The sequence below is a fragment of the Paenibacillus sp. SC116 genome, assembly GCF_024733555.1.
Classification (GTDB): domain Bacteria; phylum Bacillota; class Bacilli; order Paenibacillales; family Paenibacillaceae; genus Paenibacillus_B.
Genome location: NZ_JANIOF010000003.1, coordinates 230,687 through 288,357 on the forward strand (window position 1 = coordinate 230,687; position 57,671 = coordinate 288,357).

A 57,671-nucleotide genomic window follows, 5' to 3' on the forward strand; every position below is an offset into this window, starting at 1 on the left:
ATTATGCCCTACTATGCCAAGAGTTTATTTCAAAAATATATTATTGAAAGAAATGATTTTACTAAATTGAATGAAACGTATCAATCGGGTAAATACATATTAAATTATGCTGGGTTTCTAGATGAAGAAGATCGCTTGGGGTTATATTATAGATTAGCAGTTCATGCTTATAGTTTATCTGAGTATCTTGAGTCGATAGATCTAAGTCATTATGTTGTTGTTCATACAGAACCTGAAAATATACTTCGATCATACGCTGTATTTACTATATGTAATGCTCACTATTATTTGAATGAATTTGATAAGAGTAGAGAATACTTTCGTGAATGTACTAAGTTTGAGGATTCATATTCCCAAGATAACGTTAAATTTATGATTGGTTGTATAAATGCGCGTAGTGGGAATATTGAACTTGGAATGAAGCAATTAGAGTCATATTTAGAGAATCCGTCTGAGTGGAATATTGTTCATGCAGTTGTAGCTCTTATGGATATTTATATGTCTAGAGTAGCTGTTGAGTCAGCAAAAAAGTTATTTGAATACGAAACTATTATGGAAAAATCCATACAAGATCCTCGTACAGCCCCACTTAAACGTGCTCATTTAGCTCATTATTACAAGCTCAAAGGAGATATATTACTGTACGACAATGATTCGGAAGCTGCATTAGAATACTATGCTAAGTCCACGATAGAATACTCGAAAATCTCGGCTCATAATAAAGCTTATAATTGGCTATGCCTATCATAAAGAGGCCCGAGTACTTGTTATTCGGGCTTTGTTTCGATCGGAAAAAATAAAAATCAATTATTCAAAACTCTGAGTAAGGTTAGGTTATCTTTATGGAGGGAGTAAAAAGTAATAATGAATTTTTTGAACGATTAAACATGCGCCGAAAACCATGCTTAAATATTGGAACAGGCTGCAAAATTACCAGATAAATCCCCGGTTTTTAATGAAACAATACAACATTGACGTTACTGTAATATTGACAGCAATTACAATTATTTGGTAGGATTCGAATATCCACTTCTTCTTCTCTTATTCAATATGATTTCAATTCTAACCCCACCCTAGAAACTTTTAATTAACTTCCGTTTAATAATCTCTCACATTTAAATTCGATGATATATCCGTAATATACGTTAAGGAGAAGATGAGTATGTTGAGTAGTGTCACATCTTTATCGCTTGGGGACTTGATTCATCAATACAGAACGAAGTCTAACGTGACCCTATCTGAACTAGCTAGAATAACAGAAGTAAGCAAAGGGACATTATCAAAGTTGGAAAATGGGGAAGTGCAAAAGCCCGAGTACTATAAGCTGCAAGCTGTTACAGAGGCTTTAGGCATTCCGTTTGAAGAATATATCGAACTGTACATTAAAGTTGAAAAGAGCCCTAGCTCTGTTTTGCGGATTTTTTCAGAGGCAATTGCAAGGAATTGCCCTACGAAAACGGTGGTTCGCATTGCTGAACGATACTTGACGATTGCTAAAGGCGAGAGCTATGACGTGATAGCGAAATTCTTTGATATCGCGATTCAAAAAAGTGAAACGGAACTTAAACTTGAGCTATTGCAGATGCTTATTGATTACTCTCGAAGTCATGGTATTATGCCGTACATAGCAAAAGGACTATTTCAGAAGTATCTCATTGATCGAAATGATTTCACTAAACTAAGTGAAACGTATCAATCAGGCAGATATTTATTAAATTATGCTGGCTTTTTAAATGAGAGGGAGCGCTTATTATTATATTACTGTTTAGCAGTTCATGCTTTTAGCCTGCAGAACCATAAAGAGTCTATAGAACTGAGTGAGTATGTTATAGAAAACGACTTAACTGACAGTGAATTTCGTGCGAATGCTATATTTAATGCCTGTAATTCTTATTTTTATCTAAACGATATGGATAAGGGTATATACTATTTTCAAGAATATAAAAAGTTCTCATTTCCGTTTGTTCAAGACAACATAAGATATATGAATGGTCGTATTAGTGCTCGGTATGGAGATGTTAACTTAGGGATAGCCCAACTAGAGGAATATCTTAGGGGGGCGTCTGAATATAATCTCGTATATACAATAGTTTTACTTATGGAATTGTATTTAGATAAAGGAAAATTGGATGAAGTAAAAAAACTATTTATTTATGAGAATATGATGATAAAATCCCTTAGTGATGCTCAAACAACCCCGGAGAAGAGAGGGAAATTAGCCTGTTTTTATAAGCTTAAAGGGGACTGGTTAAGAGAAAAAGATGAAATTAGTGAGGCATTTGAATACTATCGAAAAAGTGCGTTGGAATATGCTCAAATATCGTATTATGAAGAGGCATTCAACAGCTTATCATTAATAACGAATTCAACACTCATATCATTTAATGGGTTAAATAGAAAAGCAATTGAGGAGTTGAATCTCGTTTTTAATACACTTAGCTCATAGTATGGAAGGGGACTGTCATATGAAAAAGCTAGTTGCTAAGATTCCACTTCTTATCATGGTAGTATGTTTGTTTATAGGAGTATTACCTGTAGAAGATGGAGTTATTTCATATTTCGGAGGAGCACCATGGATAATTAACTAGTACTTCCATCTAACTTTAATGAACTAGAAAAGAAGGTTGATCTTAGGAAGAATGAGTATTCTCCTTAAGATCAGCCTTCTTTTGTTTCGGGAAAAATCGGAAGGTGTTTCGTCCGAAATAAAATGGAAATCATTTATAAAAACTCATAGTAACCTATTCTCAGAGAAGAAGAGGATATGGTGTGGCGCCAACACCAACATTGTGTGGGGTTCTACTTCAATACGAACTAAGGTGCTAAATATGACCAAAATTGAAATAATAGAGAAGAAAAGAGTTGAAATGATAAAGCTCATAAGTGTATGTGCAAGTTTAACGGATAATCGAGTGGTCACAGTGAGCCAGCAGCTAGACAGACTCCTAAATGAATACACTATGAGTAAGACTGAATGAGTGTTTTCAATCCGAATTATGGAGGTGTTGCAGTTGAATGAGATCAAACGTATTTTAAATAATTTCAAGAAAAAACAAACCAAAGAGAATCCCAATAACTTAAATAGAAATTATCCATTCACATTATATTCAAACCCGCCAGTAAATGCAGAACATCTCCTCAAGTTTCAAGAACGCATACAAACAAGGCTACCATCTGATTTCATAGAGTTCCTCAAGATTAATGATGGTGCTGTGTTATATCCTGATAAAAAAGATACTCAGTTAGATATATTCTCCGTGTACTTGCTTAGCTATGAACTGGACATGCTTCCGAATTCATCAGCGCTTTCTTTACTTCCATTTGCCCGCTATCAGACTACTACGTTTTATATGGATTTATCCCAGCTGCAATCTCGAAAATATATTGTCTTTAGCTCTTCTTCAGGTCGGCACTACAACGCGCATATGTGCTTTAAAGAATGGCTGCAAACCATCTTGTCTAATCCAAAGTATTTTAATTCTTATGCCAGTAAGGTATTTCACTCTCATACCGTCCCGTATTACGCCAGTATTAGTGAACTTATTGAGGGGATTGAGTCGTTAAAAATATAAACATGATACTGTTTTACAGATTTTATGGCTCTACTATGCCTTTGAATGTAAAATTGTTCTATAAATAAAAATATATATAAATTTATAAAGTGTTATTCAAAATTGATTGTTTGTAAATTAACAATTTGCGAGAAAGGGGTGATAGCGGCAAATATAAAGTTTTAGCTTACACGCACAAGTGGAAAAAACAACATAGAGTTCAAGAAGATTATAATTTAGGAGGAAAAAACAAATGAAATCAGTTAAAAAAGTATTTGCAGTTATTTGTCTTCTTAGTTTAACTCTACCTAACTTTTCAGCGGTGGCTAAGACAGAGGGGGCAATACAACTTACTGGGACAAATGGACAAGCAGTAAACATCATTCAGCAAGCATCGGTTACAGTTGACCAGAGCCAAGCTGCGTTATTCATTCAGCAAGCTAAAGAAGCGATTGAACAAGATAAACTTCAAGTTAAGGGCTTGAATGCAAATACAGATGCAACTAATTACAATTACATTGCGTTTAGTGATAAAGTGACTTACTTCTACGAAGAAAGCCCAGGATTGGCTCCTGAGCTCGTGATTTATGATTCAAGCAAGGGAACTAATCCAGTTGAAGAGATTGAGTCTTCTTTGGAAGAGCCAAGACAGCAAGTTGTTTCGAACTTTATTCATGATGGTGTAGGAGGGAGGCAAAAGATTCAGGGGCGCGGCGATTTTTTAAGTACGGCTTTACAATTACCACAAGATTATGAAGTTGTACGTGTAGGAGGAGCTTTTAACTATGGTGGCTTTCAATATACTTCGAATAGAGCAGATGGTATAGGAACCTGGGTAGCAGACATGGGATTGCTTTTTGACGTGAACTCAGGAGCGAGTGGTAATAAAAAAGGATGGCAACCCTTTGTAGCATTGAAGAAGAAAGTCCGTCCTACTACAAGTAATGATAGTGGATTTGACTCTTACGCTTCCAGTTTTGATCCGCATTATAACGAGGGACAATATAAAAATGCTTATCAGTCAGGTTCTCAATTAACTTTTCACAATTGGTACAATTATAATGGTAAGGTACGTCTAAAGGTCGAAGGTACAACTATTTGTAATAATCGTAGTTGCACAAGTGAAACTCCTACACATACTGTCACAATAATGGAGTCTAATGGTAATTGGTACATTCCGAGTATAAGCTATTGGAAAGTTGTATCTACCGTAATTACGACATCTAATAGTGGAAAGAATAAAGGGATTTTTTCAAACATCCAATTGAATGACTATGCCATATCAACAAGTGACCTTTTTACTCCAGAAGAGGATCAAACGAAGATTACTAGAAGTGGAACTAGCGTAACTATTGATGTAGATGCAAGCAGGTATAGAAATTAATAGAGCATATCTAATTACAATTAAAGAATAAATGCTGGTTAATTCACACCATTTCCAGGAGGTTTATTGCAATGAGATCTCGTTATAAAAGGTTTGGCTTATTAACACTAATGGTTCTGTTATTTTCTGTACAGATCAACATTGTGCAAGCTCATGTCGGAAAACCAACTGTATATGTAAATGGCCAAAAATTAGATGTAGATGCAATAGCTACTGGTGAAAATAACAGTGTTACTTTTATACCATTTCGTCCTATTTTTGAGGCCTTAGAAATGGAGGTAGAATGGGATGAAAAGACCAAAACAGTCACAGCTAGTAAAGATTCGACATTAATTAAGTTAAGAGCAAATAATCTTACAGGTTTTTTAAATGAGAAAAAAGTTCAGTTATCTAGTGCCCCATTCATAAATAATGACACACTCTATGTCAATCTAAGGTTCATAGCGGAAGGCGCTGGAGGGAAAGTACGGTGGGAGAAAGTATCAGATAATGAAATGTATGTGTACATTGAACTTACTGACTCAATAACGAATAGCAATAATTAATAATTCTGAGGTAGGACAGATAATAAAATGTCCTGCCTCTTTTCTTAATCTAAATTAATAACCATTAATGAGAGTGCTTAACTAATTCTATAGAGAGGAGATCTTATGAATAAGCGAATTTTATTGTGCGTGGCCAGTATAACTTTATTAAGTACGGCGCTCATTTTTAGCATTTATCAGTATAAGCACAGTTACTCAGCTCCTCTTAACGCTCATGGATTTAAAAAAGAAGACATTATTGTTAATCAAGGCTATGCACTTGATCCAAACGCCGAACATATAACGAAAGTTGTGTTACTTCGTAACATCGAAAGTCTGGCGATTGCAGGTTTTGAAAAAAGTGAATTAGGGCTGTGGCGAGATTATAGTATAAAAAGCTCTATGGAGAGCCCCTCAAACGGTCAATATGCTATTTATCCACTGAATATTATGAGAAAGTCATCGGAAGGATATGAGTCCGAAAAACACTTATTCGTTGCGACGTATATAGATAGTTCGAATGTTCCCTTGATTATTGGAAACTCTAATTTTTACTTAAGTGTGGACTATTTCACAATCGATAATAAAACCATTTTGTTCGCTCATGCTATTGCGGCTAGAAATAAAGATCAATTTACTTCTGACGAAGTAATTACCTATATAAACTCTCACCTCAAAAAGTAATTTGAAAAGAGATTCATATGAAAAGAGTAATAATCTTAATGATGTTTCTGTTAACAGCAGGGTGAATAAGAATAGGTGTGATGTATGTACGTCTACAAGCTCGTCGCTTATAGAAGATTAGCACTTAAAAAATTGTCTAGTTTGGTGTTGGCAGTCCAATATATGCAGCAAGCGGACGACGTAAATAGTGTTAATAATTTATAGCTGAAGGGGATTGGTTGAAATGAAATTAGTAAGCAGTAAAAAAGGTAAGATTACCGTACTAATACTATTTTGTTTATTAGTAGCTGCTACATTGAAAATAATGAATGTTCCGTTACTGACAATAAACTCAACGGGTGAATTATCAGTTTTCTACGATAACATGCAACAATTAGCAAAGGCTGCTGATTTAATTGTAGAAGTCGAAAAAAAGGATGGAGAATCTTTTAAATATAACGATGTAGCGTTCACTCTATCCACAGTAGACATTAGTAAAGTATATAAGGGGGCCGATCCTAGTATCCAGCATCTAAGAATCTTGGAGACTGGTGGTGTTGTAAACAATATACAATATACGTTTGAAGAAAATGAAGTGCTGCAAAATAGCCAATAAGCCGTATTGTTTTTGGAGAAATATATTGGGTCGGTTGTAGAGGGTGAAGTTTACATTATCTTAGGTGAATATCAAGGTAAGTTTGTAATAAGTGAACAAAGGGAAATCATTCATTTCAATAGTCATTTATCACAACAACTAAAGGAAATAAAGAATATAAGCCAACTACAGAAACTAGTTGAATAATGTTTTGGAAATGATATAAGGAAATCTACAGTAGTAGAACCATGGTTTGGAAGTGAGATGATAAGACAGTGACGTACTTTATTTTTTTCATAATGAATTTTGTGCTGGCTTGTTTTATCTAAAATGAATCAAGTTTTGTTAAGCCCTTATGGCATCTGTAATTTTGTTGATATTGATTGTTGGTATGGACTTTATTAAACGTGATAAAAAGAACTAAGCGAGTTAGGCAGAGCAGAATACCTACAAATATAAAAGAAAAACCCTAGGTTTTGACGATAAATACTTTTTTTAATTCTGGTCAATGTTTATTATATGACCCTGCCCCAAATAGATAAACATATAAAAGAGTATAGTGTTTGTTTTTGCAAATAGCGCAATTTTCTACTGTAGAGTGAATATTTCATACTGGCTAGACAAACATATACTCAGAAGAAGGATAAATGAGGAATTTTTTATCGACTGGCAATAATATAAGTGAATTCTTGAACAGGTAAAACATAAAATAATATGGTTTTATCTGATCGGAAAGGGATGCATGTTTATGAGAAGAAAAATTGGAACCGTATTAATAATAACTGGTTTCGGAGTAATGGCATGGCAACTTATATTTACTAACCAAGATCTGAGTATTAATTATCCAGCCAATGAAATCCACCCTAAAACCGGTGTTTATACTCCTGTAAAAGAACAAGTACTGATTAATAACAGAGAAGTTCCACATCAAAAAGTAATAATTGAACTTTCAGAAGAAGAAGCAAAAAAGCAACGTGAGGAAGCAGGGTATTCTTCAGAAGATGTTCTTGGGGCTGTAATTGTTGGATACAAAGAAATAAAGTAGGAACTGTAATCCAACTACTTTACAAAGGTATTACGTTTTAAATATAGATGACTTTTATTTGAATAGTTTATCAGTTTTTTACTTTGAGCTCTTATCACTGGATTACCTGCTTTAATTCAGTAATAGGAACTCTTTTGTGTCTTTACTTGTTTTCATTAGGATACTAAAATATTTCGTTACAGTATATAAATTTCGATTCGATTGTCCGTACAGATCACTATTTAGGATGGGTTCATCGATCATTATTGATTTGGACTTTTCCTTTTTCAGTTGCAGTGATAGGTGTCGTAGTTGAATTCATATCATTATCATTGGATGCTACTAATAAAAACATCCTAAAGACTAGCTATGATAAAAGTAACGTTCTTTTCATGTACGTTGTCCTTGCATCCTTTTTAAAAGACAGGTGCTTGTATTCTCTTAAAGTGCTTAAAGTCATCAACTAATGAAACTCATCTAGATTTCTCAGAACTACCTCATTAGGTACTTTCATTTTATTTCTTTGTTCAACATATCTAGTATCATTCAAAGGACCATATTTCTTTTTATTCTTTAGGTCAAGTATGTAAAAGTTAGTTCTGCTGTCATCGAGAATCATCCTATGTGCATTGGTAGCATGGGGATCTGGCTTCAATCCAACTTGTTTCGCTACAATATAATCTTCATTCCATCCCACCTGTACTACCTTTGTTCCAATGACAGGGGAGCCAAAGATATCATCTCCTTCCTTGGGAGAAATAATGATTCTATTCGGCTCCATATGATTTGGTTTTCTATACTTTACGAGTTCCTGTAATCGTTGATGCAACTATTTTTTAATATTTTTCGTTAAAAATGAGGTAATCTCCTTCTTAGAAGCAAGACCACATCCCACCTTTACATTTCCCAATACACCCGAGTGTCAACATTTATTAGAGGTAAGAAAATTAAAGAAGGATTTACAGAGGAGAATATTTTGGCTATATATAAATGGGTTTATTTTATCATCATATTCTGTGCCCTGTTATTAAGTATCTCAAGCCTGATTAAAGCTATTGCTGCTGATGACAATGTAATTCTTGAAGTAATAGTTTTTTTACTATGGATAGTAGGAAATGTGTCGCATTTGCATTGGATTTACAAGCATAGACGGGATTCATAGTACGTGATTATCTATTCTCTTATTTTATTAGAAGGTGTGAATATGAAGCAGAACAAGTACCTATTGTTAGCGCTAGTACCCATTCTTATTTCTGTCGGAGTAAATATTTATCAGTGGGAACGATTACGGATATCGGATAAAAAATCGGATTATATCGATCGTGACTTTACCGCGGCAATTGGCAGAATTAGTGCAGGTATTGAAGAAGGTAAGCCACCAGGGGATATCGCATTAGAACATGCTTTCAAAATGAGTGCTTTATTGGAGTACACTTCCTACGACAAAAGAATAACTGCTCAATATGCGAGTGTCGTGCCATTAAAGCTTAGAGACATGGCTCTAAATGGTCAACCTATACAAGGCGCTCTCCACATTAAAAATTTACTACATACGCTTGCAAATGACCCTGAGAATGTACAGATTAACAATGAAATTATAAAGTTCTTTCTACAGGATTGAAGTGATCTAGAATAATAAAACAGCAGCTATAGTGTAGTAGTCTGCTGTTTATTCGTTTGTAGTATGTAATCCACCCATTGCATGTCTTGAAAATGCAGCAATCGTATTTTGAGCATAGTTTATGATGTTCGGGCAAGTATACGGGAGGTAATTAGTAATGAAAAGACTTTACGGGGTCTGTTTTATGCTCGTGGTATTTCTTGCAGCATGTACGAATCAAAAAAATCCAGACCTTCACAGTTGGGCTCATGATGTGGTGACGTGGAATAATGGCGTATAAAAGTTCACGAGCGAAAAGGTCACTGAAATTGAAGAGGAAATTGGAACGATTGATATATATTCCTCAGTTGAAAGTGAAGAAATACCCAATCTGTTCTCTAACAAATATGAAAAAGGCACTAAACTATACAAAATCGTAAATTTAGATACAAATGAACACATTGCGGTGTTGAATAATGGAATCTACTATAAAGCAGATAGATTGGCTGGTATGAAGACAACTCCATGATTGCACTGAAGATACGCAATGCAATTTGTAAGAATAAAGGTGAGATAATGATTCCTTTGAAAATGCTGAGATTGGGATTGGTGTTATTACTCGTGATGGTTATAACAGGCTGCTCTGAGAGACCATTGCCTAAACTTAAAGTAACGTCTGAGAGTAATGTTCAACTCCCTGTACGTTTAGTTTCTTATATGTGGAACCACGAGCCAACTTACGGTAACCCAAGTGATGTTGTGAAAAATATTAAGGCTTCTGTAGTTTCGAAGGGAGAATTGCTAAAGATAGATTTCGACTATTTGCCGAAGGAAGATTCAATTGGTTCACATTTATGGATCGAATCGGAGCCTAGAGGAATAAAACAAGAATTGATTGATAATTCAAATTTAAAAGTACCTAATGAAGCTGGAGAATATATCTACTCGATCGATGCAACATGGGACGAAGGCTCGGTTTCATACGCAATAAAAGTGAAGGTAGAGTAAAACCGTCATCTTTCCCGCTTCCATAAGATTTCAAAAAATCTTGTTAAAACACAGGAGCTTCGATCCGAATACCCGACCATACCACTATTCAGGGTGACCCATTGCCCAGTATCGATTTCCTCTGTTTCAGTTACAGTGATAGGTGTCGTAGTTGAAGATATATTATTACTATTGAAAGATGCTGAAATAAATATCACAAAAACGATACAAGATAACAGTAACGTAGTTTTCATTTACATCCTCCTACATATTTTTTAAAAAGATAGTGAGCTTGATTTTTGCTAAAGCACATGCAGTCACTAACTAGTGAAGTTCATCGAATGAAGTCTACTTAATCTAACTAACAAGTAACAAATAAAAAATAATAGGTTGTGATGAAAGATGACGATTAAAAAGAAAAGTCTGTCATTTACACTATTGGCGTTAATAGTTGCAGTAGTTATAATCACGTTTATACCTAGAAGTCTATCTGGAAACGAGATAGCGGTTAAAGCTGCGGAGCAATTGGAACATAAGGGCTTTGAACATATTAAACGTACTAGCGACAAAGTTAGTTCAGAACATTATCGTGACTTGAATGGGAGTGGAGAAGTAAGTATCTCTTATCATGCAGATGGTTCGCTATTCAATAAAACAATCATCACCGAGCATGGTAGGCGAGTATACGCAATTGGGAATGATAATGGTACATTGGAAGCACTGACATGGGAGCTGCCCAACAATATTGCGAATGAAAATAAAGAGGTGTTGAAAAAATCCCTCCTCCAAGAATTAAAAAATGAATTGCAGAATAAGGACTGGATAGATGAGGGGCAATTTAGTATTGATAACAAGGAAGTAAGGAAAATAAGTTCGCAAGAGGGCAAGTTTCTGGAGTGTGTATATATTGATCAAGTAACCGAAATGCCGATAAAAAAGGAGTTTATTGAAATAGTCTACGGGAAGTCTATTGTTAAAGCAACTGAAGAGTACAGAGTGTTGAATAAAACTCCTGAACATGTATTTGATGTTACTGGTATATCAGCAAAAGAGATAACAGCTCCTGTACCTCCAGAATCAACTTCAAAAGGATAATTGGCCTTCTATTCGTGAGGATTCATGGATTAGTAGTAACTGAGCAAATGATATTTGATGAACGGGAGGCTGGGTATACGAATGTATGTCTAGCCATTATCTTTTTGTCCTATCTTTGAGGCTTTATAAATGGAAGTAGAATGAGATTAAACGAGCTAAAAGTTCGGCTGCTGTGGCGAGGTTATGTGTGAAAAGTTCAATTTACATCAGACGAAGTAATTACCTTTATAAACTCTCACCTCAAAAAAAGTAATATGAAAAGAGTAATAATCTTACTGGTGTTTCTGTTAACTGTTGGGTGCAGTAATCTCGATGATAACGACCTGAAAGTTTTTATCTACACTCACTGAGAAATGTGATGACGGCTACCTACTTATTAGAGAAGATGATAAAGATATAACCATGTATTTTCTTGAAGGCAAATCAGAAGGTGAAATTTATATATTCGCGTAATATCTCTCCAATTCATAAATTTGGAAATAAGGAGAATTTAGAAAAAAACTGTAGCGTATATCGATTTGATGTAAATACAGTCTATTCAGTATATAATATTAACGAATAGATTTTTTTAATCTATTCGTCTTTCTCTCTTTGAGGAGGTTGCTATGAATATAGATTTATTAATACTCGGTGTTGCTTCATTAATATTGGTATTATCCATTTATCAAGTGTTGAAAGATAAGTTTAAATACAGGAGTCTTACTAGTATGGGAAATGTTTTCTTTGGACTTGTAACCATTTTTGTAAACCCAGGTTTTAGAGATAACTATCAAGGATTATTTTATTTTTTCTTAGCTGCATTTATTGTTATGGGAATATTATCAATATATATTTATATCAATTCACCTCATCATGAGAAATAACAACGATATTTAGTTGATTGTAAAGGCTGCTTTTTTAAGTAGGACAGCTTTGAAAACAGCAAGTATCGCTGTTTGATATCATATACAGTACTTAAGAGGGAGTGATTACAGTGTTTGACAGTGTACTACCAATACTCGGTGTCACCGCCCTTCTTTTATTCTATGCATTAATCGCTATTGGGGTAGTATTATTCATCTTTAAGCGAGCGAAAAAGCCTAATTTTTTAAGTGCGATATTATTGTTAGTTATTACTGTGGTCGGTGGATTGTATTTGTTTTTAACTAACTCAGATGACTTTTCTATATTTAGTGTTACAACCTTAAGTGTTGTAATTATAATCATCGTCACTACAGCAACCATTCGTCGGAATAACACATAGTTACAATATAAGGGCACCCAAAAGTCATCAAAGACTGAGGGGCCCTTTTTTTGTATGGTAGATATTTGGCCAACTATTAAACTTGAGAATGACCCTTGGATTGAGACGGCATGTCAAAGGTAAGATACACAAAGGTATCAATCCATCATGGCCCGAAAAATATAACCCCAAGTACCATATACAACGGAAAAGAAAATACTAGAATTCCGTTCAATAGCAGCAGAAGTAAAGAAGACTTGGTTTTATCCTTCAACTCTAGAAGAGCTTGCAAAGCCGCCATAGCACCAACAACCCCAACGATGACTGAAGCGCAATAAGCGATAAGTTTATAATAATCACTCCACTGCAAAGCATAGGCCATATACACCACACCGAGAAGGCTCATACCTAGCACACAAGCAATTGTGGCAAACAAACGATAATTGATATTTGCTGATTTGATCATCGTAGACCTCCTTATACTTCTTATAAATAAAATGATGTTGTAACGGGTAGGATAGATTAATGATCAATCTGTTCGTTTAGGTGATTAACGATAAGAGTAAAGCTAAGGAGCATACATACTATGAGTATAGGGGCGTTTTCGGTAAGTTTAACCGTTAAAGATATTCAGCAATCCAAACAATTTTACGAAAAGATAGGCTTTCATGCTTTCACCGGAGATATAACACAGAACTGGCTCATTATGCAGAACGGCGATTGTACGATTGGCTTGTTTCAAGGCATGTTTGATAAAAACATATTAACGTTTAATCCCGGCTGGAACAACAAAGCGGAAGAAATAAATCCATTCAAAGACGTAAGGGAGCTGCAAGAAGAGTTCCGCAGTAAGGGAATCCCTATTATTAACGATGGCGTATCCACCTCAGAAGGACCAGCTAGTTTTGTCATTGAAGATCCAGATGGCAATTCCATTCTTATTGATCAACATCGATGAAGCAGTAACCACAGACGTTACTTTTATGAAATCGTACATATTAGAATGTTTACGGTCGTCATAGAGCTGATTGTGAACATGATGGTGACTGGAAACGCTAAAATCTGACAAATAAGCTCTCTGGCATCCGTTACATTTCAGAAATCGATGCCAATGTCGGTTATACAATCGGATTCTATGAAAAAGTATCGTTTTTTAGGTGAAGCAAAAAGCCCATTTCCAATGTATACGGAAACGGGCACTTTTTAGTTGCGCTCCGACAAAGTAATCATTAACTTGAAGAAGTATTTTGACTTATGAGTCTTATAGAGATGATACCATTCGTGTAACATTTCTGGTGCAAATACATCTTCAGTACATGCATCGCAAATTCCAACGGAGCTATGCCTGTGTAAGAAGTTAGCACAGCTTGGGATTGTTCCATATGAGAAGTGAAAATCGAAATCTAGGTGACGTAAGAAGAGTATTTCACGGATTCAGGATATAGACATATACGATTTTGTGTAAAAATACCCCATAAAAAAAATAAATAAAGTAGTTGACGGAAAATCCTGGGTGTTGTAATATGATTTTTGTTAGAAAAATTACCCACAATACTCTCATGATTCCACTACAATTAACCGTTTATTCATCTAAAAACTTCTCAGTTAATACGACAAATAATTACTTTCCTTTAATATTCAAACCAAGTTATTGGCTTCGACTTTAGTAGAAAATCATGCCCGCAGAGGAGTTGTATCAATACACTCCGCCTAATCATAAATACATATAATTATGAATACTGATTGAGCGCTAACATGTCCCAGAGTCCCATGTATACGATGTTTGTTATACAAGTTAAATAGGTGTCAACTTTTAAATGTCGTAGACTTTGATATAGGTTAAATCACTTACAACCACTCGGTTAGCTTCTGGTTGGTTGAACTCACGAAGTGGCCCACGTGCTTGTATTCGTTACATGTCGTCTTTTGTAACTTGTATTGAGTCAGTAGAAAAATCTTGCTCGTTCATGAGTCGGCCAATTTCATATCTTATTTTGTGAATTTAGGAAAAATTTAAATTCATTAAATTATATTTCTAGAAAAGAGTTAGAGGTGACTTATGAATTTTACTATTGATAAAAACGTAATTGAATACGAGGAATTAGACGAGATTATTTTGATAAATATGAACCAGAATAACTTTTACTCACTGGACTATATCGGCTCATTAATGTGGAAGAAATTAAGAGAATTAAAGGATGTATCAAAAGTAGCTGAGTTTATTAGTAGAGAATTTAACGAGAATCATATGGAGATAGAGAAAGATATAATCGATTTTATTAAAGAATTAAAAAAAGTAGGGGTGATTACATTACATGAGTAAGTTCAGAAAAATATGTAGTTTTATACATATATATTTGATGCTCATTATATTTGATTTAGAGTTGTCTTGGAAAGGCTTCAATCGAACATTTGAAAAGTTTAAAAATAAATATGTTGTAAATAATCCAATTAGAAGTGAAGCGGAATTCAAAGATATTGGAAATAAGATATTTAACTTTTTTGATATGTTAGATATTGTTTGTGCATGGTACCCACGAAAGGCGGATTGTATTCACAAAACTTTCTTGGGTTATAAAGTTGTACGGAAAAAGTACAAAATTCCCGTCGATATAGTTGTTGGAATAAGAAAGTTTCCTTTTGAAGCACATGCATGGTTACAGAGTAATAATGTTAACTTTTTCGGTGATGACGAAGAAACGAAGAAATATACAATTGTATTGACATCTAATACAGAGTAAGAGGGTGATAAAAATGAAATGGTTTATATTTTCAATCAATAATTCAAGTAACCATTATAAGTTGGATTTGAAAGAGAAAATAAGAGAAGAACTTAAATTATCAGTTGATGAATGTGTTGGGACTATTGATAATTGTCATTATTCATTCTCAAGTAACACTAGTAAGATGTCCTCACAAGTAGAGTTTAATAAGATTGTTATTGTTGGTGATATTAATCTACATAATAGAACGGAGCTTTTGAAAAACAATAACCTAGATAATTATGAGATTTCAGAAATTGAGATGCTCAGCTTATTGTATAGGGAAAAGGGCATTTCGTTTGTCACAGAATTAATAGGTGAGTTCTCGTTTGTATTATATGATCGTGAAAGTAACAAAGTATATTTAGTACGGGATCAAATGGGTATAAAAACATTATTTTGGATCAAAGATCATAATAGTTGTACTATTGCAAGTGATATCTTCTTACTTAAAAATTATTTTAAATTTAATGATCTCAATTATAAATATTTCGAAGAATACTATGAAAGAAACGGAATAATTGACACTGGACTGACTCCTTATCAAGGTGTTAATAGAGTGACCAGTGGAAGCTTTGTTACGATTGGAACGGACGTTGAAACCTATGAATATTGGGATCTTTCCAACATATCTGGGACTATTACATTTAAAAGTGAGTCTGAATATTTTGAACAATTTCGAGAATTGCTATCTACAGCAATAAAGGACAGGATGAGTGTTAATAGTAATAACTCAGTCATGATGAGTGGTGGATTGGATTCAACCTCAATTTATGCTCTCGCAAAAGGGTTAGAAAATTATAAAATTTCACCAGTAAGTGCCGTTTTTGAAGAATTAAGTGAATGTGATGAGAGCCCCCTCATTAAAGAATTGCTTAATAAATATCAAGATAAAGGGATTTTTATCAATTGTGATAATGTGCTAATGCTGGATGATTTCCCAGGGGAAACTCCATTTTCTTATGAGCCTAATGTGAATGCTATCTCTTTTAATTTCACTTTTCATACCGTTAAGAAATCAGTAGATCATGGAATGTTAAATATTTTAAGTGGATATGGTGGAGATCAATTACTTACCGGTTCGCTTTACATGACTAGGGATTTTTTATCCAAATTTAATATTGAAAAAGCGTTCTCTCATATTACGGATTACTCAATTAAAACAAACACGCCTGCGGTACGAAACCTACGTACTTACACATTATTTCCAAACATCATAAAGAAATATGGTATCAATGAAAATAGTAATTTTTATAAGACTATGTCTGAAAAATTAAATCAAATTAAGTATTATCACCAGAAAGAATTGTATTATCAAATATCTAGTGCAAAGTCTCATTTATATACGGATAGAGTAATAGGTGGAATAACTGGCTCAGATATCAACCATCCTTTCTTGGACAGACGACTAGTTGAGTATATGTATAAAATACCTGGTGAACTTAGGCACTCGAAACAATTCAGTAAATATATACTTAGAAAATCCATGCAGGATTATTTAACTGGTAACATTTTAGAAAGAGTTAATAAAACAACGCACTTAGCTCATATCTACAAAAGTATTAGGACTAATTGGAGTACTATTCATAAGGCAGTATATACTCCTAAAATCATTAATCAGCTTAATCTAATATCTATTGACAAATGGAGAGACGAGCTAACTAAGTGGCGCAATGGTATAAAAGTTAAAGATAGTTTCTGGACATTGCTTGCTATAGAGCTATGGTTTACAAAATATGAGCAAGAATCTTCAACAAAATAATTAGTGTTAGACTATTGCACTATTTATAGGGACAAATGGGAGGAATTTAAAATGAAATATGTTAAGCCGTCTGTTCTAGATTGTGGTAAAAGTGAAGATATTATCAAAGGTGATTGCGGTTGGGGAACCGAAGGTTGGACTCTAGATGAGACTGGTGCTTATGATACTCAAAAAAATAGACAGTATGTCTGTGGATACATTGGTAATCCAGCTCTAGGTGGATACACTATATACTGCTGTCGCTCTGAAAGTGCTTGCAGCAGCTCAAATGACCACTGCTAATATTAGCATTCAGCATTGACATGTAATCTTAACTATTAAGTACTAAAAATTAAAAACTAAAACTCCCCTATAAATAGTGCAATATTGTTACATATCATTATAATATGTATGCACCTAGAAGTCTAATTATTTGTTGACAGGAGAAATGCAAATTGATTGACTTGTTTATCGGAATAATGATTACAAGTACAGCAGTAATTATATATATATATTTATTGGTGAAGATTAAAAGAGATGAGTTGTTTACTAGTAAAGCTGTGAAATCAACAAATTTCCATAAAGAATTAAAGCAATACCAAGGATATGTAATTTGTGCAGAAAAAAGTACTATCCTTTATGAAGTTAGTTTATTAAGGCATGTAACAGATACCATTAAAAAGATGGAAGAGTGCTTATTAATTGATGTAACGATTGAAAGCAAGAACAATGAAATAGATACAAACTTCATATATGATCATCGTGTTAAAAATATACCTAGTATTTTACATATTACTGATGAAGGAACAAAAGAAGTTGTTAACCTTGGAGAACTGATGAATCAGAAAAATAAAATTATTGTTAAAAGATTAGAAAATATACTTAGACAGGTAAAATAACTATGGAAAATTTATTACTAATAATAGTCAAAATCGGATATGTAATTCTAGGGATTGTTTATTTAAAAAGTAGTATGACCAAATTAAAAAAACCATTTATGTTTTATATAGCTCTTGAGGAGTATAACGTAATAAAGAACAAGAAATTACTTATTGTATTTACACCTTTTTTAATCGTTTGTGAGCTAGTGCTGTCCTTATTGTTAGTAACGACAATTTTTCCGAAAAGCATGCTTATTCTAGGTGTCTTTATACAATTTTTTTATATACTAATTATGTTAATTAATATGAATAAAGAATTCTCCATGAACTGTAACTGTTTTGCTTTAAATGTACCCAAAAAATTATCTACCAAAAAATTATTAACTAATATCTATTTGCTGATATCTATTGTGCTGTTATATGGATTAGAGATTAGGGCCTGATAAGTTAACTCTATAGTCGTGGCAGAATAGAAAGGATGATTTTATTGTATGTTCTAGGATTGATTTTCAGTATCTCGGTAAGTTTTTTGTTCATATTCTCGGGTTTTCTAAAGTTATTTGCCTGGAAAGAATCAGCCGTTTTTATGGAAAAAATAGATATTATACCTAAAAAAATCGCCCGTCCTATTGGATTGCTTATTCCTTTTGTAGAAATAGCAGTTGCTGTATTATTATTGGTTGCAAGTAATAATATCTTAGTGTTTATTCTAACTGCTATTTTAATTGTTGTGTTGATTTCGATTAATTTCAAAGCTGTATTAGAGAAAAAACAAACGGATTGTTTCTGTTTAGGGAAGCTAATTAACACAAAGACTGGTTATGGTGGTTTAGTACAATGCTTTTTGCTACTATTGAGCATAATTCCTAGTTTCCTATTTAGTGGAACATTCACTGCATTTGATATACTTAATTTAGAATCAATCCAAATACTGACAATTTTAGCAACTTCAATATTGTGGACAATAAGTTTAATAACAATAAGAAAAGTGATTGAGATTTTATATGCTCCTGCTAATGGATGATGAATGTTAAGCTGAGGTGAGATGAAAAAATGGAGATAAATCAACAAATCATAGTGGCTTTACTAATTATCATATTTGTTTTTATTATTATACAATTTGCGATCATATCAAAATATAAAACTGTGAAAAATAAAGAGATAGGGCTTGAAATAAACGAAAAGATACCGAATTTTGATTTTGGGGATATAAAAGGAAGGTCAGGCCATATAGACCAGTTATTATCTAGGAATATAAGACTCTTAATTATGCTCGATGGTAATTGTGAGGAATGCTCCAAAGTTATTAATCTTTTAAAGGCCATGGATACGAACTATTTAGAAGAAATCAAGTTAGTTCTAGTAAAGGCAGAATATAATTATGAAAAAATGGCAGGCTCTGTTTTGGAGGGGAGTGCTATTTATGTTGAGCCTACAGTTATTTTTGATAGATTAAGGGTGAATAGTTTTCCTTATTACTTAAAAGTAAACGATGAAGGAAAAGTGATAAGTAAAGGTCATGCCTTACCACATAATGTTATAGATCTTGTTACGAGCACCACTACTACAACTCACAATTCAATAGAATCCTCAGTAGGTTAATCAAGGGCAAAAAACATACATAGATTATTTTTTAACTGATACTAGAGAGTATTAATGAAAGGTTTAGAAAATTCATGGTGTGAGAAGGTGGGAAATGAGACAGGTCGTAAAGGAAAATGCATTTATTAATTTCATGAAAACGCAAGTATACTTTCTGAAATTAATATATAAAGAACACCCAAAAGGTTTTATTCTTTTTTTTGTTCTCTCATTGAGTACCTCTGTTATTCCTCCAATAGTAATCTTACTGAATAAAGAGATTATAGATACACTAACGCTGCTGAATAATAATTCAGATGCGCTCAAGGTTGCAATATTTTTAATAGCTGGTCTGTTTCTAGTTCAATATATTTCTGCATTGTTAGGGAATATATTAGAGTACGTATTTTTTAAGATCTCACAGACAGTTAGTTTTGTTCTGCAAAAATTAATGAAGCACAAGCTAATTGAAATACCGTTAGAGGAATATGAGGATAGTCATTTTTTTGATAATGTTAATTTAGCTAATATTGCTCTGAATGGCAATGGAATAAAAGTAGTTAGTAGTGTAATTAGTATTATAGGTAATATTATATCTTTAATAGCAATTCTGGGGTTATTACTCTCCATACATTGGTCAATGCCCATAGCCTTATTTATATCTACTTTACCTGGTGTCATATTAATTTTTATAGCAAAAAGAAAGAAATATGCAGTAAACAGAAAAACATCCCCCCAGAGTAGAGAATTAAGTTTTACTGATGGCTTGTTTTTGAATAGAAGCGCCATTAGTGAAATTAAAGTATATGGAACAGGTAACTACTTGATTGAAAAATGGTCCAACATATTTAAGTATATTCAAACTAACAATATGGGTGTAGCATACTGGGAATGTAAGACAAAATCAATAGCTGTGCTGATCTTACAGTTATCTAGCTTAGGTGTTTCTTTATTACTTGTTTCTCAGATTTACAGTAATCAACTTTCGATTGGTTCTTATGTTGCATTACTTGGTGCAGTGACTTCTGTTCAGGGAATTTTCGGCATGATAGGTGGCAATCTAGGTTCTATTTTCGAAACAGCAATTTATAATAACGCATTGATGAAAATAATAAATTATTCAAATGAGTCGGTACATGATAAATCTTCACCAAAAGATGTAGGTAGTATTGAAAGTATATCTCTTGATAATGTTTCATTCTACTACCCCAAATCCGATGCTATGGCACTAAATAAGGTATCTTTTACAATTAATAAGGGTGAAAAAATATCAATTGTTGGATACAATGGCTCTGGAAAAACAACCCTGGTTAAGTGTATTCTAGGACTATATCAAGTGAATGATGGAGAAATAAAAATTAATAATGTAAACATAGCAAAAATCAATCAAGAAAAATACTTCAAACTAATATCTGTTCTATTTCAAGATTTTAGCAGGTTCAAATATGATGTGAGGGAAAACGTAGCACTTGGTGATTTGTCCAAGTTGAAAAATGATGAAGAAATTTATGAAATGTTACAAAAAGTAGGTTTATATGAAAAAGTATTTAATTTTGAACATAAACTAGACACTTACTTAACTAAAGAAATACCTAATGGAAGTGAACTTTCAGGTGGTGAATGGCAAAGGGTTGCTTTAGCTCGAGGTTTTCTAAGAGATGCAGACCTAATGATATTGGATGAGCCTACTGCAGCGTTAGACCCCATAAATGAGCTCAAACTTTTCGAGCTTTTTCACAGTTTATCTAGAGACAAAACCACGATTACAATTTCACATAGAATTGGTCCTACAAAATACTCGGATAAAATAATTGTTATGGATCAAGGAAAAATCGTTGAAGCTGGAAACTATGATTATCTTATGAGTCTGAAGGGCCTGTACTATGAAATGTACATGTCTCAAATGAAATTTTATCAGGATAGTAGAGTAGAGGAAGGTGTAATGTGAAAGAAAAAAAAGTTGTCTTGTCCATAAAAAATTTACAAAAAACATATACTGGGATAGGCTATGAGGTTAAAGCATTAAGGAAGACATCCTTTGACTTATACAGTGGAGAATTCGTTGCTATTATGGGCACGAGTGGTTCAGGAAAAAGTACACTGCTGAATATACTAGGTGCGCTAGATGAACCTAACGGAGGAACAATTACACTCAATGGAAATGTAAAAGAAAATATTTTTTCCGAGCCCAACGCTACTCACTATCGAAGTGAGAACATAGGGTTTATTTTTCAATCTTATAATTTATTAAAAGATTTATCGGTAGAAGAAAATATAGCGCTACCTCTCATATTGAAAAATATAGACGCGAATGAAATCGACGAAAAGGTTACTCAGATGTTGGAGATTACAGGATTAAAAAAATGGAGAAAGCACCGTCCTGTACAGCTTTCTGGTGGGCAGCAGCAAAGAGTTGCCATTGGGAGAGCCTTAATTACTTCACCGCCGATTATATTAGCAGATGAGCCGACAGGAAACTTGGATTTCAATACTTCTACTGACATCTTGAATGTGTTAGTGGATATGAAAAACAGATTCAATCAGAGCATTATATTAGTAACACATGATCCTATCGTAGCTACGTTTGCTGATCGGATATTCTTTTTCCATGATGGGCAAATTGTAGACCAATATAAGTGTTCTGATCGTGATAAAGATATGGGGGAAATATTAGAGAAATTTAAAACGATAATGGAGAAATCTCAATGATAAAATCGATTACGGGATTGGCGATGCGATTTTTTCAAGCTAATAAATTTCTGGCAATTTCCTCAATTTTGAGTATTATGCTTTCGTTTTCTTTGATTATTACTATGGCTGTATTTGCTGATAATGGAAAGCAGTCACTAGAAAGTGAAGTAAAGAAAATGTACGGCGATATGGACTTGTCTGTAGGTTATAATCCGGAACAAAATAAAGTGATTGATTCATCCCTGTTAGAGAAGATTACCAAACGCGAACATGTACAAGAGTTCTCTGGTGTACTGGTTAATCGATTACAAGTAAACGAACTTAACACCCACATTTACACGGTCGGTGTTGAAAGTGATAGTCTTGCGAAGAGCAGATATCATTTTTCTAACTCTATATCTGATAATGAGGTTGCGTTAAATCAATCTTTAGCTAAAGCTTTGAATGTTGCAGTAGGAGATCGCATTTTAATAGAAAATAAAGAACACACTGTGAAAGAAGTTTTGGAGGATCTAGTCGCTACTGGTCTGACCCCAGATATATTACTTTTATCCAGAAGCAATATGCAACAAATTGTTCTTGAAAAGACTGGAGTAAACAATGAAGCCACATATGTGCTTGTTAAAGCGAAGCCTGAAACGGATATCATTGCATTAGCTAACTCTATTAAACAGTTAGATTCTGAAATAAGAATTGACATAGCACAAGAAAATGAGTTTCTAAAAAACAACCTACAGTCATTGACAGTGTTTATGTTGGTAGTAGCCGTACTAGTACTAATTGTTACGTCCCTATTCATAGTCTCCAACTTTGATGCTTTTTTGTATAAATACAATAATCAAATGGCCATTATGCGTTCTATAGGAGCAACAACGGGGCAACTATTTAAAGTTCTGTTTATCCAATACAGTGTAATGAATCTTGTAGGGGCATCCTTAGGCTTGTTTCTGGCAAGAATAAGCAATCAGTTTTTGCAAGAATGGTTTGTTACGTTATTTTCTTTCGAAAGCAATGTTTCTAATTTTAATTATAAAATAGCAATTATGGTAACCATTATAGGTCTTATTATTGTTCAATTATTTATGCTTATTCCAGCCTATAGAACTTCGAAAATATTGCCGTTAATGATTGTTCAACAAAATGAGGAAATCGATTTTTCCAATAGTCGCTTTAAAAAAAGAGTAGGACAAGCTCTGATTATAAGTAGTATTTTCTTTGTTTTTGTTGGGTTTTCTCACAGTGCAGAAGAACCTCAGCCTATCTATTTTTTACTCGCTGCTCTGCTATTAATAATAGGGATATTCCGACTGTTCCCAATATATCTAACCCCAATGTTAAATAGAGTATCACCGATATTAAAGTTATTGTTGGGCAACGTATCTTACGTTGCTATAAGAAATGTTATCCCACAAGTAAGAAAAAACACGTTTATTATTTTGATTATTAGTGTGATGATGATGATTGTCGTCTTCGGCTCAACTTTATTCAAGACGATACAAACTAATGAAGAACAATTTCTGAAAGAACAATATCCAACAAGTATCGTGGTGAAAAGTCGTCTAGGTTACAATTCCACCATTGATCTATTAGAAATTAGAGAAACGATTAGAAAAACACCTGGTGTAGAAGCGGCAAGTACGCTAAGTACAGTATCTTCGGCTAGATTGAAGCAAGGTGAAAAATATATTTCTTTCAATTATGCCTTGGCAGATCTCAAGCAAATGCAGGACAATGGGTTGTTGCCATCAACTCCCTCTGAGTTATCCGATAACAGCATAATAATAACAAAGAACTTTGCAGATAAATACAGCCTGAAAGATGGAGATGAAATTGAACTTGGTCTATATTCTGAACCAGAACAGCGTGTATTGCCAGCGAGCAAAGTAACGGTAGCAAGCGTCGTTGAGCAGTTACCAGGCTCACCTATTGAAGCTTATATGGATTGGGAGAACACAACGTATAAGCAAAAATCGATCGTTTTTAATAAAGTATTTGTAAGTTCAATTGATGAAGCAGCAGCACTGGCTCAATTAGAAAAATTGAACCAGCAGTATCCGGCACAGCTGCAAATCAGCAGTTATAATCAGTCGATTGAGAAGTCCAATCAAATGTTTGTACAAAGATGGTCCATATTTATTGTTGTTTTAGTCATCATTTTGTTATGTGTCATAATAGGTGTGTTCAATTCATTACTGAATAATATACAATCAAAGCGAAAAGAGTTTGCTTTATTGCGAACGATATCTGTTAGTACAAATGGAATATTACGAATTATATTGACTCAAGTTATTGTTTATATCTCTATTGGTTTGGCGCTGGGCCTTGTAATAGGAATGTTAATGACTTTTGTCGTTGGTTTGATTGATTTTGGAACCATGCATTTTGATTTCCAATTAGTTTCTCTTGTTTCAATTTTTATGTTGGGCATGGTATTCATCATATTCATTCCTTTTGCCCGAGCAATGGGCAAGCAAAGTATAACAGCAGAGCTGACAAGAGATAATAAATAGATATTATTTGCTGATTAATGATAATAATTCTATTAAATCAAAAGTAGATAGAAAAGCCATTAGAAGCAGGGCAGCCATTGGTTAAACCTGCTTCTTTTCTATGTTGTACTTGAAATATTGGTACGTGGGTAGAAGCGAAAGAATGCTGTGTTTGTCTAGGTAGTTGTCGTGGTCTTTTTTTAAAAAATTTGCCCGCTTGAAAGTGAGGCAAACAAACGATAATTTCTATTTGCTGATTTGGTCATCGTAGACCTCCTAATAAATAAAAGTAGTTTGTAACGGGGAGGATAGATTTATGCTCAATTGGTTAGTTCGTTTAAGTCCAATGATGTGAAAATAAAGCTAAGGAACATACTATGAGTATAGGGGCGTTTTCTGTAAGTTTAACCGTTAAAGATATTCAGCAATCCAAACAATTTTACGAGAAGCTTGGCTTTCATGCTTTTACCGGAGATATCACACAGAACTGGCTCATTATGCAGAACGGCGATTGTACGATTGGTTTGTTTCAGGGCATGTTTGATAAAAACATATTAACGTTTAATCCCGGCTGGAACAACAAAGCGGAAGAAATAAATCCATTCAAAGACGTAAGGGAGCTGCAAGAGGAGTTCCGCAGTAAGGGAATATCTATTATTAACGATGGTGTGTCCATCTCAGAAGGACCAGCTAGTTTTGTCATTGAAGATCCAGATGGCAATACCATTCTTATCGATCAGCACAGATAGAATGGACAGGTTCTTATTTGAGTACATACTTAGTTAGGCGGAGCGTTATCAGGGGAATTCCCTTGAAACGCTCCGTTTTTTATTATGGCAGATTTATTTTTAGAGAGGGGCGTACGCCGTAACAAGCTAAGTTGACGTTCCCATAACTGCGGATACTGCTGCGAGTACCAACAAAATACGCACGCGAAGAATGACTTGTTTGAGTTCTCAGCCACCACCAGGAACAGCCCAATTCTTCTCCGTCCTCGATGATATAATTATCTTTAACTGATTTATCGTACACATACAAGTTACATCCGTCGCTCTTTTTTATTTTGGCAAATTCGGTTCCTGTTGCTCCACGTTGGGCACGTAATGGGGCTGCACCGAGTTTGTCGGTCAGTTCTTGGGCTTCTGCAACACTGAGCAAAAACACCTTATCTTCCGTGTCTGCGCTATCCTCACCATTGTCTGTACAATGTGTAGTCTTAATGAGCCTCTTCTCGGTGTCGTTGAATGCAGCATTGTAAAACTCATCGTTCAGCCATGTTCGCACATCAGAGTCGCGCCATGTAATATCGGCATTTTCCCGGTAATATCGCTTGGAATCCAAAATGTACTCGCTTAGAAGAAATAGCTCGCCATCTGTATGTTGCAGCACTCTCCATTTTATTGGCGCTCTGTCCGCTCCGTCTGCTGTCTGTGGATAAGTGCCGAATGTAATGAGTTCGCCAGGCTGCGCACTCCGCAGCGTTGTGAAAACTAGATTATCATGTTCCAATAAAATCCCCTCCTATTCGTTTTAATGTAATCGTACAACATGTATGCAAGTGTTAATATAAGGCCTGCATGGGCTTGATTTATCTGCGTAGTAAAATAAGAAGTTTATCAATGTGCTTTAATGTTCTTATGAAAGGTTTAATGGGAAGCTCGTATAGCTGCAACGTTCTGCATTCTAACTGACTGCTTCCCTCTGTATACTGGTAAAAATGCTAATGTGGAGTTGATGCGTATGGTCATTTCACCCCAAATACCGAACTTGCCTTATGTAGAGAAGAATGGCATTAAGTATTTCACCTTAGTGGCGGAGCCTGTGAGGAGCGAGATCCTTCCGGGCATTTATATGAATGCTTGGGGCTATAATGGGATGTCTCCGGGTCCTACGATTTGTGTGTATCCCGATGATTATGTATGTATTCGCGTTTATAATAAGCTGCCTCAGCCGACCAGCGTGCACTGGCATGGGTTAGACGTGCCGAATGTGATGGATGGGGTGCCAGACATTGAACCTTCTCCACGCATAGAGCCTGGTCAGTATTTTGATTACCACTTCAAGATTACCAATCCTTCTGGGACACATATGTACCACTCTCATTTTTATACGGTGATGCAGGATATGATGGGGCTGGAAGGGGGACTGATTATTCTCGATCCTAGCGAGTCGAAGCAAGAGGTGCAGCGCGATTATTATTTGATGTTAGGTGCCTTTGCGTTAAAGAATATCCAGATGGGCGTTCTCCAACCCGGCGTCTATGATATTGATCCGTTTGCTCATAATTCGAATTTTTTTACGTTGAACGGAAGATGCTTTCCATACACAGCAGCCCTGCCTGTTTCAAAAGGGGAGCGAGTGCGAATTCGATTCGGCAATATTGGTATGATGAATCATCCGATGCATTTGCATGGTCATCAATTTTTGGAGACAGCTGTGGATGGGAACTCGATTCCGAAGGACAATCAGCTTCGAAAAAGTACGATCCTCGTACCGTCGGGTACGACAAGAGATCTTGAATTTATCGCGGATAATCCGGGGCGATGGCCGCTGCATTGCCATTTTCCACACCATGTGAGCAATAATATGACCTTACCACTTGGAGGTATGACAACGGCAATTGTATATGAATAGGGAGCGTTCGCTATCTTTGGCAGCTCGCATATAAAAAAGCAGGCTACCTCCTAAGGCAGCCTGCTTTTCTTTGTACAATCACTAACCTATCCCAAATAATTAACAAGTATAAGCAGTAGAATAATAAGGATAGAAAGAAGTAGAAATGGTTTTTTGTCCTTTTTTTGTCGAGCCACCCAAACTCCATAAGAAAAAATAAGACCAATGCTAGAATAAGCTAATAAAAATTGAAATCCTTCAGGTGAAAAGATAAAGCTAAAGTTGTTAATAGAAAAATAGCCCATTGTAAATGGTATTATTGAAACAGGTATAACTCCGATTAAGATAAAGACCACTGTTTGTGACCAAAAATTATATTTCTTCAATAAATGAAGGATAACTACTGCTGTAGCATAAAGTAATATTCCTACTGTGAAAAAGGCAGGTGCAGTCCAAGTTATTATTTTGCCCAAGCTTTCAGTAACTCTGCCATCGTACATCAATAGATATGATATATAAACTAATAATCCGGTTAAATAGCTTGTAATAGCTACCCAAATATAAAATAAGTCCGAACGTTTCATGAAACATCCTCCTATTATTGAGTAGTTATTTAAATAAATTATTAAATTATAATATGAGTATTTATTCGTTTTACATATTTAGATATACGCTGATTTAATCTATAAGTTTAGAATTACGTATAGCCGTAATTCTAGCATGACATTTGCGCTAGGTGTTTTTTTAAATGAAGTGGCTGAAATGATTCGTTTCATCGTGTCCATAAACAATATAATAAGCAATTATAGGGTTGTTAATCCAGTCTGCTGGATCACTTATATAGTAAGCACCGAGATGACGGTGTAACTATAAGGAGGGGATCTTGTATGGCAATTCTACTGAATGATGCAACGAAAACCGCGAGAACACCGAATTGGGCACCGAAGGGCAATAGTACGGTAGTTAAAGGCGGTGGCTACGTATTTTACTCGGACAATCCTGAGGCAGTAGATTCGACTGACTTGGCCGATGCTGGCAAGTGGCTGAATCGAGATACGGTAACAGGAGCGGGGCTCGTGTATGTATGGCATCACAACAAGACAGGTATTGCTATTAAGCATGGTTTGACGATCTACAACCCTAATAACTTTGCGATTAAAGTTACCTCCAGCAATAATGGTAGGACGAATCATGCAGGTAATCCTGATTCAAGTGCGTGGAAGGATTACTTCTCTGGCGCAGGTGCGACCTCTGTTGTCATTAACCCTCTGGCATGGGGAACGATATTCCAAGCGACGATCCCAGCTGGAAACAACTTCGGTCTCGTTGCTCGTACGAATGTTACGAATAACAGCACTGGAGTTGCAGCATCTGCGATATTTTATGATCTAGCATGGAATACGAATTCAGGGGGCGCTGCTGCCTTTGCGAAAAATAAAGGTACGGAAATGAGACGTGGTAAAGGCCCCACTTATTATAATACAATTAATTTTGATACTCTTGCACCGACTTCAACCAATGGTGTGGCCTACCGAATCTGTGGATCGACAGCGTATCCAGGTATTTTCGGAACCGATGATATTCCATTGGTCACCGATCCTGCGCCAACGATTCCGGGACAGAATCAAAATGTAACGGGTCTTTTGGATGGCGGTTATGGACAGCAAATGTCCGTTACGATGAAAGTTAAAAATACGACAACAACGGCTCGTAAGTTCAGAGTATTTATGGGACGGACGACTGGGTTTTATTCCTTCCCATTTGTAAATATGGCGGGGACATCGGTCTATCACAACTGGGTTGGCGGCGGTAGCTATGTAGATATGATTGAGACAGCTTCCCTTGCTCCTGGAGCTACTGAAACGGTATCGTTCTTCTTAGTTATACCAGCGATTTCGACGACTCCGTTTGTGGTTGGGGCTCGAACGATTTAATAATAAACAGGTTCGTACATGATAGGGGGCGAAAGCCCTCTATTTCTTATTTAGCATCAAGCTCGAAAATACGAATAAGGAGCTCATTCAGTAGTATTGGGGAACATGATTGCTTACATGCTGGGAGCAAAAAATAGTGGGGAAATCTCAAAGAATGACGTGCTTTTTGGGCCAAATTGTAGTATACTAAAATAGTAAATGAGAACAAACGATCCCATCGGATCTCTTTTTTTCGCATCAAAACAGAACGTACGTTCTAATTTGATTTATGTTTATCACCATGCTTCTTACTCGCGATGAAGAAGATAAAGGAGGTATGTGAGTGATCAATGAAGAGCAAAGGAACAGGTATGTTCAATTTTCTAGAGTTAATAAAGTGATTTTTGATGATCGTGTCATGCAAGATTTTTTCTCCCAGGAATCTAATATTGCATTGCTATTATCCACACTGGATGGAGATAGTGTCAGCAAGCAGAAGTTGGAGGACAATTTCCGTAAGCATTATTTCCGCATTCGATTTGTTAAGTATCTCGTTTCGACGATTAAGTTCTGTGCAATTGATCAGTTTCGAGTCAACCAAAGAGTCCAAACGCGCAACCCTCTCATATTTGATCAACCTACAATAGATGACCAGTCTACTGCTACACTGGGTGAACTGCTCTCCGTGCAAGCTGAACAATCGACTACCTCAGAGATTTTAAACTCCGAACAATTTAAAGCATGTATCTCCAATGAAGCATTAGAACACGCTTATGTCCAACTTACTCCGCATCAACAGTTAGTCATTGCATTAGTCTACGGCATGTCCTACAGAGACAATGAGGTAGCCACCACGATGGGAGTATCCCCTCAAGCCGTATGCAAATCTCGTAACGCTGCTCTTAAGAAAATGAGAACTTTCATTTTAAACAAGGAGGTGAGGTAATATGAATGAACCAACCCCTTTTCCAGATTTGCTATCGCTTATAGGCCAGGTTGGATTACCTACGGTTCTGACGGGACATGTATGGAAGCGATTCGATAACAAGTTGGATGTACGTACCGAAACGGTAGCCAATCTATCAAACATGATTTCTACTAAAAAGGAGGATAACTATAAACGTGAACGATGAATTATTCGATTTAGTAGCACTTGCCCATCGTGGAGATAAAGATGCGATGATGTCGATCATCAATCGCTTTACTCCTGTCATTAACTCCGTCCGCTGCAAGACCAAGTATGATAGACAGGATGATCTAGTTCAAAATATCATCGAACTCCTCATTAAAAAAATTATGGCCTACGATCTGACCACGACATTGGACTTTACCGCATTTTGCAAATTACGAACAGCACACATGCCTGATACAAATGAAAAGATGTGATGTTTAGGATGGTTGATCAACCGTTCTGCTTGTTTTGAACTTTAATAGCGTGAGGGTGATTCAAATGACGCATGTAATAGAAGCCTTAGGGGGGCCCTGAGGCTTCTTTGTTGTGCTCCGGAGTGTGACTCCTTTTCTCTTCCTGTGGGATACAAAACATATGATATTTCATTAATATAGGGATGAACGATTAATTCAGTGCCATCTTGTTTTTGGTAAACGTAGACGACTCCAATACTTTGTTCCTCGACTAAGTTCCAACCGTGTATATGAAACTGTCTCTCATAACGATTAGACAAGCCCTCCCATTCTCTAATACCTTTTAGTGAATAAGTGAAAGTCGTTCCATTGCCATTTTTCTTTGCTTCCTTTAAAACGGCTTTGTTCGGTATGGGGAATCCTTCTCTGGTCATCGAGTAACTAAAATAGGTTTCATACACATAGTAAGAACCGACAGCTAGCGCGATAGATATCAGAACTGCAGCGGGCCATTTTTTCATCATAATCATCATTTCCTTCGTATTAAATTTATGAAGTGGAATAGGGTAGATGATGATGCTCTATGGATGTAAAGGGGGCTGTCCTTTTCTGTTATATAGTTAATGCTTCAGACGTGAAGTGCGAAAGAATTGTTTCGCATAGACGACGATCACGACAAAAGTTATTGAGATACAAACATGTTCCTCTATATAGAATAGCGTGCCATAAAACAATATCGTTGGGGCTGCTTTATCATCGCTCGTGTTGTTCTGGAGTAGGGGTGACCGTATGGAGAATAGGTAGAAGCCTTAGTATGTACTAAGGCTTCTTTGTCATGTTTATTTCGTGTAAATAGGATAGACTAACGCAACGCCTCGACCAAGCTGTGGCCAAATGCTTTTGCGCCGTCTGGGCCATCACTAGTAATAATATCGTTGTGCGCAACGACATGCTCAGAGACATATTCGACATTGTTATTTTTCAATGCGTTGATCATTACATCGACGGGATAACAAGTAGCTGCTCGTCCAGCAAGCAAGCCTGTCTCCGCGATAGATACAGAACCAGCGCAAATACCTGCTACGAGTACTTGCTGCTCATGGGCTTGTTTCAAGAATGCAAGAAGTGTTTCATTGCCCCAAAGGTGATCAATTGTACCAGAACCACCGATTACAGCCACAGCGTCATATTGGTTAGCAGCAACATCTGAGAAGATAACCTCAGCGTTCACTTTTCCTTCGTAGTCACCTGTAATTTCACCAACTACTGTACTAGCGATTGTGACTTCTACGCCTGCTTGCTCCAATATTTCTTGCGGGTGAAAACATTCATCTTCATTAAAACGCTCGGGTGGTATAATAAACAATACTTTTTTATTCATGTGTAATTCCTCCTAGGTGTGAATGTATGGTTATAAGATTACTTACACTGTAACGTCGATTTCTCAAACTGTGAAGAATGCACTATTTTGTGCGGAAGTTACCTGTAGGTTACTTTTGCGTAGGACAAGGAGTTAACGAGCATCGATGTCAGATACATTACGTGAAGAAATTAAACAGAAAATACTTAACGGCGATTTTAACTGTGAAAAAGAATTGACGTTATCCATTTTGAGCGGCAAATGGAAAGTCGTTATTTTGTGGCATTTAGGTGTAGAGGGACCTCATCGCTTTAGTGATTTGCAGAAGCTGTTCCCGAAAATCTCGCACAAAATATTAACGAACCAGTTGCGTGAGCTGATTGAAGATGGGATCGTTCATCGTGAGGTGTATCCTGAATCTCCGCCGAAAGTCGAGTACTCGATGACAGAGCTAGGTATGACGATTTTGCCTATCGTTGAAATGATGTATGACTGGGGCAAGAAGCGGATGAACAAGATTAAGCAAGAAATCGGAACGCTTGATAGTGAATAGCCCCCAAAAAAGAGAGAACATGTCTCGCACCAGCGAAATGGAGCAGGACATGTTCTTTGTTGTGTTTATTCTTCTTCCTCGTCAACTAAAATGACATCCAACGTTGTAGTTGAGAGGGAGGTAATGGTAAAAGGAACGAGCCTCGTTCGTTTGTCGGGGTACGAGAATTGAGCTGTATATGTTCCGGGATCGAGACCGAATACCCCGTACTGGCCTTGCTCGTTTGTAATAACGGTCCTTAGCGGGATTTGGCCTGCCACGAAAATAATAACGAGTGCTCGGAATAGAGGGCGGGACTGTTCATCGCGGACAACTCCAGTTAGGTTGCCTGGCAGTGAGCTGAGGGTAAAGTCTACATTGAGGAGTTGGCCTGCCGCAAGAACGACTTGTTGAACTTGAGAACCGAATCCAGGTGCAGTTACGGTAATGAAGTACGTTCCCGGCCGTAAGCTGCCAATCTGGAATCGACCTTCCCCATCGGTTAATCCGATCCCAGTTACGGTGCGGTTCTCATTCAGCACTTGGACAATTGCCCCTACGATTGGATTGTTCGCTTCTCGATCCAGCACTCTTCCTGTTACAGTAGCTGGATTTGGAGGAAGCGTGAAATTAAGAGTTGCCTGTTGATTCGGGGCTAAGTCTGCGGATTGTTCTTCGAATTGTTGATTTGGCAGCTGGGCATATACGGCTACGTCCCCGGGAACGGCATTGTTGACGAGATAGGCCCCACCAGGGAATGTCTGCACTTCGCGAACTACGGTATTGTTGGCATCGATCACGCGCACGATTCCGTTTTGAGCTTCATTTACTACAGTAGGTGGAGTAGGAGGGACAGGTATGGTTGGTCGTACAGTTCCTTGCACGACAGGTGCATTTGGTTGAAGCACGACATCAACTTGAACGCGCTCACCAATTCCGATGAGCACAGATGTGGTGTAGGCAGAGAAGTTAGGAGCGGTAAAGGATAGCGTGTAATTGCCAGTAGGGAGATTGCCGATGCGGTACGTTCCGTCAGGTCCTGTTGTCACCGTTGCTAAGGGATCTCCAAATACGTTGAAGATTCGGATCGCTACGATCGTGTTGGCTACTGGACTTAACCCTGTTTGGCTGCGCACTGTACCTGCAACTTCACCTGGAATGGCGGTTAAGGCAAAGCTAAGTCTTGTATTCGTACCCGGCTCTATAGTGAAGCTTGCCGATTGTGAGGAAAAGCCTCGTTCAGATGCAACTGCTTTGTACGTCCCTGGGGATAATCCCTCTGCCATGTACTGTCCGATTGAGTCGGTTAAGTGAGTGGAAAGAAGCGTATTGCGAGAATCAAAAATCTGGATGGCAGCGCTTGGCAGCGTGTTGCCAGTCGCCACATCGGTTACAATGCCGAATACCCCGCCTGCATTTTGCTGCAATATAAAGTTTACATTTTGTGACGCTCCAGCTGGGAGCTGCACTGCCTGAGATTGCTCTCCATACCCGATATGCTCGCATGTGATTGATCCTGTACCAGGCTGCAGGTTAGGAAATTGATAGGAACCCTCCTGTCCAGTTAACACAGAGGTCACAATCTCTCCCGTCTCCATTTTAAACGCGATGGTAGATCCGCTTAATGGTTGATTGGTTGAGGCATCTAGCACATTTCCGGTTACAGCAGATAAAAGAGTACTCACGGTAAGGGTGAGAGGGATTGTTAATCCGGTAGTTACCTGAACAGGTACGGCTGTAGCGGCAAAGCCGGGTGCATTGACGCTGACTTGATAATTTCCGGTCGGCAAATCTTGGACTGTAAATGTTCCGTTGCTATTTGCGACTATGGTTTCGAACAGGGCTCCCTTCTCGTCATAAATGCGGATATTGATACTGTTTCCAGTAACGGGAGCACCAGAGGTTGTTACAACGTTTCCGTTAATTCGTCCGAAGGAAGGATCTAATAAGATATTGGCTGTTGTATTGACGCCACTTTGAATGATCTCGCCTAATTCCTGTGTAGCATAGCCATCAGCACGAATAATAAGAGAATAGGAGCCAGCAGGCAGATCGACAAAGGTAAAGTTGCCGAATATGCTCGTAACCGTCGCTTCGAGCAGAACACCTTGGGCATCAGGTGTACGGATACTAATGCTTGCGCCGCTGATCACTTCACCAGTTACACGATCTCGCACATTACCGCTAATGGAACCTGGGTTAGGGATAAGAACAAAGTTAATATTGCTGAGTGATGCGCCAGGAGTCAGGGCAACACCGTCGACCAGCGTTGAAAAATTAGGGGCTGATATGACGACGGAGTGATTGCCTGGAGGGAGATTGCTAATAAAATAGTTTCCAGCAATATCAGATAGTCCGATTGAAAGAATGTTCTCATTGTTGTCGAGTACGCGCAGCTGCGCATTCGTGATAGGCAATCCGTTAGAACTTGTAATCGTACCGCTGAACTGGGCGGGATTAGGCTGGAGTGTAATGTTTAATTCGGTGGTTGCATTTGAATTTACGAATGCTCCAGCTGTAGAAGCCGCATACTCAGGTGCTAAAGCAGCGATCTCATAATTGCCAGGTGCCAGGTTGGTGAATGTGTAGCGCCCATTCTCATCGGTGGCCACGACAGCGATAAAGATATGGTTGCCATTATACAGCTTCACAATTGCATTTGGGACATTCGGAGTAATGAGGCCGGTAATGGTTCCAGGTTGCGGGACCAATCCAATGGCAGTCGGTGTGGTAAGTCCGGGTTGAACGATGACTCCGACTGTATTCGCTTGATAGCCATCTGTACTTGCCGTAACCGTATATTGATCAGGTGGGAGACTAGAAAATGTGAACTGCCCGTTACTGTCGGTAACGGTGACAGCTAGTCGGAAGCCATTCGCATTGACGACCTTTGCAAGGGCACCGACCAATGGCAAGTTTGTCTGACTATCGAATACACTGCCTGTTACGCTGCCTGGATTCGGATTGAGGCCAATCGTAATCGGTGTCGTTGCATTGGGAAGCACCACAACATTAGCACCATCGATTTGGAATCCGTCGGCAATAACTGCGATCGTATACGTAGCTGGCAGGAGACCTGGGCTAAGGAAGTTGCCGTTGGCATCCGTATAAAGGGTGGACACCACCGTGCCGTTCTGATCGGAGAGGCGTATTTCCACGGCAGCGCCGCTAATAGGGAGTCCGTTCTGAAGGGAGATGACCTTACCTGAGATAAATCCAGGCTGTGATTGCAGCGTGATGGAGCATTCTGTGTTGGTATCGGCTATTACGGTAACGCTGCAAATGCCATTTTCGAATCCATCTGCTGTTACCGTTAAGACATACGTGCCTGGAGATAAAGAAGGTACGGAATAACTACCGTTCACATTGCTAATCACCCGAGTGATAACAGGGCCGCCTCCTGTGTTGCTGCGGACGGTTATCACTGCACTTGAAATAGGACCTCCAGATGAGTCGGTAATTACACCGCTTACGGAACCCACTAATGGCTGTAGTGCAGCACTTGCTGTAGCAATTTGATGAGGAAGAACGATGGCGCCAACGGTCGCTGTTCCATAACCAGCAGCACTGAAAGCTGCTTGATAATTTCCCGACCCAACATTGCTAATGAAGTACGCTCCGTTACTATCTGTCGTGGTGGAGAATACGAGCAGGTCATTGAACAAAATTCTCACGGATGCATCAGGCAATGGTTGCGTTGTGGATGCATCGGTGATGACGCCTTGGATGGAGCCTGCCAATGGGCTTAATATGGCGCTGACAGGGGTTGACTGTCCCGGCAGAACGATGGCACCTACCGTTTGACTGGCATAACCTTGGCCGCTGAAGGATACCGAGTATGTTCCTGGCGGCAGGATGAAGTCTATCGTAAAGGTTCCAGCCGCATCTGTATTTGCGGTAGCTAGGGTAAGTCCAAGATTATTTACGATACGGATGCTTATATCTGCTAATGGCTGTCCTCCGTTATCTGTCACTGTTCCGGTAAGTGCCCCTGGGTTTGTCTGTAATTGAGCATTAAGCTGCAGACTAGTTCCTGGACTGACGGTGACGCCCAACAATTGAACAGAATAGTTAACAGCAGTGAATCGAACTCTGTCATTACCGGGGGCGAGACCAGCAACAGCGTATGTCCCGTTCGCATCCGTTACCGTTGTAGCGAAAACCAGTCGATTCGCTCCGAGTATTTCTACTAACGTTCCGGGAATCGGTAGACCCGTATCGACATCTGTGACGAGACCGGATAAGCTGCCCGGATTCGGCTGTAGGACAAAGTTAACGGTATCTGTCTGTCCTCGCCCTAGGTTTTCGGAGACAACCTTGCTTTGAAAGCCGTTAAGGGAAGCGGATAAAGTATAGAAGTCGGGCATTAGGTTAGAGAGGATATATTGTCCATTTCCATCTGTGATGGCAGAGGCGATCGTGTGAGCGAGGGCGTCTTTCAGCAGGAGGGTGGCTCCAGCTAAAGGCGCATTGTTGTTGTCGGTAATCGTACCTTGCACGGCAGCGGGAAGTGGCGTAAGAAATACAGTGTTTGCTGTACCTTGGCCAGCTGTAATCGTCACGCTCGTATCCGTTATGGAGTAGCCTGCTCCCGAGGCATCAGCTCTTAGTGTGTAGGCTCTTGGAGGCAATTCGGAGAAGCCGTAGGCACCTCCTATATCCGAGGTAGTCGTACGAATCACATTGAGCGCCGCATCTAGTAAGCTCAGGACGACACCTTGAATCGGCAAGCCAGTTGAACGGTCCAGTACGGTTCCTGATGCAGAGCCCGTTGTCGGGGCGAGGGCTACATTAACGGTTACCTCTGTACTTCCGCTGTTAATCGGAGTTCCGCTAAATGAATCAATGCCAGTTGCTGTTCCTCGATTAAGCGTCCTTACCCCGCCGTTAACAGTCGTGAACTGACCGTTCAGTTGGATAGGCAGCGTTATCGATGCTCCTGCAGCAAGATTACCAATATTCCATGTAATCGTCTTATTGAGTGGATTGTAAGTAGCCATTGTATTGCCTGGGGCAACAAATGTCACACTAACCACTTGCTCCAGCGTAATTATACTAGAGGCGAACACAAGATTGGCTGCGCTTTTACCCGTGTTCGTTACGGTGAGCGCTTCTTGCCATACGGAGAGAGCGCCTACGGCAACCGAAGTCGGACCCGATGTAATGGTTTTGGAAACCGTTAAGGAAGCTCGCACGTTCGTTGAGGCGGGAGTTGTCGGGTTACTGAATGCTTGACTGAAGCTGAAGCCTTGGGCTTGAAGGGTATCCTTGTTGAAGTTGTTGTTGTTCGTGGCAGTGAAGAAGAGCATGCGTATAGGGGTAGTTGCTGTGATGCCAAGTGTAGAGAAGAAAAGGGCGGAAGGGATGAAAAAGTCGAGGAAGTAATCAGGGTTGCCGCTAAAATTAGAGCCATCCCCGGTTAGCCGTGCACGAACGATATCGTAGTTAATAATCGGCAGGCTCACATTTGGGCTTCCTCTTCCATCTGTCCCTTCAGCAGGGTCGTTCCAGGAATTGTTCTCCTTGATCGTGTTTTGGACGAGATCCAGCGTTGTTCGCAGGCCATTGACGGCGATGAGCCATTCATACGTGGCAGGATTATTGTCCGTATCGAACAGAAATCCCCAGGCGAAGTTACTAAAGCCCGTCTTTTGTCGCGGATCACCGTTCAATCGCATTCGGAAGTACATATTGGTGCCGTCATAGGCCATATACACGGCCGGAAAGGCATCACTTCCTACGATATCCGTATCAATGGGATTTACATCGCCAGCAGGATCGATGAGCGGTGTTGTTCCCTGCAGAAGGGGGCTGAATTGGGAGTCACTTGGAAATGTAACCAACAGCGTTCATCCTTTCTACCTGTGATATGCCTATGGAATCGGGCATCTTAACTAAGCATGTCTGCCTAGCTGTACAACTATCCCTATAGCATATGGCTAGCGGTATCGAAGGAAAGTGGCAGTTGACCGAATGCTAACACACATTTTACAGCGACGTCTTCTTTCGTGGGAAGAGTGGCTTTACATCTCCTATATTATTAAATCTGTAAACTCTTAAACTCCTAGAGATATAGAGCTCTAGCTCTCTCAAATGGTTGCGTAAATAAATAAGACTAGGACGACAATAGATAAGATCGTAAACGGCTTCTTGTTTTGCCTTTTGTGTGCTACCCAAAATCCGTAAGAGCATACTAGGGCAATGCTAGTATAAGCCAACAAAAATAGCATCCCTTCTGGAGAAAATGCAAACCATATCGTAGTGAAAGCAAGGTATCCCATCATTATGGGAACTAACATAACGGGGATGAATCCTAGGATGACAAAGAGTAGAGTCTGCAGCCAAAAGGAATATCTATTTAGGGAACGAAGGACAGCTACTGCTATGGAGTATAGAAGAATTCCGACTGTGAAAAAGGCAGGTGCAGTCCACGTTATTAGCTTGTTAATCTCATTAAATGTTTCCCCGTATAAAGCCCAAAGAGAAGCAATATAAACGATTATCCCTGTAAAGTAACCAGTAATGGCAACCCATATGTAAAACCAATCGGATCGCTTCATGTCAAAAACCTCCTGAATGAATGGATGAATGGACAATTGATTAGCAATCATATATACGTGAACTTTGTATAAGATGTTTCCTTCTTGAGTGGGACATGAAGTTTATGGAGAAGAGCCTAACCTGACTTGCTGCCGGGCTAGGCTTTTTTGTGTATGGATCGAAGATACGACTTCGAAGCATGCTTTTATTTTTTTTAGAAATAACAATTCGAATAGCCTCAGTGATGGCTCAACTCGCACAGCTTGAAACGGACTTCTAGCCATGATGTTCCGTTTGTTTCCTCTAACGAACGCTATTGACGTTATGTTAACGAAATTGTACATAGTAGAATTTTAACGGTTACGAGAGAGCTTATTTCAGTAATAATAGGGAAGAACATTGATTTATTAGATAAATAAGCTCACAGATATCCTTTATATTTAAAAATAAGCAAATATAAGCCGGATAGCCTCTGTGGCAACCGTTAGCGTCATGCAATTGAACGTACCGATAGAGTTGCTGCCAATTGAACATTTTAATACACGGTTAATCAGCAGAACCGGATTTAAGCTGCTGTTTGAATTGGGCTGTTAGTAATGGCACGACTTCAAATAAATCACCCACGATGCCATAATCGGCAATTTGAAAGATAGGAGCATCAGGGTCTTTATTGATCGCAATGATAACCCGAGATTGGCTCATGCCAGCGACATGCTGAATTGCGCCGCTAATGCCGCAGGCGATGTATAGTTCGGGCGTGACGACCTTGCCCGTCTGGCCAATTTGCAGCGCGTAGTCGCAATAGCCCGCGTCGCAGGCACCGCGAGATGCGCCGACTGCGCCGTTCAGCACCTCGGCCAACTCTTCGAGTGGCTTGAAGCCTGCTGTGCTTTTGATGCCGCGCCCACCTGAGATGACGATCTTCGCTTCGCTCAGATCGACTCGTCCTGCTGCTTGCGTGACGACATCTCGAATGACGGTGCGCAGTGTTGGAGCAGGGTAGGCAATGTTCACTACAGGTGCGGTGCGACCTGCCTCACAAGACGGGAGCGGGAAATTGTTCGGTCGGACGGTAACGACGGACTGGGCAGAGGTGAACGTCCGCTGCTCGAATGCTTTGCCAGCGTAAATGGGACGAGTGTAGAGGATGCTGCCGCTTGCAGCATCGGTTTCCAAAGCGATGATGTCAGAGATTTGGCCGGCTTGAAGCGAGGCTGCGGATAGCGGAGCAAGGTCTTTGCCGATGGATGTGTGGCCGAAAAAGATTGCCTTTGGCTGGGCAGCTTGAATGACCTCTTGCAGCGAAGCATCGTAAGCTTCGGCGTTATAGTGCCTTAGGTCGTCGTGCTCGACTACATATACATGATCCGCTCCATAAGCGGCGAGCTCATTGGCGAAGCGGGATACATCGTTTCCGATTAAGACAGAGGCAACCGTTGAGCCTTCACCTGAAGCTTGCCGTGCAGCAGTAATGACTTCGAAGGATACTTGCCGCAAGGCGCCTCCTTTTACTTCAGCTATCGCGAGATATACAGTAGTCATATTTTCAACGCCTCCTTATCGTTAAGTGAACAGCTTGGCTTCCGTTTGCAGCAGTCCAATAAGCTGCTGGGATTGCTCCACTGGAGTACCTGACAATCGTTTACCTGCCTGACGTGGCGGAGGAGTGGATACCCTGACTCGCGCGGTGAGTGGCTGGATGGTGGGCGAGTCGCAGTCCGAAAGCGATAGCTGCTGCAAAGGCTTGCGCTTTGCTTTCATGATGCCTTGCAGCGAAGGATAGCGCGGCTCGTTCAGCCCTTGTTGAGCGGTAAATAGAGCAGGCAAGGCTGCTGTAAGCTGCTCGGTATCGCCTTCTGCATCACGCTCAATTTCAGCTTGCCCGCCTTGGATGACAAGTTTCGTAATCGAACCAACATGAGGGATGCTTAACAACTTGGCGAGTCGAATCGCAACCTGCCCACTTCCGTTATCGACGGAGAAATTGCCGCCAAGAATAAGGTCGAATGCTTGCTTGCTTACGTACGCATGAAGAATTTGTGCGACAGCATGTTCATCGAGCACGGCTCCTTCATCGCTAATAAGAACGGCTTCATCTGCGCCCATTGCCAATGCGGTGCGCAGTGCCTCAGTGGCTCGTTCAGGGCCTATTGCAATGACTGTTACTTTCCCACCGTGCTCGTCACGTAGCTGAATAGCTTGTTCTACCGCATATTCATCATAGGGGTTGAGCACGAACTTAACGCCATCTTCCGAGATCGATCCCTGATCGATAACAATCTTTTCTTCGGTATCGAAAGTCTGTTTCGCCAACACGATAATGTTCATCGCAGATACCACTCCTTTCATGGCTTTCATTCGCTAACCATAGCAAGCAATTTTACTATTAAACGCGTCCTTCGTTATATATATGGCTTAACCTCAGATCCTATTTCTTTGTGTATACGGAACAGAGAGGGGAGAATATCCTTCTTTTGCTTAAAATATATATCAATCATACTGCCGGAAATAGATGCCTTCTTAGCGATATGAGTCCCATTAATTACAATTTTCAATATTACGATAAATGAATATTCACTCATGATTGGAGGCTTAATGAAGCGCCATTTTATTGCATGAGGAGAGAGACCACCATGAGAGAAGCTGTTATCGTTTCTATCGTGCGTACCCCTATTGGGAAAGCGAAGCGCGGTAGCTTTGCTCATACGCGTGCTGAAGATCTGGGGCGAGTTGTCATCGAAGAGGCCATTCGACGCGTCCCTGGCTTGAGCAAAAGTGAGATCGAGGATGTCATTATCGGTTGTGCGATGCCAGAAGGCGAACAGGGCTTGAACTTCGCCCGTATCATATCCCTTTTTGCGGGCTTGCCGGAAACAGTTCCTGCCGTAACGATTAATCGTTTCTGTTCTTCTGGCTTGCAGTCAATTGCTTATGCTGCCGAGCGCATTATGCTAGGGCTGGCTGATGTTATTGTAGCGGGCGGCGTAGAGAGCATGAGCCATGTGCCCATGACAGGCTTCAAGCTCGCGCCGCATCCGCGGCTGATGGCGAAGATGCCCGAAGTTTACATGGGCGTGGGCCATACGGCGGAACGCGTTGCGGAGCGATATGGCATTAGCCGCGAAGATCAGGACAGCTTCGCCGTGAGCAGTCATCGCAAAGCAGCTGCTGCCCTTGCCACAGGCAAGTTCCGCGAGGAAACGGTCGCTGTAGCGACTACAGTAAAGGGAGTCGGGACGAACGGTCGACCTTGGGAGCGTGCGGTGACGGTGGAAGTGGATGAAGGTGTACGTGCTGATACAACGCCAGAAGGATTAGCGAAGCTTAAGCCGTCCTTTCAACTAGGGGGCACAGTAACGGCTGGGAATGCTTCGCAGATGAGCGATGGCGCGGCTGCGGCTGTTGTGATGAGTCGCCAAAAATCGGAAGCGCTAGGCTTGAAGCCGATGGCGGCTTTTCGCTCTTTTGCTCTTGCAGGTGTAGCACCAGAAATTATGGGTGTTGGCCCGATTGAAGCTATACCGAAGGCACTCAAGCAGGCCGGTATTACGAAGGAACAGGTTGCTTTGTATGAATTGAACGAAGCATTTGCCTCTCAATGCTTGGCCGTAATTCGCGATTTAGAGCTGGATGAGAGTCTCGTAAATGTGAACGGGGGCGCGATTGCATTAGGGCATCCGCTTGGCTGCACAGGAACGAAGCTGACAGCCACATTGATCCATGAGCTGCACCGTCGTGGCGGTGGCTATGGTGTCGTATCGATGTGCATAGGCGGCGGTATGGGGGCTGCGGGCGTGTTTGAGGTGTTTGGCGCTGAACGATAAGGTTTGATGACATTTATACTAGCAGGCTATTTTTTGCGTGGAAGGGGCGTTGGGATATGACGAAGACGAAAATTGTAGGAGGCAGCTTTGTCATTGAGGATGTGGGAGCAGACGCAATCGTAACACCGGAAGATTTTACAGCTGAGCAGCGGATGATACAGGATACAGCAAGAGAATATGTAGCGACAGAAGTTATTCCGCATGATGAAGAACTAGAGAAGCAGGATTATGCACTGACAGTGAAGCTGATGCGCAAGGCAGGGGAGGTAGGTTTGCTTAGTGCAGATATTCCTGAACTGTATGGCGGACTCGGACTTGATAAGGTCAGCTCCACAATCATTAGCGAAACGTTGTCACCAGCTTCCTCCTTCGCTTTATCGATTGGGGCACATGTTGGAATAGGTACGCTGCCAATTGTATTTTTCGGCACATCTGAACAGAAGCAAAAGTACTTGCCCAACTTAGCGACAGGCGAAAAGATTGCAGCTTATTGCCTCACCGAACCTGCCTCAGGATCGGATGCCTTGGGGGCGAAGACGACAGCGAAGTTGTCTGAGGATGGCCAACACTACATTCTTAACGGCTCGAAAATCTATATTACGAATGCGGGCTTTGCAGATATTTTCATCGTGTATGCCAAAGTAGACGGCAAAGACTTCACGGCCTTTATTGTGGAGCGGGATATGGAAGGCTTTACGGTAGGTCCTGAGGAAAAGAAGATGGGGATTAAGGGTTCCTCGACACGCCCGCTGTACTTTGAGGATGTGAAGGTTCCCGTCGATCATGTGTTAGGTGAGATTGGGCGCGGCCATTTGATCGCGTTTAATATTTTGAACATCGGACGCTTCAAGCTGGCAGCAGGTTGTCTTGGTGCTCAAAAAGAGGCAATTGCATTAAGTTCTCGTTATGCAAATGAGCGTAAACAGTTTGGACGCGCGATCTCCTCATTCCCGCTTGTCGCTGGCAAGCTGGCAGATATGAATATTCAGACGTACGTATCAGAAAGTATGGTTTACCGCACATCAGGCCTTATCGATGAACGCCTAAAGGACGTTAATGACCAAGATGCCGACTCTGGTGCGCAGGCTGCGAAAGCAATTGCGGAATATGCGCTCGAATGCTCGATTAACAAAGTATTTGTCACCGAGGCGCTTGATTTTGTGGCAGATGAAGGGGTACAAATTCATGGCGGCTACGGCTATGTGCAGGAATATAAAATTGAGCGTATTTATCGCGATTCACGGATTAATCGTATTTTCGAAGGAACAAATGAGATCAATAGGCTACTTATCCCGGGTACGCTGTTGAAGCGCGCGATGAAAGGTGAGCTGCCGCTAATCGCGAAAGTCCAAGAGCTGCAAGGAGAGCTAATCTCGCTTATGCCTGGGCAAACCTTTGAGGGAACGTTGGAGCAGGAGTCGCATTTGGTAGCAGCTGCGAAAAAAGTGTTCTTAACAGTTGGAGGATTGGCCGTACAGAAATATGGGACTTCCTTGGAGAAGGAACAAGAGGTGCTCAGTTACTTGGCAGATTTGATGATCCAAATTTATGCCATCGAGAGCACGCTGCTGCGTACCCGCAAGCGGATTGGTAAGGTAGGGGAAGAGAAGGCGAAGGCTGCGATTCAGATGACCGAAGTGTTTATTCATGAGGCATTTGCTAAGATCGAGCATATTGCCAAAGAAACGGCAGCTGCCATGGAGAGCGGAGATACGTTGCGGACGCACCTATCGATATTGAAGAAGCTCGTACGCCGCACACCGATTAACGCAGTTGGCTTGAAGCGGGAGATTGCCGCACGTGTGATCCAAGCGGAGGGTTATATTATTTAATAGCATCTGAACCACTAGATGAGATGACTGCATTTACATGCTTTACTATTCATCTAATCAACTTCAGGCGCTTAGACTGGACTTTTGGCGGGTCAAACAACTAGCTGCGGCATGTTAGACTATCTCTATCCAAAACGCTGCGTCAGAACGAACATCTCAGACCTCTTACACCGAAACGAAGCGTTAAGCAGATAAGGATGTGGGGCATATGAGAAAGTCAACTTGGCCGTTAGTGATCGTTGCTGTCTTTGCAATAGTCATTTCGGTGATGGCGTGGAATCAGTATATTTTTACTCCAGATGCGTTGGGGGAGAATGGCGACGGATTAATAGGGGTAAAGCAAGGTGAAGCAACTACGTTTACTGCTCAGTGGACAGGGATGCTATATGTTCATATCGTAAGCAGTGTAATTGCGTTAGTTATCGGAGCCTATCAATGGTTTCCGCGGTGGAGAAAGAAGTTTCGTGGGGCTCATCGGACATTAGGAATGTTGTATGGCATTGGTGTGCTGTTTGGTGGGATTAGCGGACTGTATTTGGCTGTATATGCGACAGGCGGCTGGATTGCCCAAATGGGGTTTGGTGTACTTGCCGTGCTGTGGTTGTACACGGCGTACTATGGAGTGCGTGAAGGAATTGAAGGGAATTACCGTGAACATCGCAAGTGGATGCTGCGCAATTATGCGCTAACGTTTGCTGCGGTAACCTTACGGTTGATGATATTATTATCCGTTTCTTTGTTTGGCGGAGAGAACTTCTTGGTTTATTACGTTATCATTTCTTGGATGTGCTGGGTGCCTAATTTGTTCGTGGCAGAGTGGCTCATCCGCAGGAGTGGACGTATTCAACGCAAGACGGCCTAATAGATGATCAGATAAACGAAAGGAGCAGTGTCCGTGACAGGACGCTGCTCCTTTGTTCGTTGGTCTCATTACCTTATGTTACTGTCACCTAAGTAATTGCTTAACTATCCGATTCGATGTTGGTCAACAGCTCACGAATGAAGAATCAATAACTGGCAGCTACAGTTCCGAGTTATATGCGGCTAGCGAATGCTAAGAACTAAACTGCGCATGATGCAGACGGCTGTAAATCCCACCTGCGGTTACAAGCTCATCATGCTTGCCTTGCTCTGAAATGCCTTCCTCTGTCACGACGACGATGCGATCTGCATTCTTGATCGTAGCCAATCTGTGAGCGATGACGAGTGTCGTACGTCCAACAGACAGTTCCGCTAAAGACTGCTGAATTGCTTGCTCCGTCTCTGTATCAAGAGCAGAAGTTGCTTCATCTAGAATGAGGATCGGCGGATTTTTCAAGAACATGCGCGCTATCGCCAAGCGCTGCTTCTGACCACCAGAGAGCTTCACGCCGCGTTCACCAACGACAGTCAGCAAGCCATCTGGCTGTGAACGGATAAAGTCGTCCAATCTTGCACGACGAGCAGCCTCCAAAATTTCCTCATCGGTTGCACCAAGCTTGCCGTACTCAATATTTTCCCGGATTGTTCCTGCGAATAAGAACACATCCTGCTGCACGATACCGATCTGACGGCGTAAGCTTGTGAGTGTCATGTCTCGAATATCAATGTTATCAATCGTGATGCCGCCCTCATTTCGCTCGTAGAAGCGGGGGAGTAGGCTGCACAGTGTTGTCTTACCAGCGCCTGATGGACCGACAAACGCAATTGTTTCACCTGCGTGAATCGTCAAGTTAATCTGGTTAAGCACATTGGCATGTCCTTCGTAACCGAATGTAACGTTCTCGTAGCGAATATTTCCATTCAGATGTGTAACTTCAATCGCATCGGGTACGTCTGCTACATCTGGCTCTGTATCGATAATTTCGAGATATCGTTTGAAGCCGGCAATACCTTTAGGATAGCTTTCGATAACAGCGTTAATTTTCTCAATTGGTCTAAAGAACACGTTCGTAAGTAACAGGAAACCAACGAACTCACCGATTGTGATCTTACCTTGAATGACGAACCATGTTCCTGATATTAGTACAAATAGATTCCCTAATCGCATAAGTAGATAGCTGGTCGAAATATTGAAGCCCATTATTTTGTAGGCCATCAGCTTCGCTTCACGGAAACGCATATTGTTGACGGAAAATTGCTTCTTCTCATGCTCTTCGTTCGCAAACGCTTGAACAACGCGGATACCGCCAACACTATCTTCCACGCGTGCGTTGAAATCTGCGATATCGGAGAACATACGGTCAGCCGCTACAGTCATGCGCTTGTTGCAAACCACGACCAGCCATGCCATAAATGGCACGATAATGAAAGTCATCAAGGCCAACTGTACATTCATATACAGCATAATCGTAAAGGAGCCGATCAAGGTCATGATCGCGATGAAAATATCTTCGGGACCGTGATGCGCCACCTCACCAATTTCGAACAAATCATTCGTCATACGAGACATCGTATGACCGGTCTTGTTATTGTCAAAGTAACGGAAAGATAGCTTTTGAATATGATCAAACAGCTTTTTCCTCATGTCCGTTTCGATGTTGATGCCAAGCTTATGTCCCCAATACGTTACCACATAGTTGAGTCCTGTATTGATGATATACATGATGAGCAGCCCGAAGCATGCCCATGTGATCCATGTCCAGTTATTGCTTGGAAGTAGAACATCTACGACTCTATTAACAACGAGCGGGAAGCCCAACTCCAAAAGAGCAGCGATCACAGCACAGGAAAAGTCGAGTATAAACAAACCGCGATAAGGGCGGTAGTACGAGAAAAATCGTTTTAACATGGAATTGCATTTCACTCCTTTTTCTGTTGAAGACTATGTCTTTAGCTAATCACTAATCAGTAATTCATTCCTGTATTATTGGTGGCTGAGTGAAGGTAAGGGAAGTGAATAGGCTGCTGGGCAAGAAGTTAAAGATGACCAATTGATAATCGTTATCAATGGTAGCATCAATTGTATAGGATGTCTACAAATCTCATGAATATTAATGAGGTGTTACTTAAAAAAAAGAGCAGCGCCACCAATGTGACCCTGCTCTTTCTGGATGTAATAGATAAACAATATGATTACAGCTTACAGCTCGTCGAACCCATTGTCGTCGCCAGCTTTTGCATACGTGCGGGACTTCGCTTCGAAGAAGTCAGTCTTCGTTGCGTTCAATGCATCGTCAGAGAACGGCTTAATCCAAGGCATGCAGTTCACGTCTACGCCTTCATAGGCTTTGTCCATACCCATGAGCGCAAGGCGACGGTTCGCGATATGCTTGATGTAGTCAGACAGCTCACGAAGGTCAATACCGCTAATATTTTTAAGCGTGTAATGTGCCCAGTTTGTTTCCAACTGTACTGCACGCTCGATTGTATCATATACATATTTGCGGTTTGCTTCTGTATCCAGCTCTGGGAAGTCGCGCATCAACTGCTTGAACACTTCACCGAAGAAGTAGCAGTGCTGATTCTCGTCACGTTGAATGTAAGAGATCATTTGACTCGTACCCATCATCTTCTGATCGCGTGCCAAGTTGTAGAAGAAGGCAAATGTCGAGTAGAAGAAGATACCTTCTAGAATCAAGTCCGCAACTAATGATTGGAAGAACGTTTGCGGAGTTGGGTTGTTACGGAAAGACTGATAAATATCAGCGATAAAGCGATTGCGCTCAAGCAATACTTCATCATGCTTCCAGTACTCAAAAATTTCTTTCTGTTCTTGTTCCGAAACGATAGAAGAAAGAACATAGGAGTACGATTGGTTATGAACCACTTCTTGCTGTGCGATAATTGCAGAAATCGCTTCAAGTGAAGAGTCTGTAAAGTACTGCTTCACGTCACCAACGTACATCGTCTGCATGGAGTCTAGAACAGCAAGCAGGGAGATGTTAATTTTAAATGCACGTCGCTCTTCTTCAGACAATAGAGCAAATTGCTGCGCATCTTTGTTCATCGGAATCTCGTCTGCGATCCAATGGTTCAGCAGCAATACTTTGTAAAGCTTGTACATATGCGGCATGCGAATATCGTCCCAGTTCAAAATACCGGAACATTCACCCATAATAATACGGGTGGATTGGTTAGGTGCGGATGTGTTAAAGATCGACTGACGCTTCAAATCTTGTTCTAACAAGCTCATGAAGGAGCACGTCCTTTCTGCATAACAATAATGATAGATGAAATTAGTAGCTTATATCCTAAAGTTTCGACATCGATTCGAAACTATTTTGTCCAAAGGAAGGGCACAAGAGGAAGGCGGTAGCCAGTAACTCGTTGTGCCCTATTATCATATATACATGTTCGTTTAAAAGCGTGAGTACTAATTATGGAGCTCTAGAGCCCTAATGAATTAAGAGCTGCAAGATTCACATTCTTCAACCGTCAATGCTTGGCTGCGCACATAGTACGTAGACTTCATGCCATCGCGCCATGCGTGTAGGTGAAGCTCAAGGAATTCAACTGCACGGATGTCAGGACGAACGTACAAGTTGAAGCTTTGGCCTTGATCGATATGGCGCTGACGAGCAGCTGCCATACGGATAGACGCATGTTGGTCAAGACGGAACGCTGTCTTGTAGAACCACATTGTCTTGTCGGACAAGTCTGGAGCCGGATTCGCAATCTTGTAAGTTGTTTTCTCTTCGTAGCTCAACAATTCATATACAGGGTCAATACTTGCTGTGGAACCTGCAATAATGGACGTAGAGCCGTTTGGTGCTACTGCCATCAACCAGCCATTGCGCATACCGTTCTCACGAACTTCTGCCGCCAACTGCTGCCATTGTTCCGTCGTAATGAATTCACCAACACGAGTGCCTGTTGTGTATTCACGATCTTCGAAGTAGCGGCCATTTTCCCACTCAGAACCAGGGAAGAGCTCGTACGTTCCTTTTTCCTTCGCCAATTCCATGCTGGAGCGGATCGCCAAGAAGTTAATGCGCTCGTACAGATTGTCATTGAACGTAACTGCTTTGTCGGATTCCCAAGCGATTCCTTCAAGCGCAAGCAAGTGATGCAAACCGAATGTTCCGAGACCGATTGCACGGTAGCGGCGGTTCGTGTGCTGTGCTTGCAATACTTCAATATTGTTAATGTCGATAACGTTGTCGAGCATACGAACTTGAATGGGCACAAGGCGATCCAATACGTCAGCACGTACCGCACGAGCCAAGTGAATGGAGTTCAAGTTACATACAACAAAGTCACCAGGTGTTTTTGTAATCACGATGCGTGTTTGTCCGTCTTTTGTTACAAGCTCTTCGTGCTCAACAACGGTAGCGGACATGTTTTGGAAAATTTCTGTACACAAGTTTGAGCTGTAAATCATACCGTGACCTTTGTTCGGGTTCGCACGGTTTGCAGCATCTTTGTAGAACATGTATGGTGTACCTGTCTCAAGCTGAGACTTCAATACACGCTTCATAATATCGATAGCTGGCAAAGTAATACGGGACAGTTGGATGTTAGCTACTGCCTCAGCATATTTCTCACGGAATGTGCCTTCGCCGAACTTCTCATCATAGAAGTCTTCCAAGCCAAGCGGTCGACCATTCGCATCTGTCCAACCCATTACTTTCTTAATTTCGTGCGGGCAGAACAGGTGCCAGTCCTCACGATTCTCTACAGCTTCCATGAATAAATCTGGAATCGAGATGCCATGGAAAATATCATGCGCACGCATGCGCTCATCCCCGTTGTTCAACTTCAAGTCGAGGAAGGACAAAATATCTTTATGGTATACATCTAAGTACACAGCGATTGCGCCTTTACGTGTACCCAGTTGGTCAACGCTGACAGCTGTATTGTTCAGCTGGCGAATCCATGGGATAACGCCGGAGCTTGTATTTTTATGACCGCGAATATCGGAACCGCGAGCACGCACTTTGCCCAAGTAAACGCCGATACCGCCGCCCATTTTGCTAAGGCGAGCAACGTCTGTATTGGAATCGAAAATACCTTCCAAGGAATCGTCGATCGTATCGATGAAGCAGCTGGAAAGCTGACCAGCAACTTTCTTGCCGGCATTCGCCATCGTTGGCGTTGCAGCTGTCATGTACAAGTTACTCATTGCCCAGTAAGCTTCTTTAGCAAGCTCTACACGGCGCTCCGCAGGCTCTTGATGCATCAAGTACATTGCGATAACCATGTAGCGTTCTTGTGGAAGCTCCATCGTACGAGCATCGAAGTCAGTAGCCAAATAACGCTCACGAAGCGTCAGAAGGCCGATATAGTCGAACAATTCGTCACATATAGGCTCTATCGAAGCACCAAGATCACGAATTTCTTCTGGCGTGTATGCATCAAGCAACTCTTGACGGTACACACCGATTTCGACGAGGCGTTTGATCAATTTATAGAAATCGCCATATGGCTTGTCAGGATACGCTTTGTAGTTGCGATGTACAGCTGCTTCTTTATACAGCTTCGTCAATAGGGAACGCGCAGCGACGAACTTCCAGTCCGGCTCCTCACGAGATACGAGCTCCAGTGCAGACATAATGCCAGCTTGTGTAATTTCCGCAGCTTGTACACTTGAAGAGCGAAGCTTCGTCAGTACACTGCGGTGCCAGCGCTCAATCTCAAGATGCGGGTAATCCTCCATAATGCGTTCGCCGTATACACGAATACGATTGGCATCGAAGGCAAGTGAACGATTGTTTGGTTTAAGTACCGTCTGCACGGTATGAGCAGTATTGGTTGAATACATAGGTTGTTCCTCCTCCACATAAATCCGTACTATCCTGCATCATGTACATCCATATCATAAGCTGTCATTTCGCTAATCCATCTGTAGTAGTAGGCATTAGGCAGGAGACAGCGTTCTAACCGTCCGTCATGAGTCATAAGGAAGCCTCTTTGCTGCATGCACGTGACTGTCGGATCGTTCCGAACAGATGTCAGCCGCAAAGAGGCGTACTATTGTTATAAATTGCGCATACTGAATGTACCCTTATTCTCTAAAGGGCAGTGATAATTATTAACGTTGACTTGGTTTTGGCTGTCCATAACAGACAGCTTGTCTAAGTCTCACGTGACCTTGGCAAGGTTTATCTTTTAGTTAAAATCGAGCACGTTGAATGCCCTGCGAGGTCGACGAGATGGTTCATTCATATCAGTAATCAAGTTGTTAATATACTACATGAAATAAGGGGAAGTAAATAGGACTGAGTGACATTAATCATACCATAATGGGCTAAACCTTTGGTGCCATTGGCTTTAATTCGAGAGAAATTTTTTTTGGAAATGATGAGCTTGACGATGGGTCATTTTGAGTGATGAAATTTGAACAACTCGATGCTCACTTTTCTGTATGTTTATTACTAATATGCCCCCTCGCCAGTAGATCTAGTTTATTACAACGCATATAGAATTCTCCCGAACTATAAAATAAGAAAATAGAGCCTCTCAAAATCATCACTAGTTAGCGATCAACTAACGATCAGGCGAACAGTGACTAGCGACATTTGAAAGGCTCTTACTATGCTAGGGAAGCACTGGATTAGAAATTAGCGACAATTATGCAGTTATTTCATCTGTAAATAGGCTGTTTTAGGCTATTTACGACAAAAATACATTTATTTTGGTGTCCTTGACCATTTCAGCTGCCTAATTGAGAAAAATAACTGCACATTTGTCCGTTTTTATAGTCAAATGATGTTTTCTCATTAAAATAACTGCATTTTTGTCCATAGCATTATGATATATGCACGTTAGTGGTAGATCTCGTGAATACCAAACCAATACCACTTCGTGAATATCACACGGTTCCGTTCCAACTAATTTTTTTTGAATGACAATTACAATCCCGCGTTCTTTTGCAGACGGCGGACGATGGCCATAAAGTCTTCCTTGGAGATGCCAGGGGCAAATTCTTCAGGAAGGTCATCCAAGTCAGGAATCGGATGGCCTTCGGGTGTTCCTTGCTTCACTTCCAGCGGTTTGCCGTCACCCGGATGTTTGCCGCTCCAAATGAGCCCGATGTCCTTATAGTCATTGTCACTCCACGTATACAGGATGTGGCCAAGCCCCTGATCCTCAAATTTGCGGGCTGTCTCAAATGCGCGATTGTCCAGGTTCGGGATCGGCAGCATCTTGGTAACATCGACCCCTGTTGCAATTTCCAATGCCTTCGAGTAGGCAAGAACATGGGTGCCGCCACGAACGAGAAGATATCCAATCATGGCACGGGCAGTAGGGTGGTCTGTCATTTCATATACCCTCATCTTATGAGTGCGAGCGCCGCATTCGAGGAAGAAGTTATGCAGTAGATCAAGCACAAGATTGCCACTGTTAAATACGTAGTCTCCCGCCCATGGCCGGCCCATTGAATCCCCAACGACGGTCGTTTGAGCATTCGCGATAAAGTGATACGTGTTGCGGGCATTCACGCCCACATGCAGCGGTGTTTTATTAGGATTACCCGGCTTGGTGCTGCCTGAAAGCACAATGTTGATTGCATTGGAGACAAGTTCAACATGCCCGAACTCTTCTGCTGTGATGCTGGCAACGATATCATAGAAAGGCTTTAATTTTCGTTTCTGCCGGAAGTTGAACGACTGAAACATATAATTGTTTAAAGTAGACATCTCACCGAACCGTCCGCCCAGCAATTCCTGTACAGCGGCAGCCGCATTCGGGTCCCCTTCTTTTAAGACAGGCAAATCTATTGCCAGTCGATTGATTCGTTTAAACATCTGAAGACCTCCTTTATCAGGGAGCGAATCTGTTTAGCCCGACATCGACAGCGTCTCTTCATTTCACTTCACATCAAGCTGCCTATTTTTATTGCACAAGCTCATAAAGTTCATCATCATCCATTGTTCTAGACCTATGCCGACGACAGAATGTCTTATGTCTGCAACCTACAAAGCGTCTCGTTTGACCTCGATATGAGGGTCTTTTACAATAGTGACAAGATCCGGATCCATAAAGGGGAATGACGTGTGTACAAAATAATGATCGTTGAAGATGATCCGAAAATAGCAGAACTATTAGCCTCTCATATTGAGAAATATGGGTATGACAGTATCGTTGTTCAAGATTTTGCTTCTGTTCAAGACGAGTTTCAACGCATTCAGCCTCATGTTGTGGTGATGGACGTCAATTTGCCCAGCTATGATGGATATTACTGGTGTAGGCAAATTCGCATGGTATCCACTTGTCCAATCTTGTTCTTATCGGCGCGCAGCGGTGAAATGGATCAAGTGTTGGCACTAGAGAGTGGCGCGGATGATTATATTACGAAACCTTTTTCACGAGAAATTGTGATGGCCAAGATTCGCAGTCAAATTCGGCGTGTATACGGCGACTACGCAATTAAGGAGCGTACGGTAGAAAAGTACGGCATGATGCTGTATCCAGAACGGCTGGAGCTTCATCTCAAGGATCATATGGTCTCGTTGACCAAGAAGGAAGCTGTCCTCACCGAGACACTGCTCGAAGCTTGTCCGCGTATCGTGAAGCGAGATACGATTTTGGACAAGCTATGGGACGATGAAAGCTATATCGATGACAATACGTTGAGCGTCAACATTACCCGTTTACGGAAGAAGCTATTGGATCTCGGTGTGGAAGATGCACTCGAGACGGTGCGCGGAGTAGGCTATCGTTTAAATCAAACATGGTCTAGTGAAGGTGAGTCATGAGACTGTTCATTCGTGAACATATCCCACTGATAGGCTTTACGATTATTCAATTATTCCTCGTGCTGCTCGTTGTATGGTTTGATGGTTACAAGCAAATAGGGACAGCATTGTACGCGATGTTTCTTGGAGTTTTTGTACTGTTGGGATATTTGATATACCGATATGTGACCCATCGGAAGCTGTATGAACGGCTTTCTCGACCGCTCGCTTCCATTCATGATGGAGGGATAACAGCCGATACACCGCTAGGACACGCAGTAGACACCCTATTGGAGACACAATATGGCTATTATCAACAGCAGCTCAAGACGTGGGAGCGTAAGCAGCAGGACCATCTTACCTTTATGAACCAATGGGTTCATCAGATGAAGACCCCACTGTCTGTTATCGAACTCATCATCCAAGATGGTGAGGATATCGATTTGACAAGCATCTCGGAAGAAACGGATCGACTTCGGCAAGGGCTTGAAATGGTTCTTTATATGTCTCGGCTGGAGACATTCGCTCAAGATTTTCATGTGGATCGGGTATCGTTGCATGCAGTTGTCAAAGATGCCATTCAGGACAATAAGGGATTTTTCATTCGCAGCTATGTGTATCCGGAGAATTTAGTTCCGAACGAGCTGTTGGTGGAGACCGATGTGAAGTGGCTGCGTTTCGTTATTCATCAGCTGCTATCTAATGCCATTAAATATTCAGCAGGTAGCCGAGAAAAGGTAACCATATCGGCGTATGCGCAGGATCGTTCTGTCATTTTGGAAGTGAAGGATCGTGGTGCAGGCATACCTAAGCAGGATTTATCTCGCGTATTTAGAGCGTTTTATACGGGGGAGAATGGGAGAGTATATCGGGAATCGACAGGGATGGGGTTGTATCTCGTTAAAGAAGTTATTGATAATCTCCATCACCACATTTCCCTTGAATCGACGGTTGGAGTCGGCACGACCGTTCGCATTGAATTTCCACATGCATTGTCATAGCTGATCATAGGAAGAACACAAGAACGGGGCTGTTCCATCATTCCTCGTTCTTTTTTTATGGCGTGCAGCACATACAGGTGCGAACATAACCTTACAATGTTGTTAGCTTGGTGAAAGATGGAAAGGTAGGAGGAGGCGCAGAGGTGGTCTATACTAAGTGCATCTAAGAAAAGGAGACGGAATGATGGAAATCGTAAACGTTCGTGACCTTTGTAAAATATATAAAGAAAAAGTAGCGTATGAGGCCTTGACCAATATTGATTTAACGATTGCCAAGGGAGAGTTTGTTGGTATTATGGGACCTTCCGGAAGCGGCAAAACAACACTGCTTAATATTATTTCAACGGTCGATGCGCCCACTTCTGGCGAAGTTAAAATCAACGGACAATACCCGCATGATTTGTATCCTGAACAGCTAGCTTCTTTCCGCCGTAAGGAATTAGGCTTCGTGTTTCAGTCGTTCAACTTGTTGAACACACTTACAGTAGAAGAAAATATACTGCTGCCCCTCACGCTTGAAGGGATATCTCTTAAAGAAATGGATATCAAAGTGAAAGCGATAGCGCAAAAGCTCGGCATATCCGAAATTTTGCATAAGCGCACGTACGAAATATCTGGCGGTCAAGCACAGCGAACCGCGATTGCTCGCGCACTCATACACAACCCGAAGCTTGTGCTGGCTGATGAGCCAACAGGCAATCTGGACTCAAAGGCAGCTCGCGATGTCATGGAATTGATGGCTCATTTGAACCGAACAGAACAGACGACGATGATGTTGGTGACGCATGATGCAATGGCAGCCAGCTACTGCAACCGTGTCGTTTTTATCAAGGATGGCAAATTCCACAATGAGATTGAATGCGGCGAGAGCCGGGAGGAGTTCTACCAGAAAATCATTCATGTCCTATCGCTGTTGGGAGGGTATCGACATGACGTTTCGTCAATTCGCGTTTAGAAATATCATTCGGAATAAACGTGTCTATGTAGCGCATTTTTTGAGCAGTTCTTTTTCCGTTATGATTTTCTTCATTTATGCGCTGCTGCTGTTTCATCCTAATTTGCAAGGCGAGTTGGCCTCCACTAGCATTACCATTAGTCAATTCGGCATGATGGCTATGAAAGCATCGCAATATATTATTTTTACCTTTTCATTTTTCTTCTGTATGTATTCCGTCAGTGCATTTTTGAAGGCACGCAAGCGAGAGTTTGGTATTTTGATGGTGCAGGGGATGTCACCGAAGCAGCTTCATCAGCTTTTGTTTATGGAAAATATGATGATTGGTCTAGCTTCGATTATTGTTGGCATCTTAACGGGAGTTGTGTTGTCTAAACTCATTCTACTTGTTAGTGCCAGCGTGCTATTCATACGAAACGGGCTGCCCTTCTATATACCGTGGCAAGCCATTTCCTTAACAACAATGACGTTCATTGTCATGTTTTTGTTAGTCTCGCTGCTCACATCAAGGATGGTGAAAGCCAATCAGTTGATTGAGCTGATTCGATCAGCAGATAAGCCTAAGCCTGAGCCGAAGGCATCCGTGTGGTTAGCGTTGTTGTCAATTGTGCTCATCGTAGCAGGATATGCAACTGTGTTTTATTTTGCGCTGAAAGAACAATCTCCGTATATCCTTCTTACCTGTGTCATTCTTACGGTGGCGGGGACGTATTTCTTATTTACACAGCTGAGTGTGTATGTGATTCGTTTGTTACGCTCCAGGAGAGGGCTTCTGCTCCGCAAAACGAATCTACTAGTACTGTCGGAGCTGGGCTATCGGATGCGAGATAATGCCGTGATGTTCTTTATGGTTGCGGTTGTAACGGCTGCCTCCTTAACAGGTATCGGTACTTCTTTTGCCCTGCTCAATCCAGGTCTTGCTGCTATGGAGAAGCCGTACGCATTTACGTATAACTCCCTCGGGAATAATCCGTATGAAGAAGAGCATTGGAAGATGATAGAGGATGAGCTTGGGCGGGCGGGATTTGATTATGAGTCAGCTAAAATAGAAGTGACCCATACAAACAATGGAGAGGGTTTGCTTACGCTGTCTGACTATAACAGCTTGGCCGGGATGCTCGGATATCCACCAGAAACATTATCCGATCCGAATGAGGTTCTATTAGCCCCTACAACAGTATTTCAACAAACCCAGTTCAACAAGAAGGCAATGATACCAGAAACCGTGACGATAGCTGTTGGAGATTCAAAATATGATATGAGGGTGAAAACAGCAGGAGCGGCAATTGTAGACGCTTACGTGGAAATGGTTATCGTGGTGCCTGATGAGCTAGCGGAGCATGCAAA

56 protein-coding genes and 1 pseudogene (2 of these 57 running past the window's edge) are annotated in these 57,671 nt (G+C 40.5%); 42 read left to right on the top strand and 15 right to left on the bottom strand.

What is annotated here, in order from left to right; genetic code table 11:
* From NQ117_RS15185 to NQ117_RS15225, 10 genes are all read left to right on the top strand, one after another.
* Positions 1-750, top strand: the 3' portion of a protein-coding gene (locus tag NQ117_RS15185) for a helix-turn-helix domain-containing protein (protein ID WP_258278871.1). The gene continues 444 nt to the left of window position 1, outside the view; only the last 750 of its 1,194 coding nucleotides appear in the window; the start codon falls outside the window, past its left edge; the stop codon is at positions 748-750.
* A 412-nt stretch (positions 751-1,162) separates the two neighbouring features.
* Complete coding sequence (locus tag NQ117_RS15190) at positions 1,163-2,446, top strand: helix-turn-helix domain-containing protein (protein ID WP_258278872.1); 1,284 nt, start codon at positions 1,163-1,165, stop codon at positions 2,444-2,446.
* Between the two features lie 19 nt (positions 2,447-2,465).
* Positions 2,466-2,588, top strand: a complete 123-nt coding sequence (locus NQ117_RS15195) for a hypothetical protein (RefSeq protein ID WP_258278873.1) — start codon at positions 2,466-2,468, stop codon at positions 2,586-2,588.
* A gap of 240 nt (positions 2,589-2,828) precedes the next feature.
* Positions 2,829-2,978: an aspartyl-phosphate phosphatase Spo0E family protein gene (locus tag NQ117_RS24195; RefSeq protein WP_375163080.1), complete on the top strand. Its 150-nt coding sequence runs from the start codon at positions 2,829-2,831 to the stop codon at positions 2,976-2,978.
* A 33-nt stretch (positions 2,979-3,011) separates the two neighbouring features.
* Positions 3,012-3,572: an SMI1/KNR4 family protein gene (locus tag NQ117_RS15200; RefSeq protein ID WP_258278874.1), complete on the top strand. Its 561-nt coding sequence runs from the start codon at positions 3,012-3,014 to the stop codon at positions 3,570-3,572.
* Between the two features lie 232 nt (positions 3,573-3,804).
* On the top strand, positions 3,805-4,935 hold the full coding sequence (locus NQ117_RS15205; protein WP_258278875.1) for a YrpD family protein: 1,131 nt from the start codon (positions 3,805-3,807) through the stop codon (positions 4,933-4,935).
* Between the two features lie 71 nt (positions 4,936-5,006).
* Positions 5,007-5,480 carry a copper amine oxidase N-terminal domain-containing protein gene (locus NQ117_RS15210; protein WP_258278876.1) on the top strand — a complete coding sequence of 158 codons (474 nt, stop codon included), beginning with the start codon at positions 5,007-5,009 and terminating at the stop codon, positions 5,478-5,480.
* A 105-nt stretch (positions 5,481-5,585) separates the two neighbouring features.
* A complete protein-coding gene (locus NQ117_RS15215) occupies positions 5,586-6,143 on the top strand; it encodes a hypothetical protein (RefSeq protein WP_258278877.1) in 558 nt (185 codons plus the stop codon).
* 223 nt (positions 6,144-6,366) lie between these two features.
* Positions 6,367-6,738 carry a hypothetical protein gene (locus NQ117_RS15220; protein WP_258278878.1) on the top strand — a complete coding sequence of 124 codons (372 nt, stop codon included), beginning with the start codon at positions 6,367-6,369 and terminating at the stop codon, positions 6,736-6,738.
* A 727-nt stretch (positions 6,739-7,465) separates the two neighbouring features.
* Positions 7,466-7,762, top strand: coding sequence for a hypothetical protein (locus tag NQ117_RS15225; protein WP_258278879.1), 297 nt, complete (start codon positions 7,466-7,468; stop codon positions 7,760-7,762).
* 442 nt (positions 7,763-8,204) lie between these two features.
* On the opposite strand, the gene NQ117_RS15230 is transcribed toward NQ117_RS15225, so the two are convergent.
* Positions 8,205-8,522, bottom strand: a complete 318-nt coding sequence (locus NQ117_RS15230) for a DUF3997 domain-containing protein (RefSeq protein WP_258278880.1) — start codon at positions 8,520-8,522, stop codon at positions 8,205-8,207.
* 423 nt (positions 8,523-8,945) lie between these two features.
* Between NQ117_RS15230 and NQ117_RS15235 the strand changes: the two genes are divergently transcribed.
* The 6 genes from NQ117_RS15235 (at position 8,946) to NQ117_RS15260 (ending at position 12,666) form a co-directional block, all read left to right on the top strand.
* Positions 8,946-9,362 carry a hypothetical protein gene (locus tag NQ117_RS15235; RefSeq protein WP_258278881.1) on the top strand — a complete coding sequence of 139 codons (417 nt, stop codon included), beginning with the start codon at positions 8,946-8,948 and terminating at the stop codon, positions 9,360-9,362.
* Positions 9,363-9,519: 157 nt separating this feature from the next.
* Positions 9,520-9,642: a hypothetical protein gene (locus NQ117_RS15240; RefSeq protein ID WP_258278882.1), complete on the top strand. Its 123-nt coding sequence runs from the start codon at positions 9,520-9,522 to the stop codon at positions 9,640-9,642.
* A 320-nt stretch (positions 9,643-9,962) separates the two neighbouring features.
* Positions 9,963-10,349, top strand: a complete 387-nt coding sequence (locus tag NQ117_RS15245; RefSeq protein WP_258278883.1) for a hypothetical protein — start codon at positions 9,963-9,965, stop codon at positions 10,347-10,349.
* Between the two features lie 381 nt (positions 10,350-10,730).
* Positions 10,731-11,423: a hypothetical protein gene (locus NQ117_RS15250; protein ID WP_258278884.1), complete on the top strand. Its 693-nt coding sequence runs from the start codon at positions 10,731-10,733 to the stop codon at positions 11,421-11,423.
* 605 nt (positions 11,424-12,028) lie between these two features.
* On the top strand, positions 12,029-12,286 hold the full coding sequence (locus NQ117_RS15255) for a hypothetical protein (RefSeq protein WP_258278885.1): 258 nt from the start codon (positions 12,029-12,031) through the stop codon (positions 12,284-12,286).
* A 110-nt stretch (positions 12,287-12,396) separates the two neighbouring features.
* Positions 12,397-12,666: a hypothetical protein gene (locus NQ117_RS15260; RefSeq protein WP_258278886.1), complete on the top strand. Its 270-nt coding sequence runs from the start codon at positions 12,397-12,399 to the stop codon at positions 12,664-12,666.
* A 145-nt stretch (positions 12,667-12,811) separates the two neighbouring features.
* On the opposite strand, the gene NQ117_RS15265 is transcribed toward NQ117_RS15260, so the two are convergent.
* Positions 12,812-13,111, bottom strand: coding sequence for a hypothetical protein (locus NQ117_RS15265; protein WP_258278887.1), 300 nt, complete (start codon positions 13,109-13,111; stop codon positions 12,812-12,814).
* A 120-nt stretch (positions 13,112-13,231) separates the two neighbouring features.
* On the opposite strand from NQ117_RS15265, the gene NQ117_RS15270 reads away from it, so the two are divergent.
* The gene (locus NQ117_RS15270; protein WP_258278888.1) at positions 13,232-13,603 is read left to right on the top strand and encodes a VOC family protein; all 372 of its coding nucleotides are present in this window, start codon (positions 13,232-13,234) and stop codon (positions 13,601-13,603) included.
* A gap of 245 nt (positions 13,604-13,848) precedes the next feature.
* Here the strand turns inward: NQ117_RS15270 and NQ117_RS15275 are convergent.
* Positions 13,849-14,006: pseudogene (locus NQ117_RS15275) on the bottom strand (glutamine amidotransferase); the annotation flags it as partial.
* Positions 14,007-14,704: 698 nt separating this feature from the next.
* Between NQ117_RS15275 and NQ117_RS15280 the strand changes: the two are divergent.
* From NQ117_RS15280 to NQ117_RS15330, 12 genes are all read left to right on the top strand, one after another.
* Positions 14,705-14,968: a PqqD family protein gene (locus tag NQ117_RS15280; protein WP_258278889.1), complete on the top strand. Its 264-nt coding sequence runs from the start codon at positions 14,705-14,707 to the stop codon at positions 14,966-14,968.
* Complete coding sequence (locus NQ117_RS15285) at positions 14,961-15,386, top strand: lasso peptide biosynthesis B2 protein (RefSeq protein WP_258278890.1); 426 nt, start codon at positions 14,961-14,963, stop codon at positions 15,384-15,386. Before NQ117_RS15280 ends, NQ117_RS15285 begins: the two co-directional genes overlap by 8 nt.
* A gap of 13 nt (positions 15,387-15,399) precedes the next feature.
* Positions 15,400-17,169, top strand: coding sequence for an asparagine synthase-related protein (locus NQ117_RS15290; protein WP_258278891.1), 1,770 nt, complete (start codon positions 15,400-15,402; stop codon positions 17,167-17,169).
* A gap of 51 nt (positions 17,170-17,220) precedes the next feature.
* Positions 17,221-17,451, top strand: coding sequence for a hypothetical protein (locus NQ117_RS15295; protein ID WP_258278892.1), 231 nt, complete (start codon positions 17,221-17,223; stop codon positions 17,449-17,451).
* 152 nt (positions 17,452-17,603) lie between these two features.
* Entirely contained in the window at positions 17,604-18,047 is a 444-nt protein-coding gene (locus NQ117_RS15300) for a hypothetical protein (RefSeq protein WP_258278893.1), read from the top strand.
* A 2-nt stretch (positions 18,048-18,049) separates the two neighbouring features.
* Positions 18,050-18,472: a MauE/DoxX family redox-associated membrane protein gene (locus NQ117_RS24200; protein WP_375163081.1), complete on the top strand. Its 423-nt coding sequence runs from the start codon at positions 18,050-18,052 to the stop codon at positions 18,470-18,472.
* A gap of 35 nt (positions 18,473-18,507) precedes the next feature.
* Positions 18,508-19,053 carry a MauE/DoxX family redox-associated membrane protein gene (locus tag NQ117_RS15305; protein WP_258278894.1) on the top strand — a complete coding sequence of 182 codons (546 nt, stop codon included), beginning with the start codon at positions 18,508-18,510 and terminating at the stop codon, positions 19,051-19,053.
* A gap of 29 nt (positions 19,054-19,082) precedes the next feature.
* Positions 19,083-19,631, top strand: a complete 549-nt coding sequence (locus tag NQ117_RS15310) for a thioredoxin domain-containing protein (protein ID WP_258278895.1) — start codon at positions 19,083-19,085, stop codon at positions 19,629-19,631.
* Between the two features lie 94 nt (positions 19,632-19,725).
* Positions 19,726-21,558, top strand: coding sequence for an ABC transporter ATP-binding protein (locus tag NQ117_RS15315; RefSeq protein ID WP_258278896.1), 1,833 nt, complete (start codon positions 19,726-19,728; stop codon positions 21,556-21,558).
* Positions 21,555-22,319 (top strand): ABC transporter ATP-binding protein, encoded by a 765-nt coding sequence (locus NQ117_RS15320; protein WP_258278897.1) that lies wholly within the window; start codon positions 21,555-21,557, stop codon positions 22,317-22,319. Before NQ117_RS15315 ends, NQ117_RS15320 begins: the two co-directional genes overlap by 4 nt.
* Positions 22,316-24,811, top strand: a complete 2,496-nt coding sequence (locus tag NQ117_RS15325) for an FtsX-like permease family protein (protein WP_258278898.1) — start codon at positions 22,316-22,318, stop codon at positions 24,809-24,811. The genes NQ117_RS15320 and NQ117_RS15325 overlap by 4 nt, the downstream gene beginning before the upstream one ends.
* A 356-nt stretch (positions 24,812-25,167) precedes the next feature.
* Positions 25,168-25,539 (top strand): VOC family protein, encoded by a 372-nt coding sequence (locus NQ117_RS15330; protein ID WP_258278899.1) that lies wholly within the window; start codon positions 25,168-25,170, stop codon positions 25,537-25,539.
* Positions 25,540-25,621: 82 nt separating this feature from the next.
* On the opposite strand, the gene NQ117_RS15335 is transcribed toward NQ117_RS15330, so the two are convergent.
* A complete protein-coding gene (locus tag NQ117_RS15335) occupies positions 25,622-26,299 on the bottom strand; it encodes a DUF6273 domain-containing protein (protein ID WP_258278900.1) in 678 nt (225 codons plus the stop codon).
* Positions 26,300-26,530: 231 nt separating this feature from the next.
* Here NQ117_RS15335 and NQ117_RS15340 point away from each other — a divergent pair, with 231 nt between their 5' ends.
* Positions 26,531-27,424, top strand: coding sequence for a multicopper oxidase family protein (locus NQ117_RS15340; protein WP_258278901.1), 894 nt, complete (start codon positions 26,531-26,533; stop codon positions 27,422-27,424).
* Positions 27,425-27,510: 86 nt separating this feature from the next.
* Here NQ117_RS15340 and NQ117_RS15345 read toward each other — a convergent pair whose 3' ends face one another.
* Entirely contained in the window at positions 27,511-27,987 is a 477-nt protein-coding gene (locus NQ117_RS15345) for a hypothetical protein (protein WP_258278902.1), read from the bottom strand.
* 303 nt (positions 27,988-28,290) lie between these two features.
* Between NQ117_RS15345 and NQ117_RS15350 the strand changes: the two genes are divergently transcribed.
* The 4 genes from NQ117_RS15350 to NQ117_RS15365 all read left to right on the top strand — a co-directional run bounded on the left by NQ117_RS15350 (position 28,291) and on the right by NQ117_RS15365 (position 30,702).
* On the top strand, positions 28,291-29,337 hold the full coding sequence (locus NQ117_RS15350; RefSeq protein ID WP_258278903.1) for a hypothetical protein: 1,047 nt from the start codon (positions 28,291-28,293) through the stop codon (positions 29,335-29,337).
* Between the two features lie 322 nt (positions 29,338-29,659).
* A complete protein-coding gene (locus tag NQ117_RS15355) occupies positions 29,660-30,262 on the top strand; it encodes a sigma-70 RNA polymerase sigma factor region 4 domain-containing protein (protein ID WP_258278904.1) in 603 nt (200 codons plus the stop codon).
* Position 30,263: 1 nt separating this feature from the next.
* Positions 30,264-30,449: a hypothetical protein gene (locus NQ117_RS15360; RefSeq protein WP_258278905.1), complete on the top strand. Its 186-nt coding sequence runs from the start codon at positions 30,264-30,266 to the stop codon at positions 30,447-30,449.
* Positions 30,439-30,702, top strand: coding sequence for a helix-turn-helix domain-containing protein (locus NQ117_RS15365; protein ID WP_258278906.1), 264 nt, complete (start codon positions 30,439-30,441; stop codon positions 30,700-30,702). Before NQ117_RS15360 ends, NQ117_RS15365 begins: the two co-directional genes overlap by 11 nt.
* A gap of 41 nt (positions 30,703-30,743) precedes the next feature.
* On the opposite strand, the gene NQ117_RS15370 is transcribed toward NQ117_RS15365, so the two are convergent.
* Both NQ117_RS15370 and NQ117_RS15375 read right to left on the bottom strand, forming a co-directional pair.
* Positions 30,744-31,205 carry a hypothetical protein gene (locus NQ117_RS15370; RefSeq protein WP_258278907.1) on the bottom strand — a complete coding sequence of 154 codons (462 nt, stop codon included), beginning with the start codon at positions 31,203-31,205 and terminating at the stop codon, positions 30,744-30,746.
* Positions 31,206-31,543: 338 nt separating this feature from the next.
* Positions 31,544-32,062, bottom strand: a complete 519-nt coding sequence (locus tag NQ117_RS15375) for a DJ-1/PfpI family protein (RefSeq protein ID WP_258278908.1) — start codon at positions 32,060-32,062, stop codon at positions 31,544-31,546.
* Positions 32,063-32,207: 145 nt separating this feature from the next.
* Between NQ117_RS15375 and NQ117_RS15380 the strand changes: the two genes are divergently transcribed.
* Positions 32,208-32,594, top strand: coding sequence for a winged helix-turn-helix transcriptional regulator (locus tag NQ117_RS15380; protein ID WP_258278909.1), 387 nt, complete (start codon positions 32,208-32,210; stop codon positions 32,592-32,594).
* Between the two features lie 65 nt (positions 32,595-32,659).
* Here NQ117_RS15380 and NQ117_RS15385 read toward each other — a convergent pair whose 3' ends face one another.
* The 4 genes from NQ117_RS15385 to NQ117_RS15400 all read right to left on the bottom strand — a co-directional run bounded on the left by NQ117_RS15385 (position 32,660) and on the right by NQ117_RS15400 (position 41,441).
* Entirely contained in the window at positions 32,660-38,416 is a 5,757-nt protein-coding gene (locus NQ117_RS15385) for a carboxypeptidase regulatory-like domain-containing protein (RefSeq protein ID WP_258278910.1), read from the bottom strand.
* 246 nt (positions 38,417-38,662) lie between these two features.
* Positions 38,663-39,133 carry a hypothetical protein gene (locus tag NQ117_RS15390; protein ID WP_258278911.1) on the bottom strand — a complete coding sequence of 157 codons (471 nt, stop codon included), beginning with the start codon at positions 39,131-39,133 and terminating at the stop codon, positions 38,663-38,665.
* Positions 39,134-39,659: 526 nt separating this feature from the next.
* Positions 39,660-40,655, bottom strand: coding sequence for an electron transfer flavoprotein subunit alpha/FixB family protein (locus NQ117_RS15395; RefSeq protein ID WP_258278912.1), 996 nt, complete (start codon positions 40,653-40,655; stop codon positions 39,660-39,662).
* Positions 40,656-40,676: 21 nt separating this feature from the next.
* Positions 40,677-41,441: an electron transfer flavoprotein subunit beta/FixA family protein gene (locus tag NQ117_RS15400; RefSeq protein ID WP_258278913.1), complete on the bottom strand. Its 765-nt coding sequence runs from the start codon at positions 41,439-41,441 to the stop codon at positions 40,677-40,679.
* A 305-nt stretch (positions 41,442-41,746) separates the two neighbouring features.
* On the opposite strand from NQ117_RS15400, the gene NQ117_RS15405 reads away from it, so the two are divergent.
* The 3 genes from NQ117_RS15405 to NQ117_RS15415 all read left to right on the top strand — a co-directional run bounded on the left by NQ117_RS15405 (position 41,747) and on the right by NQ117_RS15415 (position 45,631).
* Positions 41,747-42,937 carry an acetyl-CoA C-acyltransferase gene (locus tag NQ117_RS15405; protein WP_258278914.1) on the top strand — a complete coding sequence of 397 codons (1,191 nt, stop codon included), beginning with the start codon at positions 41,747-41,749 and terminating at the stop codon, positions 42,935-42,937.
* 56 nt (positions 42,938-42,993) lie between these two features.
* On the top strand, positions 42,994-44,769 hold the full coding sequence (locus NQ117_RS15410; protein WP_258278915.1) for an acyl-CoA dehydrogenase family protein: 1,776 nt from the start codon (positions 42,994-42,996) through the stop codon (positions 44,767-44,769).
* Positions 44,770-44,977: 208 nt separating this feature from the next.
* The gene (locus NQ117_RS15415; RefSeq protein WP_258278916.1) at positions 44,978-45,631 is read left to right on the top strand and encodes a DUF2306 domain-containing protein; all 654 of its coding nucleotides are present in this window, start codon (positions 44,978-44,980) and stop codon (positions 45,629-45,631) included.
* Positions 45,632-45,823: 192 nt separating this feature from the next.
* Here NQ117_RS15415 and NQ117_RS15420 read toward each other — a convergent pair whose 3' ends face one another.
* The 4 genes from NQ117_RS15420 to NQ117_RS15435 form a co-directional block, all read right to left on the bottom strand.
* Positions 45,824-47,539 (bottom strand): ABC transporter ATP-binding protein, encoded by a 1,716-nt coding sequence (locus NQ117_RS15420; protein ID WP_258278917.1) that lies wholly within the window; start codon positions 47,537-47,539, stop codon positions 45,824-45,826.
* Positions 47,540-47,830: 291 nt separating this feature from the next.
* Complete coding sequence (locus tag NQ117_RS15425) at positions 47,831-48,862, bottom strand: ribonucleotide-diphosphate reductase subunit beta (RefSeq protein WP_258279060.1); 1,032 nt, start codon at positions 48,860-48,862, stop codon at positions 47,831-47,833.
* A 231-nt stretch (positions 48,863-49,093) separates the two neighbouring features.
* Positions 49,094-51,451, bottom strand: coding sequence for a ribonucleoside-diphosphate reductase subunit alpha (locus NQ117_RS15430; protein WP_258278918.1), 2,358 nt, complete (start codon positions 51,449-51,451; stop codon positions 49,094-49,096).
* 1,090 nt (positions 51,452-52,541) lie between these two features.
* Positions 52,542-53,438 carry a manganese catalase family protein gene (locus NQ117_RS15435; RefSeq protein WP_258278919.1) on the bottom strand — a complete coding sequence of 299 codons (897 nt, stop codon included), beginning with the start codon at positions 53,436-53,438 and terminating at the stop codon, positions 52,542-52,544.
* A 249-nt stretch (positions 53,439-53,687) separates the two neighbouring features.
* On the opposite strand from NQ117_RS15435, the gene NQ117_RS15440 reads away from it, so the two are divergent.
* From NQ117_RS15440 to NQ117_RS15455, 4 genes are all read left to right on the top strand, one after another.
* Entirely contained in the window at positions 53,688-54,389 is a 702-nt protein-coding gene (locus tag NQ117_RS15440; protein ID WP_258278920.1) for a response regulator transcription factor, read from the top strand.
* The gene (locus NQ117_RS15445; protein ID WP_258278921.1) at positions 54,386-55,369 is read left to right on the top strand and encodes a sensor histidine kinase; all 984 of its coding nucleotides are present in this window, start codon (positions 54,386-54,388) and stop codon (positions 55,367-55,369) included. The genes NQ117_RS15440 and NQ117_RS15445 overlap by 4 nt, the downstream gene beginning before the upstream one ends.
* Before the next feature lie 184 nt (positions 55,370-55,553).
* Positions 55,554-56,324 (top strand): ABC transporter ATP-binding protein, encoded by a 771-nt coding sequence (locus NQ117_RS15450; RefSeq protein WP_258279061.1) that lies wholly within the window; start codon positions 55,554-55,556, stop codon positions 56,322-56,324.
* On the top strand, positions 56,299-57,671 hold the 5' portion of the coding sequence (locus tag NQ117_RS15455) for an ABC transporter permease (protein WP_258278922.1). The gene runs 532 nt beyond the window's last position; only the first 1,373 of its 1,905 coding nucleotides appear in the window; its start codon is at positions 56,299-56,301; the stop codon falls past the right edge of the window. Before NQ117_RS15450 ends, NQ117_RS15455 begins: the two co-directional genes overlap by 26 nt.

Excerpts from the sequence above, each read along its gene's own strand:
- NQ117_RS15240 (WP_258278882.1), top strand. The coding sequence starts at position 9,520 with ATGAAAAGACTTTACGGGGTCTGTTTTATGCTCGTGGTATTTCTTGCA.
- NQ117_RS15220 (WP_258278878.1), top strand. The coding sequence starts at position 6,367 with ATGAAATTAGTAAGCAGTAAAAAAGGTAAGATTACCGTACTAATACTA.
- NQ117_RS15450 (WP_258279061.1), top strand. The coding sequence starts at position 55,554 with ATGGAAATCGTAAACGTTCGTGACCTTTGTAAAATATATAAAGAAAAA.
- NQ117_RS15405 (WP_258278914.1), top strand. The coding sequence starts at position 41,747 with ATGAGAGAAGCTGTTATCGTTTCTATCGTGCGTACCCCTATTGGGAAA.
- NQ117_RS15345 (WP_258278902.1), bottom strand. The coding sequence starts at position 27,987 with ATGAAACGTTCGGACTTATTTTATATTTGGGTAGCTATTACAAGCTAT.
- NQ117_RS15420 (WP_258278917.1), bottom strand. The coding sequence starts at position 47,539 with ATGTTAAAACGATTTTTCTCGTACTACCGCCCTTATCGCGGTTTGTTT.
- NQ117_RS15270 (WP_258278888.1), top strand. The coding sequence starts at position 13,232 with ATGAGTATAGGGGCGTTTTCGGTAAGTTTAACCGTTAAAGATATTCAG.
- NQ117_RS24195 (WP_375163080.1), top strand. The coding sequence starts at position 2,829 with ATGACCAAAATTGAAATAATAGAGAAGAAAAGAGTTGAAATGATAAAG.
- NQ117_RS15295 (WP_258278892.1), top strand. The coding sequence starts at position 17,221 with ATGAAATATGTTAAGCCGTCTGTTCTAGATTGTGGTAAAAGTGAAGAT.
- NQ117_RS15290 (WP_258278891.1), top strand. The coding sequence starts at position 15,400 with ATGAAATGGTTTATATTTTCAATCAATAATTCAAGTAACCATTATAAG.
- NQ117_RS15210 (WP_258278876.1), top strand. The coding sequence starts at position 5,007 with ATGAGATCTCGTTATAAAAGGTTTGGCTTATTAACACTAATGGTTCTG.
- NQ117_RS15330 (WP_258278899.1), top strand. The coding sequence starts at position 25,168 with ATGAGTATAGGGGCGTTTTCTGTAAGTTTAACCGTTAAAGATATTCAG.
- NQ117_RS15225 (WP_258278879.1), top strand. The coding sequence starts at position 7,466 with ATGAGAAGAAAAATTGGAACCGTATTAATAATAACTGGTTTCGGAGTA.
- NQ117_RS15445 (WP_258278921.1), top strand. The coding sequence starts at position 54,386 with ATGAGACTGTTCATTCGTGAACATATCCCACTGATAGGCTTTACGATT.
- NQ117_RS15435 (WP_258278919.1), bottom strand. The coding sequence starts at position 53,438 with ATGTTTAAACGAATCAATCGACTGGCAATAGATTTGCCTGTCTTAAAA.
- NQ117_RS15230 (WP_258278880.1), bottom strand. The coding sequence starts at position 8,522 with ATGGAGCCGAATAGAATCATTATTTCTCCCAAGGAAGGAGATGATATC.
- NQ117_RS15310 (WP_258278895.1), top strand. The coding sequence starts at position 19,083 with ATGGAGATAAATCAACAAATCATAGTGGCTTTACTAATTATCATATTT.
- NQ117_RS15235 (WP_258278881.1), top strand. The coding sequence starts at position 8,946 with ATGAAGCAGAACAAGTACCTATTGTTAGCGCTAGTACCCATTCTTATT.
- NQ117_RS15340 (WP_258278901.1), top strand. The coding sequence starts at position 26,531 with ATGGTCATTTCACCCCAAATACCGAACTTGCCTTATGTAGAGAAGAAT.
- NQ117_RS15285 (WP_258278890.1), top strand. The coding sequence starts at position 14,961 with ATGAGTAAGTTCAGAAAAATATGTAGTTTTATACATATATATTTGATG.
- NQ117_RS15325 (WP_258278898.1), top strand. The coding sequence starts at position 22,316 with ATGATAAAATCGATTACGGGATTGGCGATGCGATTTTTTCAAGCTAAT.
- NQ117_RS24200 (WP_375163081.1), top strand. The coding sequence starts at position 18,050 with ATGGAAAATTTATTACTAATAATAGTCAAAATCGGATATGTAATTCTA.
- NQ117_RS15315 (WP_258278896.1), top strand. The coding sequence starts at position 19,726 with ATGAGACAGGTCGTAAAGGAAAATGCATTTATTAATTTCATGAAAACG.
- NQ117_RS15350 (WP_258278903.1), top strand. The coding sequence starts at position 28,291 with ATGGCAATTCTACTGAATGATGCAACGAAAACCGCGAGAACACCGAAT.
- NQ117_RS15255 (WP_258278885.1), top strand. The coding sequence starts at position 12,029 with ATGAATATAGATTTATTAATACTCGGTGTTGCTTCATTAATATTGGTA.
- NQ117_RS15205 (WP_258278875.1), top strand. The coding sequence starts at position 3,805 with ATGAAATCAGTTAAAAAAGTATTTGCAGTTATTTGTCTTCTTAGTTTA.
- NQ117_RS15410 (WP_258278915.1), top strand. The coding sequence starts at position 42,994 with ATGACGAAGACGAAAATTGTAGGAGGCAGCTTTGTCATTGAGGATGTG.
- NQ117_RS15370 (WP_258278907.1), bottom strand. The coding sequence starts at position 31,205 with ATGATGAAAAAATGGCCCGCTGCAGTTCTGATATCTATCGCGCTAGCT.
- NQ117_RS15305 (WP_258278894.1), top strand. The coding sequence starts at position 18,508 with ATGATTTTATTGTATGTTCTAGGATTGATTTTCAGTATCTCGGTAAGT.
- NQ117_RS15360 (WP_258278905.1), top strand. The coding sequence starts at position 30,264 with ATGAATGAACCAACCCCTTTTCCAGATTTGCTATCGCTTATAGGCCAG.
- NQ117_RS15375 (WP_258278908.1), bottom strand. The coding sequence starts at position 32,062 with ATGAATAAAAAAGTATTGTTTATTATACCACCCGAGCGTTTTAATGAA.
- NQ117_RS15430 (WP_258278918.1), bottom strand. The coding sequence starts at position 51,451 with ATGTATTCAACCAATACTGCTCATACCGTGCAGACGGTACTTAAACCA.
- NQ117_RS15190 (WP_258278872.1), top strand. The coding sequence starts at position 1,163 with ATGTTGAGTAGTGTCACATCTTTATCGCTTGGGGACTTGATTCATCAA.
- NQ117_RS15415 (WP_258278916.1), top strand. The coding sequence starts at position 44,978 with ATGAGAAAGTCAACTTGGCCGTTAGTGATCGTTGCTGTCTTTGCAATA.
- NQ117_RS15400 (WP_258278913.1), bottom strand. The coding sequence starts at position 41,441 with ATGAACATTATCGTGTTGGCGAAACAGACTTTCGATACCGAAGAAAAG.
- NQ117_RS15195 (WP_258278873.1), top strand. The coding sequence starts at position 2,466 with ATGAAAAAGCTAGTTGCTAAGATTCCACTTCTTATCATGGTAGTATGT.
- NQ117_RS15265 (WP_258278887.1), bottom strand. The coding sequence starts at position 13,111 with ATGATCAAATCAGCAAATATCAATTATCGTTTGTTTGCCACAATTGCT.
- NQ117_RS15215 (WP_258278877.1), top strand. The coding sequence starts at position 5,586 with ATGAATAAGCGAATTTTATTGTGCGTGGCCAGTATAACTTTATTAAGT.
- NQ117_RS15390 (WP_258278911.1), bottom strand. The coding sequence starts at position 39,133 with ATGAAGCGATCCGATTGGTTTTACATATGGGTTGCCATTACTGGTTAC.
- NQ117_RS15380 (WP_258278909.1), top strand. The coding sequence starts at position 32,208 with ATGTCAGATACATTACGTGAAGAAATTAAACAGAAAATACTTAACGGC.
- NQ117_RS15280 (WP_258278889.1), top strand. The coding sequence starts at position 14,705 with ATGAATTTTACTATTGATAAAAACGTAATTGAATACGAGGAATTAGAC.
- NQ117_RS15395 (WP_258278912.1), bottom strand. The coding sequence starts at position 40,655 with ATGACTACTGTATATCTCGCGATAGCTGAAGTAAAAGGAGGCGCCTTG.
- NQ117_RS15250 (WP_258278884.1), top strand. The coding sequence starts at position 10,731 with ATGACGATTAAAAAGAAAAGTCTGTCATTTACACTATTGGCGTTAATA.